Source organism: Exiguobacterium sp. s34, from assembly GCF_018617435.1.
Lineage (GTDB): Bacteria > Bacillota > Bacilli > Exiguobacteriales > Exiguobacteriaceae > Exiguobacterium > Exiguobacterium aestuarii.
The window spans coordinates 574,173-630,910 of record NZ_JACSKE010000002.1 but is presented as its reverse complement, the minus strand read 5'-3'; the positions used below and the strand labels follow the sequence as shown (position 1 = coordinate 630,910).

The 56,738-nt window shown below is 47.6% G+C and carries 55 protein-coding genes and 14 tRNA genes (1 of these 69 only partly in view); 54 read left to right on the top strand and 15 right to left on the bottom strand.

The genetic code is table 11. The features are described from left to right. Positions 1 to 14: 14 nt before the first annotated feature. The 20 genes from KNO87_RS06870 (at position 15) to KNO87_RS06775 (ending at position 6,296) form a co-directional block, all read left to right on the top strand. A tRNA-Asn gene (locus tag KNO87_RS06870) sits at positions 15 to 89 on the top strand. 11 nt (positions 90 to 100) lie between these two features. Further along, positions 101 to 191, top strand: a tRNA-Ser gene (locus KNO87_RS06865). A 20-nt stretch (positions 192 to 211) separates the two neighbouring features. Continuing rightward, positions 212 to 286: transfer RNA gene (locus tag KNO87_RS06860), tRNA-Glu, on the top strand. 16 nt (positions 287 to 302) lie between these two features. Further along, positions 303 to 376: transfer RNA gene (locus KNO87_RS06855), tRNA-Met, on the top strand. A gap of 9 nt (positions 377 to 385) precedes the next feature. After that, positions 386 to 461, top strand: a tRNA-Asp gene (locus tag KNO87_RS06850). A 31-nt stretch (positions 462 to 492) separates the two neighbouring features. After that, positions 493 to 568 (top strand) — tRNA-Phe (locus KNO87_RS06845). Between the two features lie 5 nt (positions 569 to 573). Beyond that, a tRNA-Tyr gene (locus KNO87_RS06840) sits at positions 574 to 657 on the top strand. 3 nt (positions 658 to 660) lie between these two features. Continuing rightward, positions 661 to 731: transfer RNA gene (locus KNO87_RS06835), tRNA-Trp, on the top strand. A gap of 17 nt (positions 732 to 748) precedes the next feature. Further along, positions 749 to 824 (top strand) — tRNA-His (locus KNO87_RS06830). A 7-nt stretch (positions 825 to 831) separates the two neighbouring features. Further along, positions 832 to 906, top strand: a tRNA-Gln gene (locus tag KNO87_RS06825). 4 nt (positions 907 to 910) lie between these two features. Continuing rightward, a tRNA-Gly gene (locus KNO87_RS06820) sits at positions 911 to 985 on the top strand. A gap of 10 nt (positions 986 to 995) precedes the next feature. Then, positions 996 to 1,069, top strand: a tRNA-Cys gene (locus KNO87_RS06815). A 9-nt stretch (positions 1,070 to 1,078) separates the two neighbouring features. Further along, positions 1,079 to 1,159, top strand: a tRNA-Leu gene (locus KNO87_RS06810). A 96-nt stretch (positions 1,160 to 1,255) separates the two neighbouring features. Beyond that, positions 1,256 to 2,317, top strand: a complete 1,062-nt coding sequence (locus tag KNO87_RS06805; protein ID WP_353047456.1) for a DUF2332 domain-containing protein — start codon at positions 1,256 to 1,258, stop codon at positions 2,315 to 2,317. 128 nt (positions 2,318 to 2,445) lie between these two features. Beyond that, positions 2,446 to 2,516 (top strand) — tRNA-Gly (locus KNO87_RS06800). 67 nt (positions 2,517 to 2,583) lie between these two features. Next, positions 2,584 to 3,732 (top strand): tRNA epoxyqueuosine(34) reductase QueG, encoded by a 1,149-nt coding sequence (gene queG / locus KNO87_RS06795; RefSeq protein WP_214794564.1) that lies wholly within the window; start codon positions 2,584 to 2,586, stop codon positions 3,730 to 3,732. Continuing rightward, complete coding sequence (locus KNO87_RS06790) at positions 3,713 to 4,153, top strand: methylated-DNA--[protein]-cysteine S-methyltransferase (RefSeq protein ID WP_214794562.1); 441 nt, start codon at positions 3,713 to 3,715, stop codon at positions 4,151 to 4,153. The genes queG and KNO87_RS06790 overlap by 20 nt, the downstream gene beginning before the upstream one ends. 11 nt (positions 4,154 to 4,164) lie before the next feature. Then, the gene (gene trmL / locus KNO87_RS06785) at positions 4,165 to 4,638 is read left to right on the top strand and encodes a tRNA (uridine(34)/cytosine(34)/5-carboxymethylaminomethyluridine(34)-2'-O)-methyltransferase TrmL (protein WP_214789745.1); all 474 of its coding nucleotides are present in this window, start codon (positions 4,165 to 4,167) and stop codon (positions 4,636 to 4,638) included. A gap of 228 nt (positions 4,639 to 4,866) precedes the next feature. Continuing rightward, positions 4,867 to 5,424, top strand: a complete 558-nt coding sequence (locus KNO87_RS06780; RefSeq protein WP_074032604.1) for a DUF5366 family protein — start codon at positions 4,867 to 4,869, stop codon at positions 5,422 to 5,424. Next, a complete protein-coding gene (locus KNO87_RS06775) occupies positions 5,421 to 6,296 on the top strand; it encodes a hypothetical protein (protein WP_214794560.1) in 876 nt (291 codons plus the stop codon). The genes KNO87_RS06780 and KNO87_RS06775 overlap by 4 nt, the downstream gene beginning before the upstream one ends. Before the next feature lie 47 nt (positions 6,297 to 6,343). Here the strand turns inward: KNO87_RS06775 and KNO87_RS06770 are convergent, their stop codons facing one another. Further along, positions 6,344 to 8,131 carry a transglycosylase domain-containing protein gene (locus tag KNO87_RS06770; protein WP_214794558.1) on the bottom strand — a complete coding sequence of 596 codons (1,788 nt, stop codon included), beginning with the start codon at positions 8,129 to 8,131 and terminating at the stop codon, positions 6,344 to 6,346. A gap of 154 nt (positions 8,132 to 8,285) precedes the next feature. Here KNO87_RS06770 and KNO87_RS06765 point away from each other — a divergent pair, with 154 nt between their 5' ends. Genes KNO87_RS06765 through KNO87_RS06750 form a run of 4 tightly spaced genes read left to right on the top strand, consistent with a single transcriptional unit; the run spans position 8,286 to position 14,474 of the window. Further along, positions 8,286 to 9,440, top strand: a complete 1,155-nt coding sequence (locus KNO87_RS06765; protein ID WP_214789737.1) for a glucose-1-phosphate adenylyltransferase — start codon at positions 8,286 to 8,288, stop codon at positions 9,438 to 9,440. Then, positions 9,382 to 10,575, top strand: a complete 1,194-nt coding sequence (glgD, locus tag KNO87_RS06760) for a glucose-1-phosphate adenylyltransferase subunit GlgD (RefSeq protein WP_251126761.1) — start codon at positions 9,382 to 9,384, stop codon at positions 10,573 to 10,575. Before KNO87_RS06765 ends, glgD begins: the two co-directional genes overlap by 59 nt. Before the next feature lie 10 nt (positions 10,576 to 10,585). Beyond that, the gene (gene glgA, locus KNO87_RS06755; RefSeq protein WP_214794556.1) at positions 10,586 to 12,019 is read left to right on the top strand and encodes a glycogen synthase GlgA; all 1,434 of its coding nucleotides are present in this window, start codon (positions 10,586 to 10,588) and stop codon (positions 12,017 to 12,019) included. A gap of 22 nt (positions 12,020 to 12,041) precedes the next feature. Continuing rightward, positions 12,042 to 14,474 carry a glycogen/starch/alpha-glucan phosphorylase gene (locus KNO87_RS06750; RefSeq protein WP_214789733.1) on the top strand — a complete coding sequence of 811 codons (2,433 nt, stop codon included), beginning with the start codon at positions 12,042 to 12,044 and terminating at the stop codon, positions 14,472 to 14,474. 52 nt (positions 14,475 to 14,526) lie between these two features. Here the strand turns inward: KNO87_RS06750 and KNO87_RS06745 are convergent, their stop codons facing one another. Next, the gene (locus KNO87_RS06745; RefSeq protein WP_214794553.1) at positions 14,527 to 15,342 is read right to left on the bottom strand and encodes a sulfurtransferase; all 816 of its coding nucleotides are present in this window, start codon (positions 15,340 to 15,342) and stop codon (positions 14,527 to 14,529) included. A gap of 100 nt (positions 15,343 to 15,442) precedes the next feature. On the opposite strand from KNO87_RS06745, the gene KNO87_RS06740 reads away from it, so the two are divergent. From KNO87_RS06740 to KNO87_RS06730, 3 genes are all read left to right on the top strand, one after another. Beyond that, a complete protein-coding gene (locus KNO87_RS06740; RefSeq protein ID WP_214794551.1) occupies positions 15,443 to 17,170 on the top strand; it encodes a phospho-sugar mutase in 1,728 nt (575 codons plus the stop codon). A gap of 126 nt (positions 17,171 to 17,296) precedes the next feature. Next, on the top strand, positions 17,297 to 18,055 hold the full coding sequence (locus tag KNO87_RS06735; protein ID WP_214794549.1) for a transporter substrate-binding domain-containing protein: 759 nt from the start codon (positions 17,297 to 17,299) through the stop codon (positions 18,053 to 18,055). Next, entirely contained in the window at positions 18,052 to 18,702 is a 651-nt protein-coding gene (locus tag KNO87_RS06730; protein WP_015880920.1) for an amino acid ABC transporter permease, read from the top strand. Before KNO87_RS06735 ends, KNO87_RS06730 begins: the two co-directional genes overlap by 4 nt. 42 nt (positions 18,703 to 18,744) lie before the next feature. Here the strand turns inward: KNO87_RS06730 and KNO87_RS06725 are convergent, their stop codons facing one another. Both KNO87_RS06725 and KNO87_RS06720 read right to left on the bottom strand, forming a co-directional pair. Continuing rightward, a complete protein-coding gene (locus tag KNO87_RS06725; protein ID WP_214789726.1) occupies positions 18,745 to 19,842 on the bottom strand; it encodes an ABC transporter ATP-binding protein in 1,098 nt (365 codons plus the stop codon). 104 nt (positions 19,843 to 19,946) lie between these two features. Further along, positions 19,947 to 20,798 carry a PucR family transcriptional regulator gene (locus KNO87_RS06720; protein WP_260569865.1) on the bottom strand — a complete coding sequence of 284 codons (852 nt, stop codon included), beginning with the start codon at positions 20,796 to 20,798 and terminating at the stop codon, positions 19,947 to 19,949. Positions 20,799 to 20,840: 42 nt separating this feature from the next. Between KNO87_RS06720 and KNO87_RS06715 the strand changes: the two genes are divergently transcribed. The 4 genes from KNO87_RS06715 (at position 20,841) to KNO87_RS06700 (ending at position 24,831) form a co-directional block, all read left to right on the top strand. Then, entirely contained in the window at positions 20,841 to 21,959 is a 1,119-nt protein-coding gene (locus KNO87_RS06715) for a DUF445 domain-containing protein (protein ID WP_251126760.1), read from the top strand. A gap of 35 nt (positions 21,960 to 21,994) precedes the next feature. Next, positions 21,995 to 22,366, top strand: coding sequence for a YlbF family regulator (locus KNO87_RS06710; protein ID WP_074032614.1), 372 nt, complete (start codon positions 21,995 to 21,997; stop codon positions 22,364 to 22,366). 133 nt (positions 22,367 to 22,499) lie between these two features. Continuing rightward, complete coding sequence (locus tag KNO87_RS06705; protein ID WP_214794547.1) at positions 22,500 to 24,278, top strand: SLC13 family permease; 1,779 nt, start codon at positions 22,500 to 22,502, stop codon at positions 24,276 to 24,278. A 61-nt stretch (positions 24,279 to 24,339) separates the two neighbouring features. Continuing rightward, entirely contained in the window at positions 24,340 to 24,831 is a 492-nt protein-coding gene (locus tag KNO87_RS06700; RefSeq protein WP_214794545.1) for a hypothetical protein, read from the top strand. A gap of 37 nt (positions 24,832 to 24,868) precedes the next feature. On the opposite strand, the gene KNO87_RS06695 is transcribed toward KNO87_RS06700, so the two are convergent. The 3 genes from KNO87_RS06695 to KNO87_RS06685 are packed head-to-tail and all read right to left on the bottom strand — an operon-like array spanning position 24,869 to position 27,178. Then, the gene (locus KNO87_RS06695; protein WP_214794543.1) at positions 24,869 to 25,087 is read right to left on the bottom strand and encodes a YhzD family protein; all 219 of its coding nucleotides are present in this window, start codon (positions 25,085 to 25,087) and stop codon (positions 24,869 to 24,871) included. A 40-nt stretch (positions 25,088 to 25,127) separates the two neighbouring features. Then, positions 25,128 to 26,219 (bottom strand): DNA polymerase IV, encoded by a 1,092-nt coding sequence (gene dinB / locus KNO87_RS06690; RefSeq protein WP_214794541.1) that lies wholly within the window; start codon positions 26,217 to 26,219, stop codon positions 25,128 to 25,130. A gap of 35 nt (positions 26,220 to 26,254) precedes the next feature. Beyond that, positions 26,255 to 27,178, bottom strand: coding sequence for a CorA family divalent cation transporter (locus KNO87_RS06685; RefSeq protein ID WP_214794539.1), 924 nt, complete (start codon positions 27,176 to 27,178; stop codon positions 26,255 to 26,257). A gap of 81 nt (positions 27,179 to 27,259) precedes the next feature. Here KNO87_RS06685 and KNO87_RS06680 point away from each other — a divergent pair, with 81 nt between their 5' ends. After that, the gene (locus tag KNO87_RS06680) at positions 27,260 to 28,219 is read left to right on the top strand and encodes an HD domain-containing protein (protein ID WP_214794537.1); all 960 of its coding nucleotides are present in this window, start codon (positions 27,260 to 27,262) and stop codon (positions 28,217 to 28,219) included. Between the two features lie 49 nt (positions 28,220 to 28,268). Here the strand turns inward: KNO87_RS06680 and KNO87_RS06675 are convergent, their stop codons facing one another. Continuing rightward, complete coding sequence (locus KNO87_RS06675; protein WP_214794535.1) at positions 28,269 to 29,255, bottom strand: peptidylprolyl isomerase; 987 nt, start codon at positions 29,253 to 29,255, stop codon at positions 28,269 to 28,271. 153 nt (positions 29,256 to 29,408) lie between these two features. Between KNO87_RS06675 and KNO87_RS06670 the strand changes: the two genes are divergently transcribed. After that, a complete protein-coding gene (locus KNO87_RS06670) occupies positions 29,409 to 29,747 on the top strand; it encodes a DUF1878 family protein (protein ID WP_353047455.1) in 339 nt (112 codons plus the stop codon). Here the strand turns inward: KNO87_RS06670 and KNO87_RS06665 are convergent. Both KNO87_RS06665 and KNO87_RS06660 read right to left on the bottom strand, forming a co-directional pair. Then, complete coding sequence (locus KNO87_RS06665; RefSeq protein ID WP_015880933.1) at positions 29,731 to 30,294, bottom strand: HTH-type transcriptional regulator Hpr; 564 nt, start codon at positions 30,292 to 30,294, stop codon at positions 29,731 to 29,733. The genes KNO87_RS06670 and KNO87_RS06665 overlap by 17 nt on opposite strands. 61 nt (positions 30,295 to 30,355) lie before the next feature. Next, positions 30,356 to 30,712 (bottom strand): hypothetical protein, encoded by a 357-nt coding sequence (locus tag KNO87_RS06660; RefSeq protein WP_214794532.1) that lies wholly within the window; start codon positions 30,710 to 30,712, stop codon positions 30,356 to 30,358. Positions 30,713 to 30,880: 168 nt separating this feature from the next. On the opposite strand from KNO87_RS06660, the gene KNO87_RS06655 reads away from it, so the two are divergent. Further along, positions 30,881 to 31,216: a hypothetical protein gene (locus tag KNO87_RS06655; protein WP_214794530.1), complete on the top strand. Its 336-nt coding sequence runs from the start codon at positions 30,881 to 30,883 to the stop codon at positions 31,214 to 31,216. A gap of 38 nt (positions 31,217 to 31,254) precedes the next feature. Here KNO87_RS06655 and KNO87_RS06650 read toward each other — a convergent pair whose 3' ends face one another. Continuing rightward, positions 31,255 to 31,683: an HIT family protein gene (locus KNO87_RS06650; RefSeq protein WP_214794528.1), complete on the bottom strand. Its 429-nt coding sequence runs from the start codon at positions 31,681 to 31,683 to the stop codon at positions 31,255 to 31,257. A 128-nt stretch (positions 31,684 to 31,811) separates the two neighbouring features. Between KNO87_RS06650 and KNO87_RS06645 the strand changes: the two genes are divergently transcribed. Beyond that, on the top strand, positions 31,812 to 32,861 hold the full coding sequence (locus KNO87_RS06645; RefSeq protein WP_214794527.1) for a hypothetical protein: 1,050 nt from the start codon (positions 31,812 to 31,814) through the stop codon (positions 32,859 to 32,861). Positions 32,862 to 32,909: 48 nt separating this feature from the next. Here KNO87_RS06645 and KNO87_RS06640 read toward each other — a convergent pair whose 3' ends face one another. Next, complete coding sequence (locus tag KNO87_RS06640; protein WP_214789707.1) at positions 32,910 to 33,161, bottom strand: GlsB/YeaQ/YmgE family stress response membrane protein; 252 nt, start codon at positions 33,159 to 33,161, stop codon at positions 32,910 to 32,912. Between the two features lie 170 nt (positions 33,162 to 33,331). Between KNO87_RS06640 and KNO87_RS06635 the strand changes: the two genes are divergently transcribed. Together KNO87_RS06635 and KNO87_RS06630 are read left to right on the top strand one after the other, a co-directional pair. Continuing rightward, positions 33,332 to 34,069: an ABC transporter ATP-binding protein gene (locus KNO87_RS06635; protein ID WP_251126490.1), complete on the top strand. Its 738-nt coding sequence runs from the start codon at positions 33,332 to 33,334 to the stop codon at positions 34,067 to 34,069. After that, positions 34,066 to 35,199 (top strand): ABC transporter permease, encoded by a 1,134-nt coding sequence (locus tag KNO87_RS06630; protein ID WP_214794524.1) that lies wholly within the window; start codon positions 34,066 to 34,068, stop codon positions 35,197 to 35,199. Before KNO87_RS06635 ends, KNO87_RS06630 begins: the two co-directional genes overlap by 4 nt. A gap of 352 nt (positions 35,200 to 35,551) precedes the next feature. Here the strand turns inward: KNO87_RS06630 and KNO87_RS06625 are convergent, their stop codons facing one another. Continuing rightward, the gene (locus KNO87_RS06625) at positions 35,552 to 36,856 is read right to left on the bottom strand and encodes an ammonium transporter (RefSeq protein ID WP_251126759.1); all 1,305 of its coding nucleotides are present in this window, start codon (positions 36,854 to 36,856) and stop codon (positions 35,552 to 35,554) included. A 121-nt stretch (positions 36,857 to 36,977) separates the two neighbouring features. Here KNO87_RS06625 and KNO87_RS06620 point away from each other — a divergent pair, with 121 nt between their 5' ends. The 16 genes from KNO87_RS06620 (at position 36,978) to KNO87_RS06545 (ending at position 54,411) form a co-directional block, all read left to right on the top strand. After that, positions 36,978 to 37,283, top strand: coding sequence for a MerR family transcriptional regulator (locus KNO87_RS06620; RefSeq protein WP_074032630.1), 306 nt, complete (start codon positions 36,978 to 36,980; stop codon positions 37,281 to 37,283). Between the two features lie 117 nt (positions 37,284 to 37,400). Then, positions 37,401 to 38,444 carry a uroporphyrinogen decarboxylase gene (gene hemE / locus KNO87_RS06615; RefSeq protein ID WP_214794520.1) on the top strand — a complete coding sequence of 348 codons (1,044 nt, stop codon included), beginning with the start codon at positions 37,401 to 37,403 and terminating at the stop codon, positions 38,442 to 38,444. 2 nt (positions 38,445 to 38,446) lie between these two features. Next, entirely contained in the window at positions 38,447 to 39,376 is a 930-nt protein-coding gene (gene hemH / locus KNO87_RS06610; protein WP_214794518.1) for a ferrochelatase, read from the top strand. Next, positions 39,369 to 40,754: a protoporphyrinogen oxidase gene (gene hemG, locus KNO87_RS06605; protein ID WP_214789697.1), complete on the top strand. Its 1,386-nt coding sequence runs from the start codon at positions 39,369 to 39,371 to the stop codon at positions 40,752 to 40,754. The genes hemH and hemG overlap by 8 nt, the downstream gene beginning before the upstream one ends. A gap of 87 nt (positions 40,755 to 40,841) precedes the next feature. Then, the gene (locus KNO87_RS06600) at positions 40,842 to 41,729 is read left to right on the top strand and encodes a Cof-type HAD-IIB family hydrolase (RefSeq protein WP_214794516.1); all 888 of its coding nucleotides are present in this window, start codon (positions 40,842 to 40,844) and stop codon (positions 41,727 to 41,729) included. Between the two features lie 71 nt (positions 41,730 to 41,800). Then, positions 41,801 to 42,790 carry a lipoate--protein ligase gene (gene lplA / locus KNO87_RS06595; RefSeq protein ID WP_214794514.1) on the top strand — a complete coding sequence of 330 codons (990 nt, stop codon included), beginning with the start codon at positions 41,801 to 41,803 and terminating at the stop codon, positions 42,788 to 42,790. Positions 42,791 to 42,937: 147 nt separating this feature from the next. Further along, positions 42,938 to 43,411 (top strand): PTS sugar transporter subunit IIA, encoded by a 474-nt coding sequence (locus KNO87_RS06590; protein ID WP_214789690.1) that lies wholly within the window; start codon positions 42,938 to 42,940, stop codon positions 43,409 to 43,411. A gap of 100 nt (positions 43,412 to 43,511) precedes the next feature. Continuing rightward, a complete protein-coding gene (locus tag KNO87_RS06585; RefSeq protein WP_214789689.1) occupies positions 43,512 to 45,059 on the top strand; it encodes a long-chain-fatty-acid--CoA ligase in 1,548 nt (515 codons plus the stop codon). Positions 45,060 to 45,150: 91 nt separating this feature from the next. Further along, positions 45,151 to 45,453 (top strand): metal-sensitive transcriptional regulator, encoded by a 303-nt coding sequence (locus KNO87_RS06580; protein WP_214789688.1) that lies wholly within the window; start codon positions 45,151 to 45,153, stop codon positions 45,451 to 45,453. An 11-nt stretch (positions 45,454 to 45,464) separates the two neighbouring features. Further along, the gene (locus KNO87_RS06575) at positions 45,465 to 47,576 is read left to right on the top strand and encodes a heavy metal translocating P-type ATPase (RefSeq protein WP_214794512.1); all 2,112 of its coding nucleotides are present in this window, start codon (positions 45,465 to 45,467) and stop codon (positions 47,574 to 47,576) included. Continuing rightward, positions 47,573 to 47,779, top strand: coding sequence for a copper chaperone CopZ (copZ, locus tag KNO87_RS06570; protein WP_214789686.1), 207 nt, complete (start codon positions 47,573 to 47,575; stop codon positions 47,777 to 47,779). Before KNO87_RS06575 ends, copZ begins: the two co-directional genes overlap by 4 nt. A 311-nt stretch (positions 47,780 to 48,090) precedes the next feature. After that, positions 48,091 to 48,753: a response regulator transcription factor gene (locus tag KNO87_RS06565; RefSeq protein WP_015880954.1), complete on the top strand. Its 663-nt coding sequence runs from the start codon at positions 48,091 to 48,093 to the stop codon at positions 48,751 to 48,753. A gap of 26 nt (positions 48,754 to 48,779) precedes the next feature. Then, positions 48,780 to 50,120, top strand: a complete 1,341-nt coding sequence (locus KNO87_RS06560; RefSeq protein ID WP_224860216.1) for a sensor histidine kinase — start codon at positions 48,780 to 48,782, stop codon at positions 50,118 to 50,120. Positions 50,121 to 50,247: 127 nt separating this feature from the next. Further along, positions 50,248 to 50,718, top strand: coding sequence for a competence protein ComK (locus tag KNO87_RS06555; protein WP_214794508.1), 471 nt, complete (start codon positions 50,248 to 50,250; stop codon positions 50,716 to 50,718). An 86-nt stretch (positions 50,719 to 50,804) separates the two neighbouring features. Further along, a complete protein-coding gene (locus tag KNO87_RS06550; RefSeq protein WP_214794506.1) occupies positions 50,805 to 53,873 on the top strand; it encodes an efflux RND transporter permease subunit in 3,069 nt (1,022 codons plus the stop codon). 127 nt (positions 53,874 to 54,000) lie between these two features. Beyond that, positions 54,001 to 54,411 carry a hypothetical protein gene (locus KNO87_RS06545; protein ID WP_015880958.1) on the top strand — a complete coding sequence of 137 codons (411 nt, stop codon included), beginning with the start codon at positions 54,001 to 54,003 and terminating at the stop codon, positions 54,409 to 54,411. A gap of 29 nt (positions 54,412 to 54,440) precedes the next feature. Here the strand turns inward: KNO87_RS06545 and KNO87_RS06540 are convergent, their stop codons facing one another. Then, positions 54,441 to 54,830: a hypothetical protein gene (locus tag KNO87_RS06540; protein ID WP_214794504.1), complete on the bottom strand. Its 390-nt coding sequence runs from the start codon at positions 54,828 to 54,830 to the stop codon at positions 54,441 to 54,443. Positions 54,831 to 54,885: 55 nt separating this feature from the next. Continuing rightward, positions 54,886 to 55,272: a truncated hemoglobin gene (locus KNO87_RS06535; protein WP_251126009.1), complete on the bottom strand. Its 387-nt coding sequence runs from the start codon at positions 55,270 to 55,272 to the stop codon at positions 54,886 to 54,888. A gap of 152 nt (positions 55,273 to 55,424) precedes the next feature. On the opposite strand from KNO87_RS06535, the gene addB reads away from it, so the two are divergent. Further along, positions 55,425 to 56,738: the beginning of a helicase-exonuclease AddAB subunit AddB gene (gene addB / locus KNO87_RS06530; protein WP_214794502.1), read on the top strand. Its footprint extends 2,124 nt past the window's final position; only the first 1,314 of its 3,438 coding nucleotides appear in the window; its start codon is at positions 55,425 to 55,427; its stop codon lies off the right edge, out of view.

Sequence of the window (56,738 nt, the reverse complement as noted above, 5' to 3'; positions counted from 1 at the left end):
CCAGGCAAGATCGTTCCGCAATAGCTCAGTGGTAGAGCAACCGGCTGTTAACCGGTAGGTCGTAGGTTCAAATCCTACTTGCGGAGCCACTTTCTCTTTTGGAGAGCTGTCCGAGTGGCCGAAGGAGCACGATTGGAATTCGTGTAGGCGGCAAAACCGTCTCAAGGGTTCGAATCCCTTGCTCTCCGCCAGTTTTTCAAAATTCAAACATGGCCCGTTGGTCAAGCGGTTAAGACACCGCCCTTTCACGGCGGTAACACGGGTTCGAATCCCGTACGGGTCACCATTTAATTTTATATCGTCGCGGGGTGGAGCAGTCTGGTAGCTCGTCGGGCTCATAACCCGAAGGTCGTCGGTTCAAATCCGGCCCCCGCAATTAATGTCCGGTCTCGTGGTGTAGGGGTTAACATGCCTGCCTGTCACGCAGGAGATCGCGGGTTCGAATCCCGTCGAGACCGCCATTTTTATTTTTAAAAAATCAAGACTACATATGGCTTTGTAGCTCAGTTGGTAGAGCAAAGGACTGAAAATCCTTGTGTCGGCGGTTCGATTCCGTCCAAAGCCACCATATGTGGGGGGGTAGCGAAGTGGCTAAACGCGGCGGACTGTAAATCCGCTCCCTCGGGTTCGGCGGTTCGAATCCGCCCCCCCCCACCACTTAGGGGCATAGTTTAGCGGTAGAACTACGGTCTCCAAAACCGTCAGCGCGGGTTCGATTCCTGCTGCCCCTGTTTTTAATTTAATCATGGCGATTGTGGCGAAGTGGTTAACGCACCGGATTGTGATTCCGGCATTCGAGGGTTCAATTCCCTTCAGTCGCCCCATTATTATTGGGCTGTAGCCAAGTGGTAAGGCATCGGATTTTGATTCCGACATGCGAAGGTTCGATCCCTTCCAGCCCAGCCATTTTGCGGAAGTAGTTCAGTGGTAGAATACGACCTTGCCAAGGTCGGGGTCGCGGGTTCGAATCCCGTCTTCCGCTCCAATGACTTTTTGGCGCCATAGCCAAGTGGTAAGGCAGAGGACTGCAACTCCTCTATCGTCGGTTCGATTCCGACTGGCGCCTCCAACATAATATGCCGGTGTGGCGGAATTGGTAGACGCGCACGACTCAAAATCGTGTTCCTCTGGAGTGTCGGTTCGACTCCGACCACCGGTATCCGTATGACTCTAACTGAGGTTAGGGTCTTTTTTGTGTTCAATTTGCAGGGTAAGTGATCATTTTAATCGAATGGTTTAGGGTGTAGAAACAGGGGTGAATAACATCAACCAAAAAGAAATCGTAGAACGCTTCATCCGATTTGCTGACAACGAATCTGTAGGATCAAGTCGCTTGTATGAGATATTAGCTAGAGAAGTCGCTGAAAATGAATGGCTATTGTCTCTGTGTGAGGAGATACCTGATGGACAACCGGTGCCGAACCTGTTGTTTGGAGCTGTTCATGAGTTAGTACTTCAACACCAATCCGATAAACTAGCTATGTATTATCTGAGCGTGACGAAGAATCCAAAACAACCTGATGATGTATTTCCTTTTTTTCTGACGTTTTGTCATACATATGAAGCTGAGATTCGCAAGCGACTCATGACGCGACTTGTCCAAACAAATGAGATTCAGCGTTGCTCGTATTTATATCCGATTTTTATGAGAATCCAACAACAGACGAAGTTGCCACTCGGCTTACTCGAAATCGGAACAAGCGCAGGCCTCCAACTTTTTGTTGATCAGTATGCCTATGAGTATAATGACGTTCCGCTTGATCCGACAAATGCCTCATCTGTAAATATTTCAGTAAGCGTTGAATCGAAAGAACCGTTCCATCTCGAGGCGACAATTCCGCTCGATATCGGTACACGTCTCGGTATAGACTTGAATGTAATTGATTTAAAGGACGAAGCAGAACGGTCGTGGATGAATGCATTAATTTGGCCGGAGCATGAAACGCGCCGTCAAATGCTCGATGCTGCCATACAAGAAGTCGATTTTGACAAGGTGACACTCGTTGAAGGAGATGGCGTGTCTATATTACAAGAACTCACGACACGTATTCCTAAAACAGAGACACTGTGCATCTTCCATACGCACGTTGCGAATCAGATGCCACGTCCTGTGAAAGAAAATCTATTAGAGCAAGTGAGGCGGATCGGACAAACGCGAGACGTCTTCCATATTTATAACAATATTCAAGACCGTTTTCTTCATGTCGACATGTATCAATCAGGACGCTTGACGGAGTTGACGTATGCTGAGACAGAAGGGCATGGACGAGCATTTCGTGTGATCAGACCACTTGAATCGTTATTTGTACAGGCATAGTATTAGTGATTAAGGTATATTGAAATATTTTTTTCAGTGATTTTAGAAAAACTTACGAATACTTGTTGACAGTTTAATGGTATAGGTGTATATTAACTGTAGTCGCTTGAACGACAACAATATTTCATGCGGGTGTAGTTTAATGGTAAAACCTCAGCCTTCCAAGCTGATGACGAGAGTTCGATTCTCTTCACCCGCTTCATATCTCTCTGCCGAGTGGCGGAGAGATTTTTTGTATGCGAAAATATATAAAGGAGGTGAACGGAATGGACCCATACACATTAAAACAACAAATCCTCGAGTATGCCGAAACCATCGGGATCGACGAGTTGAAAGTGACAACGGCTGATCCGTTCATCGTCATGAAACAGCGACTTATTCGGCAGCAAGAGAAAGGGTTTGCCTCTGGGTTTGAAGAGCCCGACCTAGAGAAGCGTACAAATCCGGAACTTTTACTTGAAGAAGCCCAGTCAATCATTGCAATTGCGATTGCCTATCCAAGTAAGTTGAAGGATGCACCACGAAGTGTCGCTGGAGAGAGACGTGGGCTATTTGCCCGAGCCTCGTGGGGACTGGATTACCATCGCGCCGTCGGCAATCGATTAGAGCAGCTTCAAACGTACATTGAAGAGTTGGTTCCTGGAGTGCGTACGCGCTCAATGGTCGATACGGGTGAGCTCGTAGACCGAGCTGTCGCTGAACGGGCAGGGATTGGTTTTAGCGGAAAAAACTGCTCCATCATCTCACCTGAAAAGGGATCGTATCTATATTTGGGGGAAATGATTTTAGATGTCTATTTGCCGCCAGACGAAGCGATTGAAGATGGGTGTGGCGACTGTAATAAATGTATGACGGCATGTCCGACAACGGCCCTTGTGGAGCCAGGTGTACTGGATGCGAAACGTTGTATCGCCTATTTGACACAAATGAAAACGTTGATGCCACGAGAGTTTCGTTCGAAGCTCGGAGGTCGCTTATACGGATGTGATACGTGCCAGCAAGTCTGCCCGTACAACCGTAAAAAGGATTGGCGTCACCATGAAGAACTGTTACCGGAAGCAGAAATCGTCAAACCGCTGTTAGAGCCGCTCTTGACATTGAGTAACCGAGAGTTCAAACAAAAATTCGGACACTTATCTGGTGCATGGCGTGGAAAGAAGCCGATTCAGCGAAATGCGATTTTGGCACTCGCACATTATCGTGAACCATCTGCGATTCCGATTTTACGTGAATTTATTCGGAATGATGAACGAGAGGACATGCGAGCGACGGCGGTATGGGCTATCGGTGCAATTCTTGGTTCCGATGCCGACTCGATTTTTAAAGAGATTGAACGAAATGAAGCCTCTGACATGGTACATGAAGAGATTCGAATCTATCGAGAGGAGTGGGCACATGAAGATCGTGTCGTCTAAATGGGGACCGTTAGCGTATGAATTAAACGCAACAGGTAAGTTGACCGCTCTTGAGTTCACCACGCACGAACCGACGGAGGAAGCGCCTGACTGGTTACGGGAACTCATGATGCGCGTCGAACAGGATGGATTGAATGCATCGGATCGTACTTTCATCGAAATGAACGGGACGCCGTTTCAGCAGGAAGTATGGGATGCGCTGTTGACGATTCCATACGGGGAGACGCGGACGTATAAACAAATCGCGGAACAAATCGGTCGACCGAAAGCTGTGCGTGCGGTCGGGCAAGCGCTCAATCGAAACCCGTTACCGATTTTGTTTCCATGTCATCGGGTAATTGGAAGCAGTGGAAAACTTGTCGGTTTTGCAGGAGGATTGTCTGAAAAGCAACGTCTTCTTGAATTAGAAATGAAAAAGTGAGGGAATGAACTATGGCGATTCATGTCGTAATGTTTCAACCAGAAATACCAGCAAATACAGGGAACGTCTCACGTACGTGTGCGGCGACAAACTCGGTCCTCCATTTGATTCGTCCGCTCGGTTTTTCGACAGATGATAAAATGTTGAAGCGTGCGGGATTAGATTACTGGCAATTTGTCGATGTACGCTATCACGACTCAATCGAGGAACTATGGGAAAAGCATCCGGACGGTGAATTCTTTTATATCACAAAATATGGAGAACAATATCCGAGTGATTTAGACGTTTCGGACGTAGAAGGTGACTATTTCTTTGTGTTCGGTCGTGAAACGAAAGGTTTGCCGATGGAAGTCATCGAGAACAACTTAGACCGGTGCATCCGTCTTCCACAATCGAATCTCGTCCGTTCATTGAACGTGTCGAATACAGCTGCCATCATTGTGTATGAGGCTCTACGCCAACAAGGATATGCAGGGTTGAAATAAAAAAAGAGCCGGATTCGTAAGAATCCCGGCTCTTATTCGTTACCCTCAGGTTTACGGTTATATCCAGCTGTCAAAATCGCTGCGAGGAAGACGACGCTGATTCCAACCATCAATAATAGGCCCATCCAAAAATCCCCCTTTTAATCTCCATAACTATAAATAGTATAATATACTTGGTAGTAGAATTGCACTGAATATAAGAAATTACTGTGAAATTGGAGAAGGAACATGAAAACGAATGTGTACTTACTGAGCTATGCCCCACTCATCGGAATTATTTTGTTTTCCATGTCACTTGCGATTGCGACGTCCGAGTATGTGATCCAGTGGCTGAATCAAATTGGCGTATATAGTGAAATCATTGAACTGTTATCCGTGCAAGAAACGAAAGTATTCGTACTCGTCGTGTTCTTCACTATCTTCTTTATGTTGTTTAGTGCACTCAAACTGGTCGCCGATACGTTCAATCAACTCGGCTTCGCTTTTTTTGCGCGAGAAACAAACGGGACGTCACTCCATCGACTTAAGCCTGGAGCGATTATCTTCCTCATCGGTTCTGGGATCAGTTTTCTGTTTCTGAATACATTACTTGCTGTCATGGCCGTCCTTGTCTGTACGTTATTGATGTATCTCTTTTACTACGTCTGGCAAGTGAGTCAATCGATGTCCGTTCCCCGTGCAATCGGCTTGTTGCTCATGCAAGGTGTCATGTGGGCGACATTGATCAGTGGGTTAGGATGGTCGATTCTGCGGCTGTTTAATTCTGTCGGAGATATCATCTTATGAGAGAGAAATTTGAGCCGACGTTTGATGAAATAGAGGCGTGGTGTCAGACGTTTGTTCCAAAAGAAACGTTGTACTGGATCGATTCTACTTTCTTTGAAGATTTGCCGAGTAGTGTCCTCATTTTACCGAGAGAAGAGTTTTCCCGTCACCCCGCTTATAAAAATCCGCATCTTTCGAATGCCTATCTGACATGGATGATGGGAGAAGGCGTCACACATGTTGTCCATGCCCCGTCAAACGCGGTTGATGGTTTACGTCAGGACATCAAGTCCCGTCTTCTTGAATATCAGGTGAAGACGAATCGTGGGCTTGTTTTACCTCTTGCCGATGAGCAGCGGAATGAGGTATCAGATGACGCAATCGTGGAGAAGGATGGGCAATCTTTCATCGTCTTACACGAGTCGAACTGGAATGAACTTTCATTGAACATGCGTCATTCTCTTGCATTTAGTTATGCGAAAGAATGGGATGCATGGGAAGGGGAACGATGTGATGAACGGACACCAGCACATCTCGTTACATATGCGAATACATTTCCGATACTTGAAGGGAGTAATTGTCTGGCGGCGACGTTATATGCAGCCACACAAAGCGAATGGATGATTCACCAGTGGATTCATCCAGAGACATTTCTTCAGACGATTCAGCAGAGCGGTTTTGAAACGGTAACGGATGCTGTTCCGGAAGCAGGTGACGTCCTTACTTTTTGGAACGAACAAGAGCAACTTGTTCACGCCAGCTACTGTGTTCGAGAAAACCTATATTTCAACAAGCACGGTCAAGTTCGTTTTAACCCATGGAAACTCATAAATCACGATGAATTATTGAAACACTGGGGAAATTATCATATGCGAATCGAACGCAGAGTGTGAGTCATCAAAAAAGAGTCAGCTGATAAAATTCGGCTGACTCTTTTTAATCAATGTGCCTCTGTCCAGACGATTGCCGGGTAAGCACGGTTGGCAAGTTCGGGGAACGGTCGAGGCGTGTCGGCCCCAAGCCAAATCGCCGTGATGGTTTGATCTGTTAATCCGACGTACCACATATCTTTATTGTCATTCGTCGTGCCTGTCTTTCCTCCAAGGTATTCGTAATCACGTTTCACTTTACTCGCGTAACGTCCCGTTCCGTACGTCGTGACGGTCGTTAAAGCCTTCTTCATCACGTTCATGGTATCGGGAGACCAGACTGCCTCTTCTTTCAAAATAGGCGTCAGTGCGGGCTCACCAGATTTGAATGTGATTTGTTTAATCGTATGACCGGATGTATAGACGCCTTTGTTTAAGAACGGTGTGTAGGCTGCCGCGAGTTCTTTCGGAGAGACCCCTTGCGTGAGGCCACCGAGAGCGCTCGCCAAGTTTTCATCCTGTTCATCCCATTGACTGAACATCATGTCAGCCGTCTCGTAGGCGCGTCGCTGATCGAGTGCCGAAAAAGCCGCCAAGGCTGGTGTGTTGTAGGAGTAGGCTACCGCATCTTTCAATAACACATCGCCTAACACACGGTCGTGACTGTTCCCAGGACAGTAGGAACCGTAACATGTCGGTCGACCATCGAGAACTGTATCAAGCGTTGCCTTAGTCTCTTCGATGAACGGGGCGAACACGAGAATCGGTTTGATCGCGGAACCCGGTTGACGATAGGCTTGAGTCGCTCGGTTAAATTCACCGACTTGTGTCATTTCTGAATCGACCATCGCCACAATTCGTCCTTGAGGTGTCAGTTCTGTATATCCTCCGTTCAACCCGGATGGAAGTTGACTCATCACGGCTTTTGCTTTCGTCTGTTTGGCTGTCGATAAGTATGTCTCGATCGTCGCTTCATGCGTCGATAAATAGTCTCTGGCTTCGGCGTCATCCAAGTCATACCGTGAACGGACTAACTGAATCGCCTCGCGGACGACCGTATCCATATAATCCGGATATTGAATCGTTTGACTTCGGTAAGAAGCCTCTAGGTTCACACCATGATATTGGTCATAGGCACTCTTTGAGATGACACCTGCTTCAAATAGTTGTGTCAAAATCCGATCTTTTCGTTCGAAGTATGCATCTGAAGGATTAAGCGGGTCATAGAGTGACGGGTTATTCGGTACCGTCAATAAGTAGGCGAGTTGATTCCAGTTAAGATCGGCGAGCGGTCTCGAAAAGTATGTATCGGCCGCAGATTGAATTCCATATACATTATGTCCAAAGAAAATAACATTGCTATAAGCGGTTAAAATTTCTTTCTTGCTATAGTTTTTTTCAAGCGCTCGTGCAATCAATAATTCCTTTACTTTACGCTCATATGTCCGTTCATGAGTAAGGTAAACATTTCGTGCGAGCTGTTGGGTGATGGTGCTTCCACCTTGAACAGATGTCTCATTTGCGTTATTTATAAATGCCCTGGCAATCCCGCTCAAATCGTAGCCGGGGTGGGCGTTGAATTTTCGGTCTTCGATGACCATGATGGCTTCTTGAATGTGTTCGGGCAATGCCTTGGGTGAGACATCATTTCTGCGTCCTGCCAAGTAAATTTGCTGTTCGCCGCCATTGTAAGCGAGCGTGATGGCATGTTTCGACGAGAGTGGTTGGGCTGACACCAGCTCTTGTCCCCAAGATAAGATTTCATCAGTCTTTTTGATTTCTTCTTTCAATGCATTTGCGAGTGTCAAGGAAGTCGCTAATAGTCCCGCAAAAAATAAGATTCCAATCCAAGCTCTCATCGTTTCACCTCTTTCTATTCATTATATCGTCAAATTTACAAAAAAATAAAAATGTAAACGTTATCATATAATAATTCGAGAAGGAATACTTTAGGAAAGAGCGAAAAAGGGTAAAAGAGGTTGTATATTACGATTTTGAGGAGGCTTATTATTTATGAAGCAAGAAATGGTTGCAATGCTCCTTGCGGGAGGAGAAGGAAAACGATTGGGGCCTCTCACGCGAAAAACGGCGAAGCCTGCCGTTCATTTTGGCGGAAAGTACCGCATTATCGATTTCCCATTGTCAAACTGCACGAACTCTGGAATTACAACAGTCGGGGTGTTGACGCAATACGAGCCACTTGAATTGAATCGTTACTTAGGAATCGGGACGGCATGGGATTTAGATCGTCGCAATGGGGGATTAGCGATTCTTCCACCTTACCAAGCACAGTCGGGGAAAAATTGGTACGAAGGGACAGCGAATGCGATCTATCGTAACTTGAGCTATATCGACGCTTATGAGCCAGATTATGTCTTGATCCTGTCAGGAGACCACATCTACAAGATGGACTACGAGAAGATGCTCGAAGCCCATAAAGAAAGACAAGCTGATGTGACAATCTCCGTAATGGAAGTACCGTGGGACGAAGCGTCACGTTTCGGGATTTTGAACACGGCGGATGACCTACGCATCAATGAGTTCGAAGAGAAACCTGAAGAGCCGAAGAGCAACTTGGCATCGATGGGGATTTATATCTTCAACTGGAGTGTCTTGCGTGAGCATTTGATTAAAGATGCGGAGGATGAGACGTCAAGCTTTGACTTCGGGAAGAACATCATTCCAAACACACTTCTCCAAGGACTTGATGTTTTCGCTTATAAATTCAAAGGATATTGGAAAGACGTCGGAACCATTCAATCGCTTTGGGAAGCAAATATGGATCTGTTAGAAGAAGAACCACCATTTGATTTGTATGATCCGAACTGGAAAATTTATTCGGTCAATCCGAATCAGACACCACAATATATCGGTAAAGATGCCTGCGTCGAGCAGTCTGTGATCAATGAAGGGTGTCATATCGAAGGGGAAGTTCAACATTCGGTCTTGTTCTATGACGTTCGTGTCGGAGAAGGATCGCTCGTGAAAGACTCGGTCATCATGCCGGGAGCTAGAATCGGGAAAGATGTAACAATTCACAGAGCCATTGTCGCAAGCTGTGCAGTCATTGAAGACGGCGCGACAGTCGGTGAGCCGGGTGGTGAAATCGTTGTTATTGAACCACACGAAAACATTGAAAGCGGAACCGTCTTCAAACAAAGAGTTTGAAACGAGTAAAGATCGACGCAAGGAGGCGTTACTGTTGACGAACGATTTATTAGGGGTCATTAACTTAGGAACGGAGCAAGGTCTGTTTCCAGAATTCACAGGTCATCGTAATTTAGCAGCGGTTCCATTCTCGGGGCGCTATCGTCTGATTGATTTCACGTTGACGAATATGATCACACAAAACATCAGTCAAGTCGGGATTTTCACGTTAGACAAGTACCGCTCATTGATGGACCATCTCGGCTCGGGGAAAGAATGGGATTTGGACCGTTCACAAGGGGGACTTCACATTTTCCCACCTGCCTTAAAGCCGGACGGGGAAGCGTATCTTGGTGACTTAGCCAACTTCTCGATGCACCGAGAACATTTCATTCGCAGCAAGCAGCCGTATGTTGTCATTACGGGCTCGAACGTGTTGACGACGATTGACTATAACGACATGCTTGAGCATCACAAGTCGATGGGCGCGGACATTACGCTTGCCTATACGACGCATGAGCAGAAATGCGGCTACTGTCGTCCAATCCGCCTCGGCGAGAATGATCGCGTCGTTGGCGTGTCAGAACGCGGCTTTTCACCAGATGATGAATACGCTTATACAGAAACGATCGTCATGTCGAAAAATCTCTTTATGCGTCTCGTCGACGAAGCGACGTCTAAAGGAGAATACGATTTATTAGACGGTGTCATTCGCCCGCAGCTCCACCGTTTGCATGTACACGGCTACCATTATGTCGGAAAAATGCAGGTCATCCACTCGGTGCTTTCGTACTATAACGAAAGTATGCGATTGCTTCGTGGGGAAGGAATCATTTATGACTTCCCGCACATCTATACGAAAATCAAGCATGAGCCACCGACTCGTTATTTGAAAGGGTCAAAAGTGAACGAAGCGCTCGTCGCGAACGGGTGTAAGATTCATGGCGAAGTTCAAAACAGTATTCTCTTCCGTGGTGTTCAAGTGAGTAAGCACGCCCGCGTGAAAAACTCAATCATCTCGTCGAAGTCAATCATTGAAGAAGGTGCTGTCGTCGAAAACGCAATCCTGGATAAGGAAGTCGTCGTAAAACGAGGACAGGTCATCCGAGGTACAATCGACGAGCCGATTGTCATCGCAAAACGAACAGTGGTGTGAGGAGGATTTTATGAAAATTTGGTATGTTGCTTCAGAAGCGGCACCGTTCATGAAAACGGGGGGGCTCGCCGACGTTGTCGGTTCGCTCCCTCAAGCGGTGGCGGATTTAGGAGAAGAAGTGAGCGTCGTCATGCCGAAATATGGCTCGATTGCTGACGAATATGTGGACGAGATGGAATATTTGTTCGACCTGATCGTTCCGGTCGGTTGGCGGAAGCAATTCGGTGCGGTCTTGAAATTAGAGCGAGATGGCATCACGTATTATTTCATCGATAACGAGTATTACTTTAAACGTGACGGTGTCTTATATGGACACTTTGATGATGCGGAACGCTTTGCCTTCTTTTCACGGGCGGTTCTCGAAATGATTGGGAAGATGGAAGATGTACCTGATGTCCTTCATTGCCATGACTGGCAGACAGGGATTTTACCGGCCTTCTTACGAATTCATTATCAACATATTGAAGCGTATCAACGCATTCGCACAGTCTATACCATCCATAACCTGCAATACCAAGGGATTTTCCCAGAAGAGATTCTCGGCGAACTGTTACAGTTCGGTCCTGAACATTTTACGGCCGAAGGCATTCAACATAATGGTCTCGTCAATTACATGAAAGCCGGAATCGTGCATTCTGATCAAATTACGACCGTCAGCCCGTCATATCGAGACGAAATCATGGAACCGTATTACGGCGAAGGATTGGACGGGGCCTTACGTCATCGCGCGGTCGACGTCCGAGGGATTTTAAACGGAATCGATTTGGCAACGAACGATCCGTTTACAGATCCGCGTATCGAACAGACGTATAACCTCGATACGTATAAAGAAGGTAAACTCGCCAACAAGCGAGCGTTACAAGAACGACTCGGTCTTGAGGTTCGAGATGATGTCATGCTCATCGGGTTCGTTAGCCGTCTCGTCGACCAAAAAGGGCTCGATTTGATTAACGGAGTATTTGAAGAACTCGGTCAGTTGCCATGCCAATTCGCATTTCTCGGTTCCGGACAGCCAGAATATGAAGGAATCGTTCACGAGATGACAGCAGCACATCCAGGGAAAGTGGGCTCATGTATCGGTTTTGACATCGAACTCGCACACTTGATTTACGCTGGATCGGATGCTTTTTTAATGCCGTCACGTTTTGAACCTTGTGGACTCAGCCAATTGATTTCGATGCGCTATGGGACGTTACCGATTGTCCGTGAAACGGGTGGACTTCGTGACACGGTGAAGCCGTATAACGAGTTCACACAAGAAGGGACCGGATTCGGGTTCATGAACTATAATGCTCACGAAATGTTGGCAACAATCGAAAAAGCGATTCGTGTCTTCTATGAGAAAGAAAATTGGCATGCACTCGTCCATCAGGCGATGACCGCGGACTTTAGCTGGAAACAATCCGCCAAGCAATATCGTGAGTTATATCATTTATTCGCATGAGTGGAAGGAGCTAACTTGATTTATGTTCACAGATAAACAGAGCTTTGTCGACGCGTTTAAAGAACGATTCATCGCATTGAATGGGAAGTCGATCGAAGATGGGACAGAGCAGGAAGTGTATCAAACCTTGGCAACGATGGTGCGCGAACAGGCCATGCCAAAATGGATTCATACGCGCGACCGTCAAGAAGAAAAACATAGCAAGCAAGTCATCTACTTCTCGCTTGAGTTTTTATTAGGTCGTTTCCTGTACAACAACTTGTTGAGTCTAGACGTGTTAGAGCTCGTCAAAGAAGGACTCGAGGACCTCGGATATGACTTTACGGAGATCACAGAGCTAGAACCAGAACCGGGACTTGGAAATGGAGGTCTTGGTCGCCTAGCAGCCTGCTTCCTCGATTCATTGGCCGCGCTCAGTTTGCCTGGTCACGGGAACGGGATTCGTTACCGGTATGGGCTTTTCAAACAAAAGATTGTCGATGGGTATCAAGTCGAGTTGCCGGACAACTGGCTACGTGACGGGAACATGTGGGAGACGAGACGTCAGGATAAAGCGGTCGACATCAACTTCGGCGGATGGATTGAGATGAAGCAAATCGGTGATCGGTTGCGCGTCGTCCATCATCCAGACGAAGTCGTGAGAGCAGTGCCGTACGACATGCCCATCATCGGTTATCAAAATGACGTCGTGAATACGTTACGTCTTTGGAATGCCGAATCACCACTTGACGATGAGGCGTATTTGGAGAAAACGAAAGGGACGTATAAAGACTTGTTGCGACATAAACAGTCGATTGCGACCATTTCGGAATTTTTATATCCAGACGATACGACGTATGAAGGAAAAGTATTGCGTTTAAAACAACAGTACTTCTTTGTGTCGGCAGGGATTCAATCGTTGCTCGCTTCTTATATGAAACGGAATAAATCCCTCAAACAATTAGGGGACCATTATGCCATCCATATCAACGATACGCACCCGGTTGTCGCAATCCCTGAACTGATGCGAATCTTGATGGATGAGCATGGATATGGTTGGGATGAGGCGTGGCGCATCACGAAGAGCGTCATGTCGTTCACGAACCATACGCTCCTCGCTGAAGCGTTAGAGAAATGGCCGGTCGAGATGTATCAACGACTATTACCACGTGTGTATCAGATTATCGAAGAGATTAATCGACGCTTCTGTCGGGACGTATTAGTCAACTATCCTCATCTTGAATCACATATGGGTGAAATCGCAATCGTGTCGAATGAACACATCAATATGGCGAACCTAGCCGTCGTTGGCTCGCATTCCACGAACGGGGTTGCCCAGATTCATACCGATATCTTGAAACAGCGTGAGATGCGTTATTTATATGAGATGTTCCCGCTTCGCTTCAACAACAAGACGAACGGAATCACACATCGACGTTGGCTCTTGAAGTCGAATCCACGATTGTCTGATGCGATTACGGAGGCGATTGGTCCGTCATGGATTGAGCATCCGAACGATTTGGAGAAGTTGATGGGTGTCTCGAAAGATAAGAGTTTCCAAGAGATTGTGATGGATGTGAAACAACAGAACAAATTTGATTTGGCTGCTTACATTCAGGAAGAGACGGGAGAAACCGTTGACCCACACTCAATTTTTGACGTTCAAGTCAAACGTCTCCACGCCTATAAGCGTCAGCTTTTAAACGCTCTTCATATCCATGCACTTTACTTGAAGATTCAAGCGGATCCGACGTTTACGATGGTCCCGCGTACGTTTATTTTTGGTGCGAAGGCTGCACCGGGGTACCATTATGCGAAAGAAATCATTCGCTATATCAATGCGCTTGCTACTTTAATCAATAAAGATAAGCGGGCGAGCCAATTCATCAAAGTCATCTTCCTCGAGAACTACCGTGTCTCGATGGCTGAACGTATTTTCCCAGGGTCTGACTTGAGCGAACAAATTTCGACGGCGAGCTACGAGGCATCGGGTACCGGCAACATGAAATTCATGATGAACGGTGCGTTGACAATCGGTACGCTAGATGGGGCCAATATCGAGATTCGTGACGCGGTCGGAGACGATCATATCTTTATTTTTGGGTTATCCCCACAAGAAGTCATGAACTATAAAAAATTCGGGGGATATCATGCGGCGGAGATTTATCACGCTCATCAAGAAATCAAAGATGTGGTTGACGGTCTCGTCAATGGGACGTTCGATAAGGTGGGCGAATATCAGTTCCAGTCGATTTTCGATTCACTTCTCGTCTATAACGATGACTTCCTCGTATTGAAAGACTTCGTCTCCTATATGCGAGCACAGCGACGTGTCGATGAAGTATTCAGCGATCGTTCGCGTTGGGCAGAGAGCTCAATCGTCAACACGGCAAAATCGGGGATCTTTTCAAGTGACCGGACCATCACGGAATATGCGAATGCGGTCTGGAATATCAAACCGACGAGCGTTAAATAAAGATTTTTTGGAATAACATTTAAATCGGTGTAAAATAAAAACGATCCACCCGTCACGGGTGGACCTCGTTTTCTGGATAGCTGATCCAGTCAGAATAGGATCCTGGATAGAGTCGAACATCGTCTTTACCGAGGGCGTGTAGCGCCAGAATATTGACACAGGCGGTCACACCACTACCGCAATAAAAGATTGGATTTTCGACAGAAAGAACGTCTTTATAGAGTTCTTTTAAATCGTGAAAGTCCTCTAATGTACCGAGCTCCGTGATGGCCTCGGCATAAGAACAGAGCAACGCGTTCGGGATATGACCTGCCTTTTTGTCAATCGGTTCATGTGACCCGTTGAAGCGGTCTTCTGTTCGTGAATCATAGAGGGAGCCGCTCGTGGCAACTTTCACCTCTTCGAGTGTCGCGATCATGTCGTCTCGGAAGTCTGGTGTATAGTCACTTGCTGGATAGTCTGGGACGTCCGTCGTAGTCTCACCACAATAGGTGATGCCAGATTGGATGCCGCCTTCTAAGACAACGACCCGTTCGTGACCGGCCCATTTGAAGAGCCACCATGCACGAGCTGCGAATGGGAAGCCGTCATCATAAATGATGACCAAGTCTTCTTTATTAAGGCCGATGCGGCGGAGCGTTGCCGTCCATGCTTCTTTTGAAGGAAGCGGGTGACGTCCACCATGTTCGCCGAGCGGACCGGACAAGTCTTCCATCAAGTCGAGAAAGACAGCGTTCGGAAGGTGTCCCTTTCGGTAGACATATTTACCATAGGACGCGTCGTTTAGTGAATATCGGCAATCGATGAAACGAATCGAGTTCGTATGCACGATTTGTTTTAATTCTTGGGCACGCATTGTTGGAAACATTAATATCACCTCGAGGTTTCGTTACTCTCATCGTATACAAGATGGAAGCAATTGGCGAGTACTTCGATTGAATTTTTTGAGGGTGAAAGGGGAATGAATCATGACATGGCAACAAACATATGACCGTTGGAATCAATTTGAAGGGCTAGCACCGCATTTACGTGCGGAACTTGATGAGCTCGCAAAGGATGAGACGACGTTAGAAGATGCATTTTATAAGACGCTTGAATTCGGGACAGGCGGGATGCGCGGAGAAATCGGACCAGGTGCGAACCGAATGAACGTGTATACGATTCGAAAAGCATCACAAGGCTTTGCGGACTTTATCGCTGCTTCAGGAGAAGAGGCGAAACGTCATGGTGTCGTGATCGCCCATGACTCTCGTCATTTTTCACCTGAGTTTGCTTTGGAGGCGGCGCGGACGCTTGCGTCAAACGGAATCAAGACGTACTTGTTCCCAAGTTTGCGCGCTACACCCGAACTCTCGTTTGCCGTACGTCATTTGAATGCGTTCGGTGGCATTGTCATCACAGCGAGTCACAACCCGCCAGAATATAACGGGTTCAAAGTGTATGGAGCAGACGGTGGGCAACTTCCACCAGCGGAAGCGGATGAACTCGTCAGTTACGTCAATGCGATTGAAGATGAGTTGAAGATCGAGATTGAAGATGAGGCGGCGCTTCGCCAAACGGGGCTCCTCGTCACAGTCGATCCATCCGTCGATGAAGCTTATATGGAAGCACTCCAGTCGATTCGGATTCATCGTGACATACAGGATAGCCCCCTTCAGATCGTCTATTCGCCGCTCCACGGAACGGGACGCCGTCCGGTCATGGAAGGATTGAAAGCATATGGGTTTAACCATGTGACGATTGTAGAAGAGCAGGCAGAACCAGACGGTGCCTTCCCGACCGTCAGCTATCCGAACCCGGAGGAAAAGGCTGCATTTAAACTAGCGATGGAATACGGAGATCGTGTCGGGGCCGATTTACTCATGGCGACCGATCCGGATGCGGACCGTGTCGGCTTGACGGTACGCGGGCGTGACGGGGAATGGTTCGTCTTGACTGGGAACCAGACGGGTGCGCTCTTAATGGAATATATCCTCTCACAAAAGAGCGAGACGGGAACACTCCCATCGAACGGCTTCGTCGCTAAGACAATCGTCACGTCAGAACTCGGTGCCGCGATCGCGAAAGCTTATGGCGTACACCTTGAGAACACGTTGACGGGATTCAAATTCATCGGCGAGAAAATCAAACAATATGAGGAGTCAGGTGAATATGAATTCCTCTTTGGCTATGAAGAAAGCTACGGCTATTTGATTGGCGACTTCTGTCGCGACAAAGATGCTGTCCAAGCTTGTTTACTCGCAGCGGAGATGGCGGCCTACCATAAGCAAAACGGCCGGACGCTCTACGATGCGTTGCAATCGATTTATGAGAAGTACGGCTTCTATGAAGAGTCATTACAGTCGATGACGCTAAAAGGGAAAGCAGGTCTCGAACAAATCGGGCGAATGATGGAAGCGTTCCGTGCCAATCCACCAAAAGAAGTCGGTGGGTATGAAGTCGTTCGTTTCGAAGACTATAAGAAGCAAGTGGCAACTGACTTACGGACAAATACGTCTGAAGCCATCGAGTTGCCTTCATCGAACGTCTTAAAATTCGTCTTTGCGGACGGGTCTTGGTTCTGCCTTCGCCCATCTGGTACAGAGCCGAAAATCAAGTTTTACTTTAGTGTACACGCGGATCGCGCCGAGAAGACGACGGCGAAACGTGAAGCGATTGAAGCAGACGTCATGAAACAGGCAAAAGCCATCGACTGATGGGAGACATCACTCTAGCGATAGGGTGATGTTTTTTGTTTGACATGAAGACATCGCGCCAGTATGATGAGGTTATTGTTTAAAACCGTGTAATCATATAAGGATTATAGGAAAGGCGGAATCATCATGAAAAAAACATTAACAAGCGTACTCGCAATCGGAGCTTCAGTCGGGCTTCTCGCAGCTTGCGGTAACGAAACAGACAGTGGAGCGGACGAAGCAGTCATCACTGTCGGGACAGAGGCGACATACCCACCGTTCACATATAAAGATAAAGGTGAATTGATGGGATATGACATCGACGTCTTGAACGAAGCGGCAGAACGTGCCGGTTATAAAGTAGAGTACGAGGCAATGGACTTCAAAGGACTCGTTCCAGCACTTGATGCAGAACGCATCGACATGATTGCTAACCAAATGAGCATCACGCCTGAACGTGAAGAAAAGTACGCATTCTCTGACCCGTATGCAGTATCGGGAGCTCAAGTTATCGTTGGATCGGATAACAACGACATTCAAGGAGTAGACGACCTCGACGGCAAATTAGTCGGATCGACGCAAGGTTCGGTCTATGCGCAAATGGCGGAAGAAGCTGGTGCCGAAGTGAAATACTACAAAGGGGCGAACCAAGTGCTTCAAGACCTCGAAGTCGGTCGTCTTGATGCGGCATTGAACGACCGTCTCTTCATCTTGACAGAGCTTGAAAAAACAGGCTATGACGTCAAAGCAGTCGGTGACATCTTCAACACGAGCGAAGCTGGGTTCATGACACGTCAAGATAGCGACGTTCTTGAGAAATTGAACGAAGCACTTGCAGAAATGAAAGAAGACGGTACGATGCAGGAAATCGGTGAGAAGTACTTCGGTGAGGATATCAGTCAATGAATGAACTGATCACGACCGTCATAGATAACCGTTCGGTCTATCTTGAAGCCGTCCAGCTCACGTTGATCGCCAGTGTCCTGTCGATTCTTCTCGCCTTGGCGCTCGGTCTGATCATCGCTCTACTTCATAGTAGTCCGATTAAAATCGTACGGTTGTTCACGCGGACGTACATTTCGTTCTTCCGCGGAACACCGCTCTTACTTCAATTATTGATTTTGTATGTCGGTCTCACTGGGTTCGTGCAACTGAGTGGGATGCAGGCGCTCATCTTCGGACTCGGGTTCCACTTTGCGGCCTATATCTCGGAAGCGTTCCGGGCAGCCATCAACTCTGTCGATAAAGGGCAGGTAGAGGCAAGTGTCGCATTAGGGATTCCGAAAATGAAGCGTTTCAAAGACATCATTTTCCCACAGGCGCTTTCACGCGCCATCCCGCCTGTCTCGAACTCGGTCATCGACATCATCAAGTCGACGTCACTCGGTTCGGTCATCGCGGTTCAGGAGTTAACGTACGTGTCTGACCAAATTGCAGCAACGACGTATTTGGTCATGCCGTTACTCTTGTTCTCGGCTTCGATTTATTGGATCTTATCGACCTTGATTCAAGCCGGTCAACACAAACTCGAACAACGTTACGCGATTCGATAAGAAAAAGCCTCGATTCAGACGAATCGAGGCTTTTTGTATGGCTTAACGGATCACGAGTTCAGTTTCTCCGTCGAAGAAGTGTGCTTTTGTCATATCGAGTGCGAGTTCAACATCGTCACCCATGTGGATGTTCGAACGACCGTCGACACGTGCTGTGAACTGATGTCCACCAAGCTCTGCGTAGAGGTAAGACTCTGATCCCATGAGCTCAGCGACGTCGATGTGCGCTTTGAACGTGTGCGTCGTTGGTGAGTCGAGGTAGATTGGCTCATCATGGATTGATTCTGGACGAATTCCGAGGACGAGTTCTTTTCCGACATAGCCACGGTCACGAAGCGTCTTCATTTTTCCTTCTGGAACGTTGACTTCTTCACCGTTCGTGATGAATTTGCCTTCTGCGAGTGTTCCGCGGAAGAAGTTCATTGAAGGTGAACCGATGAAGCCAGCGACGAAGATGTTGTCTGGATGATCGTATACTTCTTTCGGTGATCCAACTTGTTGGATGAGACCATCTTTCAAGATGACGATACGTGTAGCGAGTGTCATCGCTTCCGTTTGGTCGTGGGTAACGTAAATTGTCGTTGTGTCCAAACGGTTGTGGAGTTGGATAATCTCTTTACGCATCTGTACACGAAGTTTCGCATCCAAGTTTGAGAGCGGCTCATCCATCAAGAAGACTTTTGCGTCACGAACGATTGCACGACCGATGGCAACACGTTGACGTTGACCACCTGAGAGCGCTTTTGGTTTACGCTCGAGGTACTCTTCCAAACCGAGAATACGAGCAGCGTCTTTTACGCGACGGTCAATCTCGTCTTTCGGGAATTTACGGAGCTTCAAGCCGAATGCCATGTTGTCATAAACACTCATGTGCGGATAGAGCGCGTAGTTTTGGAAGACCATAGCAATGTCACGATCTTTAGGAGCGACGTCGTTCATTCGTTTCCCGTCAATGATAAAGTCACCGTTTGAAATCTCTTCAAGACCTGCGATCATACGAAGTGTTGTCGATTTACCGCAACCAGACGGTCCGACGAAGACGATGAATTCACGGTCTTTAATGTGTAAGTTGAAATCGCTGACGGCTTTGACGCCACCATCGTAAATTTTATCAATATGTTCTAAACGAATTTCTGCCATGTCGTTAGCCTCCTAAAGAATCTGTGTGTGTATAATAGCGCTTACAAGAACGATTATATGATGAAACCGCTTGCATTGAATATAGACAAGTTGCACAAAAACCGTTAATCGGATTTGTGCAACGTGACCATGAGTTGAAGGAGACTCGCATCATAAAACTTTCGAGCATCATAACCGGTCGTCTCAAAGAGGCGATCGAGTCGATAATTCAGCGTATTTCGGTGCATGAAAAGTGCTTTCGCCGTATGGGAGACGTTCAACGAGTTACTGAATAACGCCTCGAGCAATTCGATTGTCGATAGATCGAGCATCTTCATGAGTGGAGCGGTAATGTGACTCCGCTCTTTTAAGTCCTGTTCTTGTAGTAAATAATGGTATAATAATTGACTAGCAGGGTAAGTTTTAGTAGACAGACGAGCGTATGGCATGAGCAGTTGATGTTGACGATACACAAGAGCGAGAGAACCTTGTGAACGTTCGCTGTAGACCGCGTGTGCTTCGATGAAACAATCACTCGCAATGGCACGCAACACGTCCTCGAACTCTTGGAGATCGACAAATGAATCTCGTTCGATGAGTTCGATGTGTTTTGTTGTCATCCATACGATTTCAGCATGTGGCATGAAGTCGTGGACGATACTGATGAATGATTCGAACGCTTCCTCTTCCGCTTCTTGAAGCGAGAGAGAAATGAGCCGAAACGATTGGTCAAGACGATACGTCTCATCTTGAAGGCGTTCTTGCCATTTTCGCTGATGTGGGTCGGTCTGAAGGATCGGGGTCGCCCACATGCGGAGCAGTTGCTGTTCACGTTCGGTCAATTCGAATGTCGGGAGCCCAAATATGGTACCATCTTGCGTCTCGAACCAGTCAAGGTCACCAGATGCATCTTCCGACCGATGGACAGCAGTCGGAAAAATCGATTTAATACGATCAAACGTATTCAATACTATCACCTCATCAACAATGTATCATATTTCAGATCGGAGGCTTGCAGTTTGGACGGGTTATTAAAGATTTTACTCATGATTGTGATTGGTGCGACGATTGGGGGCGTGACGAACTTTCTCGCCATCAAGATGTTGTTCCGACCGCATGAACCGAAATATATCGGTTCGTTCCGGATACCTTTTACACCGGGTCTCATACCGAAACGTCGGGATGAATTAGCATCTAGCTTAGGGAAAACAGTCGTCAAACACTTATTGACACCAGAAGGCATGCGAAAGCGATTATTGGATGACCAAGTGACGACGCATATTACGCACTTTGCGCAACAAGAAGTTCAAGCGATGTTACGCTCGGATAAAACGGTTCGAGAACTCGTAGAACCCCTTTACCCGAATGCAGAGGCACGCATCCTCACGTTGGCGGATGACAAGTTACGTGACGAGTTAGCGAGCGTCATGGCTGAAGTGAAAGAGCGGAAGTTGTTTGAATTGCTTGGAGAAGAAGGGATGGACCGAGTTCGGGCAGTCATTCCTGAAATTGTGGAGGCGCTTCTCGTCAAATCGGAAGAGTATTTTTATTCCCCTGAAGGCGAGGCACAACTTCGTCATATGGTCGATTCGTTCGTCCAGCGTCGACTCGGGTTTATCGCAGGCTTTATTCAAAATATGAACTTTGTCGAGATGGTCCGACCAGAAATCGTCAACATCTTACGAGGGCAGTCGACGCGTGACGGTATGACGACGATGATCACGCGTGAATTTGAGCGATTCAGTGAGAAGACGGTTGATACGTTGATCGATGAACGTTTAGAGGCACGACTCATTGATGGCATCACAGAACAAGTCGTCACACGTTTGCCAATCGGGCAATTGTTAGATCGACCGGTCTCGTCTTACACGCAGTCCATTGAAACACGTGTCGTCGACGAACTCGTCCCACAAGGTGTCACCCTTGTCATTGAGCGCTTCACGAATCAAATGGAGACGATTATGGACCGATTGAAAATCGATAAAATCGTTCAGGAACAGGTTCAGTCACTCGACACATCATACCTCGAAGAGATTGTTTTATCGATCTCGAAACGAGAGTTCCGGGCAATAACATGGCTTGGAGCGCTGTTAGGTGGTATGATTGGGTTGATTCAAGGGTTGATTGCCATCTTGTGATGGCCACGCCCTAATAGCATTTAGGAGGACGTTACATGTCACAAACAAACTTGTACGACCAAGCTTACCAATTGGAGAAAGCACTTCGCGATTCTGAAGAGTTCACAACACTCTCTTCTTTATACGATCGTGTCAATGCGGATGCGGAAGCGAACCAGTTGTTCGCTGACTTCCGTAACATCCAAATGACGCTTCAACAAAAGCAAATGCAAGGAGAGGAAATCTCTGAGCAGGAAATGATGGATGCGCAAACGAAAATGATGAGCGTTCAACAGAACGAATTGATCATGGAGCTCATGCAAGAAGAGCAACGCATGCACCAGCTCGTTACAGAAGTAACGAAAATTATCATGAAACCACTTGAGGAGCTTTACGCGCCGATGGTGAATGAAAACGAAGTTCAATAAGATGTGAGGAGCGGATGGCAATCGAGCCATCCGCTTTTTTTGTTGATGAGATTGTCACAAACAACGAAGTAAGCGCTTTCAAATAAGATTTATAATAAATATAGATGGAATAGTGGAGAAAGGGTGAACTGGCATGTGGACCGTGCTCATTTTAGTCGTGATGATTCTCTTTTTCATAACAGGTTGGCTAAGAGCGGACTTGGTCGCATTGATCGGACTTCTCGGTCTCGTCCTGACCGAGCAGCTGACGCCGAGTGAGGCGATGGCAGGATTCTCGAACTCAGTCGTCTTGATGATTGCCGGGCTATTTATTGTCGGAGCTGGATTGTTTCACTCTGGATTAGCTGAACGGTTGGCTTCCATGCTCATCCCATATGCGAATGGAAGCGAGACGCGACTTTTTTATTTGTTCATGTTAACTGTCACCGTTCTTTCAAGCGTGATGTCCAACACAGGGACCGTTGCATTGCTCATCCCTGTCGTCATGGCGATGACTCGACAAATCAAGCGATCTGCGAAAGGGTACCTCATGCCGCTTGCTTTTTTCTCAAGCATCGGTGGAACGATGACATTGATTGGAACACCACCAAACCTTGTCGCGGCTGAATCGCTACGAGGTCTAATCGATGTGCCAATTGGTTTCTTTTCGTTGTTTCCGATAGGTGCAGTCGTGATGTTTGTCGGATTGCTGTACTTTCGTCTGATCGGGAATCGTTTGCTCGATCAAGGTCGTTCAAGAGAATGGGATGAAGGGGGAGCAATCGAATCGATTAACCCGAACGTATATGTCATGTCGATCGACGCGTCGCATCCACTGATTGGCAAACGATTAAATGATTTGAAATGGTCGCATGACGGTGTCATCGTGTTGAAGGAACGGATTAGAGGGATAGGGAAACATTACGAGACCGCGCGTGCCGACACCGTATTACGTGCCGGGTCGTTACTCGTCAGTGGAGATGAGCAGCGAGTCCGTTCTCTCTCCGAACAACAACACATCCCTTTTAAGAAGGTCGAGGCAACAAACGTCTATGACAAGACCGGTGGCATCGTCATGTTTACGGTTCCAGGGTCGAGTCAACTTGTAGGGAGATGTCTCCATGAGAGTCAACTACGTAATGCATTTCATGTGAACGTCTTGCGTGTCATCCGTCCACAAGAAGAAATTGCACAAGTGAGGCTGAAAGATACGCCGCTAAAACAAGGGGACTTGTTGATGGTGCAGGGGAAATGGGAAGATTTAGAGCGAGTTGAACAAGAGACACGATTACTACTCTCGAACGAGCGAGTGACGGACGTGGCGAATCGAACGGTGTCGAGTCATCATCAACTCGCGGCTGGTGTGATCATGGTCATGATGATGACGATGTTCGTGTTTGAATGGGTCGACCCGACCGTCGCGGTTTGGCTAGCAGCACTTGCGATGGTGATGAGTGGAGCCGTACGCCATCTAGACGTTGCGTATCAATCGATTCAATGGTCTTCACTCGTCTTGATTGCGGCCATGATCCCAGTAGGAACGGCGCTGGAGAAGGCGGGTGTCATGGCGTGGCTTGTCGACTGGATCGGACAGTCGTTCGCGGGTTTTGGTCCTGCCTGGGTCCTCGTCGTTTTATTTCTTGCGACAATGGTCCTCAGTCAAATCATCTCGAACACCGCGACAGCTATTTTGTTTATCCCGCTCGCCATCGCCCTGTCGGAATCGATGGCGGTCAGTCCTGTCCCGTTCGTCATCGCCGTCGCCATTTCAGCATCTCTCGCCTTCATGACTCCGTTCGGGTCTCCGACGAATGCGATGGTATTTAGTGTGGGAGACTATCGTTTCATGGATTTCGTCAAAGTCGGTGTCCCGTTGCAACTGCTCACTGGCATCGTCGGAATCCTCATGATTCTTCTTCTCTTTCCATTTTAAGCAGGATTTAGGGGGTGGATAACGAAAGTAAAGTGATCAGGAAATGAAAGGATGGAAGACGATGAAAAAATGGATATTGGTTTTCCTCTGCTTGTTTCTCGTAGCCTGTGGGAAAGAAGAGACGGCCGAACCAAAACCTGAGATGACGGAGAACGGACGGGTGGCCGAACAGTATCTCGAGAAACAACAGTACCCAATCGTCTCATATGAAGGCGAGTATACGAGTACGTTAACCTTAGAAGAGTTGGCGGAAGATCGTGCACGGACCACTTGGGGAGTACAATCCGTGTCACCGGATGAATACGTTGGAAAGACCATATACTATGAAAACTTTACGGTTAAAGATCATCCGATTGGTGAACAATCTCCCGCCGGTCAGACTGCTGTCTCGGTAATGGTCGTGGATGGAGAGGTAATCGGGGGAACGTCATTCCCTGTGACAGACGGATCAGGTTTAGGGAGCGGATATAGTTTGAGCGGAGAATCGTTCGAGGACATTCACGCTGATATTCAGGAATGGCAGGAAGCATGGGACGAGAAATATGGAAATTAAAAAGTAGACCGAGAACAATAATCTCGGTCTACTTTCATTATGATGCCGTTCCTTTCAATTTCCCCGGTAATTTGCAACGTTCAAAATAGATGAGTTGCCCTCGGCGAACAATGCGCGCGCCTTTGTGCTCATGACCTGCGACACGAAGCAAATCGAGCCCTTTTTGTTTGGCTGATTGATCATCGCTCGCTTCGAACATTTCATTCAACACGAGCGTGCCGTCGTTCTCAAATCCCGTCACCGTGTATGTCTCCATTCACATGACCCCCTTTCTCTCTATTTTAATGAATGACCATTCATTCTTCAAGAGAAGGTTTCGTCAGTTCGTCGAATGTCAGTTGACGTGTTGATTCGGTTCGCGGAATCAAGTCGGATACGGTCAGTCCAATCAAGCGGACGGGTTCGGTGACGTTCATCTCATCGAAAAGACGCCTTGCGAGCCTCCGGATTTCGTCGTGGTCATGAGTGGGATGATTTAATTTGATTTGATGACTCCGAGCCTGAAACTCACTCGTCTTTAATTTAATCGTGACGGTTTGACAGCTCAGCTCGCGTCGGTCGAGCTGACGCAAGACATCCTCCATCTCGGGAATGACTCGTTCGAACACTTCTTCTGGGTCGTCGATGTCAAACGCAAACGTCGTCTCCGACCCGATTGATTTGCGTTCCCGTGTGGCGACGACGGGACGCGTATCTCTTCCATGTGCCAATTCATATAATTGTTGTCCGCGATCGTGTCCAAAGATGGCTTTCAGTTGTTCGGGACGAGCTTGTTGGAGGTCCCCGATTGTATGATATCCACTCTTATAAAGTGTTTGAGCTGTCACTTTTCCGACTCCGTGCATCGCTTCGATTGAGAGAGGAGCGAGAAAATCGGCGACATCATCAGACGGTACGACGGTAAGACCGTTCGGTTTGTCAAAACCGGACGCAATCTTCGCGACGAACTTTGAAGGTGCGACACCAGCGGATGCCGTGAGACCGGTACGCCGTTTAATCTCGCCTAAAATATATCGGGCAATATAGGGGCCTGACGTGCTCAACAGCGTATTTTCGGTCACGTCGAGATAGGCTTCATCAAGTGATAACGGTTCGACGAGAGGGGTGACCGACTTAAAAATGTCCATGACCTGCGTGCTAACTTGGCGATAAGCTTGAAAGCGTGGTTTCACAAACGTGGCATGTGGACACAACGCAAAAGCGCGACGTGATGACATCGCGCTGTGTACGCCGTACTTCCTCGCTTCATATGAACAAGTGGCGACGACTCCGCGGCTGTGGGGTGGTCCTCCGACGATGACAGGTTTTCCTCGTAAGTTGGGTCGGTCCCGTTGCTCGACGGAGGCGTAAAAAGCATCCATGTCCACATGAATGATGAGTCGTTCCATAACATCACCTTTCCTGTGCAATTCTCTTTTCTTTATTATAACGAACTTTTGTTCGTTTTTTTAGATTTTTGTTTGACTCGATCACTTGGTGACGTCGTTTGATTCGGGAATTGTAACAGTGAGCCAATCCAATTCTTCCGTTTCAACCATACTTGAATGATGAGCGTGAAGAAAATAATCACAAACCAGGCGAATGCATAGCCGAGGGGCCAGTCCAGTTCAGGGATTTCTTTAAAGTTCATCCCCCACACGGCTCCGAACGCAACGACAGGAGTCGTGAGTGCCGTGAAGACGGTAAGTGCCTTCATGATTTCATTCCCGCGAAAGTTAGAGAGTGTCGAGGCGAGGTCTGTCATCGCGATGACATCACCTTGATAATGATTGATGAGCGTCAATAGTCGGCTCACTCGGTAATCAGCGAGTTGATAAGGTTTTAACGTTTGTAAATCAATATCGAGAAAGGCCTCACGTCCTGCCATGACGAGTTCTTTATAAGGAGTGACAGTGTCAGACCAACGCTCAATCTCGCTTCGGAGCCCGAAAATCTCGTTCATGAACGTGGCGGGTACTTGTCCGGCCATTTCTCGTTGCGCCACGAGAAGTCGTTCTTCAAATTCATCAATCCCATGGAAGTAATTGTTCATCCGTTCGGCGAGCAGTTCATAAAACGCTTCGATTGGTGAGTTGCATGCTTTCGCGAGAACCGACTCGTGATGTAAATCATCAAATCCAATTGTCCATAAAAAATCAGGAGCAATAAAATAATGTCCGATCTTCTGAGGTTCTCGTTCTAACTGTTCGTAGTCGAGGGTGAGTGACCCGTACATATAATCATCCTCAACCACGATTTTTGTGACGCTTGCGGTCGTCAATTGTTCAAGCCAATACGTATAGGCCAGCGCATATCGAGAATCCACTTCCACATAATCCTCAGGGCGTGTGTACCAATCCCATTCCATCATCTATTCCTCCAATTCGCTATAGTAGTAGTATTCCCAAATTGACGGGAATGTTGGCATCTATGGCAAAGTTTCGATAAGATGAAGGTATTGAATAAGAGAGAGGTGCTTTCATTGACGACAAAAATCGGTCAGCTCAAAGTGGGCGACACGCTAGACCAGTATGTCATGATCAAACAATCGTATAAGGGACTTGCCGGAAACGGAAAGCCTTATTTAACATTAATCCTTTGCGACGAGAGTGGCGAAATTGAAACGAAATTATGGGATAGTGCGGATACTGAAAAGTATGCGACGAAAAAAATCGTCCATGCGGCGGGTGAAGTAATGGACTATCGTGGGCGGACGCAATTGAAGTTGAAGCAAATTTCAATTATCGAGCAAGAAGTAGACATCGCCCCGTATGTTCGATCGGCACCGATTCCGAAGTCGGAGCTTGAAACGACGATTCGTGGGTTCATCACATCACTTCAACACGATGAAATCCGACGTCTCGTCGAAGAGGTCGTCAATCGTCACGAAGAGGCATACTTCACGTATCCTGCAGCTGTGCGACATCATCACGCGGTCTATTCAGGACTAGCCTTCCATGTCATGTCGATGTTGAAGCTTGCGGATACGATGTGTGACCTGTATCCGTCATTGAACCGAGACCTGTTGATTGCCGGCGTGATCTTACATGACTTGGCGAAAGTCATCGAGTTGTCGGATGCCATCACACCAGAATACACGCTTGAAGGGAAGTTGCTCGGTCATCTATCGCTCATGTCATCTGAACTCGAGGTCGTGTCACGTGAGCTCGGGACGGACCGGGAAGTGACGACGTTGTTGCAACATCTCGTCTTGAGTCATCATGGGAAGCCGGAATGGGGATCGGCGAACACGCCACAACTCCCTGAAGCGGAGATGCTGTTCTTCATCGACAACATCGATGCGCGCATGAACATGTTCGAAAAAGCGTACGAGGGTGTCGAACCTGGTGCGTTCACCGAACGTGTCATGGCCCTCGATAATCGTGCATTCTATCGCCCGAAGTTATAATTGAAGTTCAAAAAAAGGGGTACTCCATTGCTGGAGTGCCCCTTTATGATTATTGTTCAGTCGATTCTTCTGAAGATTCGTCTGCGTTTTTAATCGCCTCTTTGACAGCATCAAATTGTTGCTCTGCTTTTGCGTCTTTTACGTCAACGTTGTATTTTTCAATCAACTCTGCGTAAATTTTGTTTGCATCGACAGAAGCAGATTTTTCTGTTGCCAACTCTTCACGAATGCGGTCTTTCTCGTCCTCGAGCTTCAAGTCCTTCTCTTTACGATCTGTCACTTTGATGACATGGAAACCGAATTGTGATTGGATTGGCTCAGAGACTTTTCCGACTACATCTTCTTTGAAAGCATATTCTTCGAATTCAGGTACCATCGTGCCTGTAGAGAAGTAACCGAGCTCTCCACCTTTTTCACCAGAACCTGTATCTGTTGATTTTTCTTTCGCGAGTTCTGCGAAGTCCGCACCATCATTCAACTGTTTGATGATGTCTTGTGCTTCTTCTTCTGACTCGACGAGGATGTGGCTAGCTTCCACTTCCACGTTTTCTTTGGCGAACTGTGCTTCGACCTCTTCGTCCGTCACGTCGACAAGTTCAGATTTTGCTGCGTCGACAAGCATTTGTCCACGAAGTGCTTCTTTGAACTCTTCCGTGCCGCTCATGCCGGCTTGTTGGATCGCTTGTTCAAATTCTTCTTTTGAGTTGAATTGTTCTTCTGTCTTGCTGAACTCTTCATCTACTTTTTCTTGTTCGACTTGGTCACCATATTCTTTTTCAAGAAGTGCATTCATTGTCTCTTGGAATGCAAGTTGTGGGACCATGCGGTCGTAGCTCATGTCCGCGATTTCACCGCGTGTGATTTCGCCGCCTTTATATGTGACGACTGCTGAATCGTCTGATTCGCCACCAGCGTTTGTTGCGGCATACGTACCGCCAGCACCGATGATGAGGGCGAGTGCTGATGCACCGACGAGAGCGCCGGTTGAGAATTTTTTATCTTGCTTTTTTGGTTCGTTTGACATTCCGTTTGACATGTATTCCACCCCTAATAATTCTTTAAAGTTTCTAAGTCCGACTATATCACATTTTCCTAATCATGACAGCTGTTCTCTTGTCTGTACAGTATCATAGCACACAATCCTGTCGTATAATGATGTAATAGAATGTGAAATGATGGGGTGAGGGTAGTGTCACTAGAAGAGAAGGTCGAGCATTTATCATATCAGATGAAGATCTTACTCGAGATTGTCGATTGGACGGACCGTCCGTTTGAATATGAAGTGATTCGAGCGAACTTGACGAAGCAAGACGTAGAGGCGTTTTATCAGTTGCTTGAGGATATTCGGGTACGACAAAACGAGCAAATGCGCTATGGATTTACGTCCATAGAGCCGTTGCTCGTCCATTTTGTAGGCATGTTAGATTCGAGGCTCGACGTTAAAACGATTCTTGGGGCATGCGTCCGTCAAGGAATCGAGTTAGACGTCACAGAGCCACTCTATCGGCAGGTTAGGCTTCTTGACTGAGTTCATCCTCATCAGGACGTCTGCCTGCCTCTTCTGTGATCATTTTTGATGTTTCAGCAAAGATGTCCATGAAGTTGTCCCCATATAAACGACGAACGATCGCTGTCATGTCTGTTAAGTCAGGGAACTTCCCGTAAAGCTCTTGAAGTGGGAGCGAGGCGCGGAATACGCCGTTTCCTTCCGGGTCAAATGCGTGAATCGTTTCAAGCAACAACGATTCTCCTTCAGGTGTCAATTGGACGTACGTATTTCGCTTGTCCGTCTCCTTTTTAGAAAACGTAAGTAATCCACGATCTTCTAACTTCTTCGAGAAGTTGAAAGCGGTCGAGACGTGCATGACGCCATATTTTGCAATTTCAGAGATCGATGCGCCGCCTAACGCGTGGGCAATCCATAAGATATGATGCTCATTGATATTTAAATCGAATGGTTTAATCCAGTTTTGCCAGTCTTTTTCGACGGTTTTCCACAAAGCCTTACTCAATTGAATAATTTTGTGGCTATAGAGCATGGCCTCAGGGCCAGTGAATTCTTTTTCGTGTTCCATCTCGATCCATCCTTTCCGGATAAAAAGTCAAAAGTAAACGACGGACGATGACCTCAAACACTTACGGTGTTTGATTGACGGTGTTGTCAGTCATAGTAGACTGTACGTTCGAGAGTTCCTGAAGGTTCCCTTGGATTCGCTCGACTGAAGGCTGAATGTCTTGTTGATAGCGTTCGACTTCGGCTTTCACTTGATCAGTCAATTCTTTTCCTTGCAGTTTACCTGCGGCGGCAACTTGCGATGCATGTTTCGCCACATTCCCAAATTGTTCTTTTAGCGTAGTGATTGTGGATGCTCGATGTTGTTGAGCAGCAGCATCATTTGCGGTACCTCTCGCCAATTTTTTAAATGTGGCGACTCCTAAAAATGCTAAAACAAAGCCGAAAGCAATCCAATCTCGACGTTGGCGACTCGACAATTCATTCCCCTCCTCAAGCTCGGATAATCAGAATTACATTCTTTTCATATTATTTTACCAAAAAAGAGTGATTGAAAACCTATATCGCAAATAAAATTTTTCAGAACATTCATTTTTGACCGAAAAATCATTTTATTTTAAAATACAGGTAAAGGAAGGTGATCCTCAGTGGAGAAAGCGAAGCGTTGGGTAGATGATATGCTTGACCTGTATCTCGCTGCAAAACAACTGGGAGATGACACTTGGGCCGACTCCATAATGAACACACTCGAGGCGGGGTATGAAGCGTCGAAACAAACAGAACAGGCACGCGAAGAATCGATGCGAGAAAAACGTGTGCTTGAAATAGATACCCGTCTAACTGAATTACGAAAAGAATTCGAACAAGCGACATCTGTCAAAACGCGTCAACAGTTATATGAAGTGGCGATCAAACTTCAGGTCGAGCGAGCGCAATTAGAAGAAGAGCGGAAGCGTCATCGGGATTCCATTAATCAATCATAAAGAGAGACCCGTCATCGATTGACGGGTCTCTGTCTGTTTCATACGTGTGAATGAATGTTCGATGCGAGCGTTGTGAGTTCTTCAGACGTGAAGGCATCGTTTTGTGTGATCCATTTTGCGCCGAATCCGTCTTCGTGTCCGAAGCGCGGGATTAAATGAATATGGAAGTGATAGACCGTTTGTCCGGCAACTTCTTCGGCGTTCGACAAAACGTTCATTCCGATTGCGCCCGTTTCGCGTTGAATCGCCTTGGCGATGGTCGGGACGCGTTTGAAGACGTCCGCTGCGACCTCTTCCGGCAGTTCGTAAACATTTTTCGCATGGTGTTTCGGGATGACGAGCGTGTGACCTTTTGTCACTTGAGAGAGGTCGAGGAAAGCGACGACCGCCTCATCTTCATACACCCGATACGACGGGATTTCTTGTTGAGCGATTTTGCAAAAGATACAGGTTGAATCGGTATGCATCTTCATTCCTCCATTCTGAAAGTCATTTCTGTTTCATCATACCACGGAAATTCAGGCGCAAGAACGATTGGAAGGGAGATTGATTCCTTTTATAATTGAGGTAAGTACTATAGAAAGGAGGCGAAAAGATGTCGTACACAAGAAGTCGAAAAAAAGAACGTCATTCAAAAGCGTTACTCGCATTATCTGTGATCACCATTTTAGTCGGAGCTATTGTCTTCTATATATATGGATACAAGCCAGCGGCGGAGCAAGATAAAATTCATGTCGCATTTAAAGAGGCCTTATTAGAGGAAGACCGTACTTTCTTTGAGGAGAAAGTGGAATATCAAGGAGAAGCGTTGACGCGTGCGGAGGCACTACGGTTTATGGGCTGGCTGAACGATGAAAAATCCATCCGTAGCGATGCCATCGCCGAAGTCGCACAAGATCGTGCGAATCGGACGAAAGGGATGGAGGCAGAAGGACTGTTTCGATTGATTGATACAGGTGAAGGGCGTTTTGGCTTTTCAGATTATCGGATTGAATTATTGCCACAACAAATTGACGTCACTTCGGACGTACCGATGACGAACGTTTGGGTCGATGGCCAACGTGTCGGAAGAATTGATGAGGCGAACGGACGATTCACGTTTGAGAGGATGCCGGGAAGCTATGATGTGAAGGCGGTCGCCGTCGCAAAAGGTGAGACGGTGTCTGAAACGGAAACGATTCAATTGATCACGTCCGAATCGATTGATTATGCACTCATGCCGGAATCGAGCGAAGCGATTGCGGGGCAATTTGATTTGAAGCGGGCAGAGCTCATTGAAATTGAGGTCGAGGCGCAAACCGGTCATCCATTAGAAAGGATTGATTCATTGATCGGGCAATCAAAACGGAAGGTTCAAGAAACGTTAGGCGAACCAGATGGGAAACGTGATGGGAAATGGGATTATGAACGTTTGACCATCGTGTATGAAGAGGGGGACGTGCAATCGGTTATGGTTGATCTTGATAAACGACCAGACGACTTGATTGCGTTACTCGGAGAACCGAAAGAAAAGACGGAGCACCAACTCGGCACGGAGTGGGATTACGGACAATCGTTCTTCGAATCGTTCTTCACGTTCTTTGGTCTTGAGACAGAGAAGCAATTTATTGAAAAGAATGACGCGATGTATTTATTGATTCAATGAAAAAAAGAGGGACATTCCATTATGGAAGCCCCTCCTGTACATAAATAATTATTTTTTACGCATTGATTTCATGACGAACGATACGATCAAGATAAGAAGAATCGCACCGATAAGCGCTGGGATAATCGCGATATCCGCTACGATTGGTCCGAAATCACCGAAGATGAGTCCACCCAACCAAGCACCGATAATCCCCGCGATGATGTTACCGATAATTCCACCTGGTACGTCCTTACCTAAAATTAATCCTGCTAACCAACCGATGATACCTCCGATAATCAAATAAAGAATAAACCCCATAATTCATTTCTCCTTCCTCTGTTTGCCCATTGTTCTTTTCAACGATTTTGTGGAACAATGGGAGTATTGATGTTTTATTTTAAAATGCCTTACAGTTCAGATTATTCCCATGTGACAACATTTAAAACATATACCACGAAAAAAAGTTGAAAATGAAAGGTGTGGTTTTCATGCTGCACGTCGATCGATTGAACGGCGGATATATCGGTAAGCAAGTTTTGCATGACGTTTCGTTTGAAGTGGAAAAAGGAGAGCTCGTTGGGTTGATAGGGCTAAACGGAGCTGGTAAATCGACGACAATCAAACACATTTTGGGTCTCTTGTCACCACTATCCGGAAAAATCGAAATTGATGGAGAGACATTAGAATCTTCAGAAAAAAGGTATCGTAAGAAAGTGAGTTACATACCGGAGACACCCATTTTATATGACACATTGACCTTACAAGAACACATCGAATTGATGGGAAAAGCATATGATGTGAGTCCTGATGAGTTGACTGAACGGACGAAGCGCTTAGCGAAAGAGATGCGGATGGAAAAACAACTTACCTGGTTCCCGTCTGTCTTCTCGAAAGGGATGCGTCAAAAAGCGATGATTCTATGTGCTCTTGTGACGAAAACGCCGCTCCTCATCGTCGATGAACCGTTCGTTGGTCTCGATCCATTGGCGATTCGACAGTTACTCCAACTATTTGATGAATATAAACAAGACTGTGCGATTTTGATGTCGACCCATATCTTGGAGACGGCGGAGCGACATTGCGATCGGTTCGTCTTCCTTCATCAAGGTGTCGTCATCGCAAACGGAACAGCTGCACAGTTGCGAGAGAAGTATCAATTATCACCTGATGCAACGCTCGATGATATTTATGTAGAAGCGATTGCTTCGGAGGAACGATCGTCATGAATCGATTTACTTCAAGACTAGGCAACTGGATGGAAGAGGTCGTCAAATATAGTCGCTACGTCGCGAACGGAGGGCTATTATTTACACTTTATTTCACCTTGATTTACGGGGCATTCGTCTACAACAACTTTTTAGAGCGAATTGATACGACGTTTCCGGGGGCATGGATTGCCGCAGCGGTGCTCATCCTGATTCCGCTCGGTCATCGTCCGAGAACATTCATCCAAGAGGCGGACCAAGTATTCCTACTCCCTGAATTAGGTACCATTCGTTCATATATGGTGGGTGTTCGTTTATTTAATGTCGTTTTTGCTACATTACGAGCCCTTCTCATCTTACTCGTGTTATTGCCACTTCTCGTGCGTACAGAGAGTTATACGAGCTTAGAAGTGTTGTCTTTCGTCATCACGATGACGTTACTGTCAGTTGCGGGTCGATTGGCGAAAGTGGAAGGTGTAAGCGGGTGGATGATTGTACCGTTCGCGATGGTAAGTGGTGCTTTTCTTCTAATGGATTGGACACAATGGGCATGGGTACCGGCTTTTATGCCATTCATTCTTTTACATGTGAAGCGAAATGAGCGAATTCCGCTCCTACAATGGTTGGCGCTAGAGGAAAAGAGTCGGGCACAGTTTGAACGGGTGATTAGCTGGTTCGTCGATTTACCAACTTTAAAAGAAGAAGTTCGGGAGCGACGACTGCTGACAAAACTTCTCGAAAAACGAGTACTCCAACGCGTTGATGCTTCTCGTTACGTATATGGTCTTCGTGTTTTGCGTTCGAACGATTCACTTGACCTGATCCTGCGATTGACGGCGGTGGCACTCATCGTCATGTGGATGTCAGGCGGGTGGTATGTCGGATTCGTCACGCCACTATTCGTCGGACTGACGGCGTTGCAGCTCGTTCCACTGTTTAAGCGGTTAGAGGCAATTTCGATTGTCTCCTGGCTACCGATTACCCGGGACGAGCGGATTGAAGGCTATTCGTGGTGGGCGATGAGGTTGCTCATCGTCCAGTCCATCGTGCTCGTGCTTGCTTCGATTGGATTTGGTGCGACGTGGGATGCGGCGGTAGGGCTTGTCTTATCAATCGTTCTCATTCGTTATTATTTAAGACGATTGGTGTAAAATATATATTGAGTAGATTTTCTAAAACAACGGACGGACGAGGTCGCTCAAACGAGACCTCGTTCGTCTTTCATTTGTGATGAAGGATAGAAAGAATGTTTCTTGAAAGGATAACAGTCACTCATCTTCTTTTTGGACGACTTATAAACTTGACGAAAAAGTAAATCATAAATGAAATAAAAGCGAGTAGAAATAGTGCGAAATCAAGTGCGTTCAACATGCAATCCCTCCAATTAAATATACGAGCTGGCTTCTCCATCTGATTGTATCTTTTTCCAAAAAAGAATAGAACAAAAAAAGAGGCTAGTCACCGTAGTACGTTGACCAAGCCCCACATCAATTGAAAATCGTATTATTTCTTAGGTGACATGACCGACACACTCGAACCGAGAATTTTCGGAAGGCGTCCTGGTTTTTCTGTTGCTTCTTCGATTTCACCGTAAGCCGATACACCGTGTTCTGCGATATCGAGACCGACATCTTCTTGTTCTTCTGTGACACGAAGACCGATTGTGACGTCAAGGAGTTTCAAGAAAGCGTAGCTTCCGCCACCAGCGATGACCATGGCGATCAATACGCCGAGTGTCTGTACGCCGAGTTGTGTCAATCCGCCGCCGTAGAAGAGTCCAGCAGAACCGATTCCCGTGATTTCGACAAGACGAGGAGAAGCGAAGAAGCCAAGTGCGAGTGTTCCGATGATCCCAGCCACACCGTGTACAGAGAAGGCACAGAGTGGATCATCCACATATTTCGCCATCAAGATGCTCGTTCCATATGTTGCAATCGATGCGAGTGCACCAATGACGACTGCTGCCCACGGCTCTACGAACGCACAAGCCGCTGTGATGGCAACGAGTGCTCCAAGCACACCGTTGACGATTGTTGGGATATCGGCCGTTTTACGATGGAGCATCACGATGGCAAGGGCACCGAGCGCACCTGCTGCTGTTGCGAGCATTGTTGTCAGCGCTACGTAACCGAAGAATCCATCTGCGACTGACATCGTTGAACCGGCGTTGAATCCGAACCAGCAAAGCCAAAGCACGAGACCACCAACAACAGTTAATACGTGGTTATGACCAGCAAGTGATTCCGTCTTGCGACGTGGTTTTAAGATGATCGTAGCCATGAGAGCTGCCATCCCACCTTGAAGGTGAACGACTGCTGATCCTGCGAAGTCTTGCATTCCCATCGATCCAAGCATTCCGCCAGCCCATACTGAGCGTGCAACGATTGGGTAAAGGATGGCAACGAAGAAGATACCGAAGAGAACGTAGGCAGAAAGCTTAGCCCGTTCCGCGAATCCGCCCCAAGCGATTGCGAGGGAAACTGCAACGAATGATAACTGGAATAAGAATTTGATATCGATTGAGACGTTTGCCCAATCGAGGCTTGTGAACGATCCACTTAAGAAGAATCCTTCTGTCCCAAACCAAGTCGTCCCGTCACCGAACGAGAGGCCGAACCCGACCGCCCAAAAAGCGAGTGCCGCCACAGAGAGGCTGATAATTTGTTTGACCGCGACGTGCCCGGCGTTCTTCGCCCGGAGCGTCCCTGTCTCGAGTAATCCGAAACCTAATTGCATCGTCAATACGAGCAATGCAGCGATGAGTACATACAGCGTGTCCATATAATAGAGAATGTCTTCCATGTTCATGCCCTCCTTTTTCTTAGGTGCTTTCCAAAAGTTGACTTCAGTGTAAAACGAAAAAAGGATGTTGGATTGCATTTTGTCAGATTATCTGACATAGTTTTTTTATTAAGGAGGGCGAGGGTGAATGGACTATAAATCGAAGAAAGTGATCGGGATGGGCGTCGTGACAGAATTGACGGGACTTTCTGAGCGTCAGGTCCGCTATTATGAAGAAAAAGGTCTCGTCTTTCCGGAACGAACAAAAGGTGGTTCACGTAAATATTCCTTCCATGACGTGGAGCGTTTAGTTGAAGTGGCAACCAAGCTGGAGGATGGGTGGCGGATTCAAGATATTAAAGAGCGCGAACGTCGATTATCGGCGAAACAGCGTGATGATTTGATTCGGGGTCAGTTGAATTCGGCCTTCCGAACATTTCCGACAAAAAAATGACACAAAGAAAACACAATGAAAATGCTTCACATTAGCATAATTCTAATTAATTTCTGTATAATGTTTTTGAGTTCACAAACACGAGAATAAAAGAGTGTAGGAGAAATTTAGAGGGGAATGACGCGACGTATGAACGATACTATTTTAAAAGCGTTTAAAGGAGAGGCGACAGATTATGTACCTGTATGGTATATGCGCCAAGCCGGACGCTACCAACCGGAATATCGAGAGATTAAAAAGACGAGGTCACTATTCGAGATCACGCATGATCCTGAACTTTGTGCATATGTCACGGAACTTCCGGTGAAACAACTCGGAGTCGACGCGGCCATTCTATATAAAGACATCATGACGCCACTTCCATCAATGGGTGTGGATGTCGAGATTAAGAGCGGGATTGGTCCGGTCATCGATAATCCTTATCGAACAATGGAGGATGTAGAACGCTTAAAACCGTTAAACCCGGAAGATATCTCATACGTCTTCGACACGATCCGTCTATTACGAGAACGACTTGAAGTGCCACTCATCGGGTTTTCAGGGGCGCCGTTCACATTGGCGAGCTACATGATTGAAGGAGGTCCATCACGGAACTACCATCGTACGAAAGCACTCATGTATTCAGAGCCAGACGTATGGAATGCGTTGATGGCAAAACTCGGTGACATGGTCATCACTTATGCGAAGGCGCAAGCGGATGCTGGCATTCAGGCGTTCCAATTGTTTGATTCGTGGGTCGGGACGCTCAGCCGTAAAGACTACGCGCGTTACATCAAACCGACGACGGAACGTATTTTCAAGGAATTGCGTTCCCTCGATATCCCGCTCATCATGCATGGGGTTGGAGCGAGTCATCAAATCGAAGAATGGCACGACCTTCCACTTGATGTGGTTGGACTCGATTGGCGTCTGTCTGTTCAAGAAGCGCGCGATCGTGGCATTACGAAGGCTGTCCAAGGGAACTTAGACCCGTCGTTCTTACTGGCTCCGTGGCCGGTCATCGAAGAGAAGGTAAAAGAAATTTTAGATGAAGGAATGAAACAGCCAGGATACGTCTTCAACTTGGGACATGGGGTGTTCCCGGAAGTCGATCCGGCCGTACTCGTCAAACTGACGGCATTCATTCACGACTACTCACGCGAAAAAATGGGAGGCAACTAATCATGAAAACAGTCGGACTACTTGTCATGGCGTACGGCACACCGTACAAGCCGGAAGATATCGAACGCTACTATACGCACATTCGTTACGGACGCAAACCGTCACCGGAAGCACTCCAAGATTTGACGGAACGCTATGAAGCGATTGGTGGTGTCTCTCCACTCGCAAAAATCACGATTGATCAAGCGGAGACGCTTCGTGACATCTTGAATGAGCGTCATGCAGGTGAAATCGAGTTCAAACTGTATATCGGATTGAAGCATATCGAACCATTCGTAGAGGATGCGGTCGCGCAAATGGCGAACGACGGCATTAAAGAAGCGGTATCGGTCGTATTGGCACCGCATTACTCATCATATAGCGTCAAATCATATAACGGTCGTGCACATGAAGAAGCAGCGAAATATGGCATCGACATCCGCTCAGTTGATTCTTGGTATGACGAACCGAAATTCATCAACTGGTGGGCAGATGCAATCAAAGAAACGTTTGCAAACTTGCCTGTACCGGCTGAAAAAGCATGTCTCATCGTATCGGCTCATAGCCTTCCTGAAAAGATTTTGGCTGGGGGCGACCCATATCCAGATCAATTGAAAGAGACGGCAGACAAAATCGCTCAGGCGACAGGTGTTCCGAACGTTGAAGTCGGTTGGCAGTCAGAAGGGAACACACCAGATCCATGGATTGGACCAGACGTCCAAGACTTAACGGCTGAACTTTATGAAAAGCATGGCTACGAAGCGTTTGTGTATACACCGGTCGGCTTTGTCGCAGATCACCTTGAAGTACTATTCGACAACGATGTTGAATGTAAAGTCGTCTGTGACCGCCTAGGAGTTCACTATGCTCGTCCAGCTATGCCAAATGCAGAGCGAAGCTTCATCGAAGCCATCGCGGATCGAATGGAAAGCGTGATTGTACATCATGCGTAAATTTACGATTGTCGGTGGTGGGATCACAGGTCTCACCGCCGCTTTTTATGCGGAGCGTTATTTGCCGGAAGATGTGTCGATCACATTGCTCGAGGCGACGGATCGCCTCGGCGGAAAGATTGATACGTATGAGACGGGCGAGTTTGCGGTTGAACGCGGACCGGACTCGTACGTTTTTCGAAAGACAGCGATGACAGAATTGATTGAAGACGTCGGTTTAGGTGATGAACTCGTTCGGAACGGTGTAGGGCAGGCTTATGTCCTCCATCATGACGGGCTTCATCCAATCCCGAAACAGACAGTGATGGGGATTCCGCTTGATGTCAACGCGTTTCGTGAAACGACACTGCTCTCTGAAGAAGAGCATGAGGACTTGAAGAAGATGTTATTGACGCCACCCGATGTGGAAGCGCCAGACTCTGATGTCTCGCTCGGTCTCTATCTTCGTGAGCGTGTCGGAGATCCGATTGTCGACCGTTTGATTGAACCGTTACTCTCTGGCATTTATGCCGGGGACATCGATCAAATGAGCGCGATGTCGACATTCCCGCAGTTCATCGAGGGAGAAAAGAAATACGGGAACTTATATGAAGGAATGCGTCATTTGCGTCCTGAACAGCGGGTCGCTGAAGTTGGTGCGAAGAAAGTCGGTCAGTTCGCCTCGCTGAAACGGGGACTCAAATCGCTCACGGACCGCCTGGCTGAGCGATTGGAACGAACTGAGGTCGTGTTGAACTGTTCCGTCGAACAAGTATCCGAACGTGAGGACGGGTATCGCCTCTTTACGAATCGTGGAGACATCGATACGGACCATCTCGTGTTGACGGTCCCACCTCGCCTCATTCGTCAGTTCCTCCCGAAAGTCGATAGTGACTTCTTGGCAGAGATGAAGCCGCATGCGACAGCGACTTGCTCACTTGTCTTTAAAGAAGAAGATATCGAGCTTCCATTCGTCGGGACAGGATTTGTGACGAGTCAGGAAGCAGACGTGACGATTACGGCGTGTACGTTCATCGACCAGAAATGGCCACATGCCGTACCGGAAGGATATCACGTCCTCCGAGTCTTTTTAGGTCGACCGGGGGCAGATGACATCGTCGAAGCGTCCGATGATGAGATTGTCGAGACGGCGTTACATGATCTTCGTGGTCTCATGCGGATTCACCGTGATCCGATTCAAACGGTCGTCAGTCGACTTCGTGACGGATTGCCGCCTTATGCGGTCTTTCATGCGGACCGCGTCAAAGCGCTCCGAGCTGAGATGAGCCGGGTATACCCTGGAGTTATTTTGGCCGGGATTGCCTATGACGGGATTGGGATGCCGGACTGTGTGAAGAGCGTGCGGGAACAAGTGAAGGCATTGCGTGAAAAAAATTGAGATTTGATGAAGGGAGGGTTCGGATTGTTCCGAATCCCTCTCTTTTTGTTATAGTTAGAAGCGAAAGAGAAAAAGGAGTGATGGAAGATGGCAACGTATAAACTTTTTGTATCAGACATGGACGGTACGATTTTGCACAACCACACCAAGATTGCGAACGAGACAGCAGAAATCGTTCGTGAAGCAGAAGCAGCAGGGATTCGATTTGCTATTGCGACGGGGCGCAACTATGTGAATGCGAAACAAATCTTAGACGAGGTCGGACTCTCTTGCCCAATCGTTTCGTCGAATGGGGGACGCGTGCTCGACACGTCGGGAGAAGTCCTTCACGAAATCGATTTGACGATCGAAGAGGCGCTCCAAGTCATCGATGTCCTTCATCAAGATGACAAATATGCGGACGTCTTTTACGAGATGTACACGGAAGCTGGGCTTGTGGCGAGCCGTGGCGACTTGATTGAAGCGTCGATGAAAAACTTGAAAGCGAATGGTGACGATCGCTCGCTTGAGATGTACGAATTCTTCAAGAATCGCTATTACGTCAATGAAGATGTGAAGATTGTCGACGACATCGAGGGCTTCATTCGTGAAGAAGCAGGGCGTGTCTACAAGTTCATCGCGTTCTCAAGCCATCTTGAGAAAATGACGGCTCTTTGGAAAGAAATCGAAGCACAAGTCGATGGGGTGTACGTCACGTCTTCAGGTAATGACAACATCGAAGTGATGGCACATGGCGCAGATAAAGGTAACGGTGTGACAAAACTCGCTGAACATTATGGCATCGATTTATCGGAAGTCGTCGTTATCGGGGATAACTTGAATGACGTCCCGATGTTCAAAGTGGCCGGTAAAGGGATTGCGATGGGCAACAGCCACAAAGACTTGATTGCCATCAGCGACCATGTCACAGAGCGTCACGACGAGTACGGTGTGGCGAACGCCTTGAAACGTGTAATGACAGGTGAGTGGGAGTAAAAGATTTGTCGAGGCATCGTCTCGTTTCGTATAATACGAGTAACGAACATCCGACTAGGAGGAAATAGACTGTGAAATTTATTTTTAATCCGGATATCCGCGACCCGAAGCTTAACTTGGCGGTCGAAGAGTATATCTTAAAACACTTGAACGTAGATCATGAAGATTACTTCTTGTTCTATATTAACGGCCCATCAATCATCATTGGGAAGAACCAAAACACATCAGAAGAGGTCAACTTGAAGTACATCGAAGAGAACGGCATCGATGTCGTTCGACGCCTTTCTGGTGGAGGTGCCGTTTATCACGATGAAGGAAACTTGAACTTTAGTTTCATCACAAAAGACGATGGCAACTCGTTCAACAACTATAAGAAGTTTACGCAACCAATCGTTGATGCGTTACGCAACCTCGGTGTCGAGGCTGAACTAACGGGTCGTAACGACATTCAGGTCGGAGAGCGTAAAATCAGCGGGAACGCCCAATTCACGACTCGTGGACGTATGTTCAGCCACGGAACACTCATGTTCAACTCGAATATTGAAGAGGTCGTCAACTCGCTCAACGTCTCGGAAGAGAAGATGCGCTCTAAAGGGATCAAATCGGTCCGTAGCCGTGTGGCGAACATCACTGAATTTTTAGAGCGTGAGATGGAGATGGAACATTTCGTCGAGGCGTTGCTCCATTCGATTTACGATGGCGAACAGCCAGAGCGTTACGTACTTCGTGACGAGGATTGGGAAATTGTCCACGATATCTCGAAAGAACGTTATGCGAACTGGGACTGGAACTTTGGGAAGTCGCCGAAGTTTGATGTCGAGTCGAAACGTCGCTTCCCAATCGGTACAATCGATGTCCGCTTGAACGTCAACAAAGGGACGATCACAGAAGCGAAGATTTACGGTGATTTCTTCGGTGTCGGTGACATCCAAGATGTCGAACGAGCGCTTGTCGGAACTCGTTTCGAACGCTCGGCAATCCGTGAGCAATTGATGCAACTCGATTTGAAACATTACTTCGGAAATGTTGAGCTCGAGGAATTGGTTGATTTGATTAGTTAAGACAGTCAAGACGATCTCTACGGAGGTCGTCTTTTTTTTGGCAGTTTCGTGAACGTTGATGCTACGGATTGCACCGGGACAGGAGAAGGCGTATCATAATTTGTGCAAGCGCTTTCGTGGAGGCTGGTCAAAATAGGAGGAGTAACGATGTATCGGAGGCTCAGTGAATGGATGGATGCAAGTCGTATGTGGGTGACGGAACAAGCGACGTTTGAACGGGCTGTCATGGCGGTAGGACTAGAGTTGGAACGTAAAGAGATCGTCGATTCTTCATTTATACGAGTGATTCTGGATCAAGAGACGATTATTCCGTCTGGAGTGAGTGACGTGGCCGTTCCGGTGGCTGTCATCGATGTTCCGGTCTCCATCTCAAAACGAGACGGCATATCACTCCTTCACTTGTTACATCCGTGTGAGGTGAAGACGATCACGGGTGAAATGATTCACGCGAAGGCAATCTTATTGATTACAGCTACGACGGAACCAAAAAAACAGGCGTACCATAAATTGATTGATGATTTACTTATGGACGACGAGTCGCTTCAAGCGCTCGTGCATGTTCAAAGTCGAACGGGATTGTATCACTTACAGACGAACTTTTTGGAAGCGTTTTCTTATTGAAGCATTTCATGTACAATAGAAGTAATTGAAAAGGGCGCGGACAACGTGCTCTTTTTTATGGCTCAAAAGTGAATCATCATTCATTTAAAGGGGGATTACCATGGCAAACTTAGTCAAGTCACTGCAGGAAGTAGTGGCTGCTCACCCGCAAAAAGCAGCGTACGTGTTTGGGGAAGACACGGTGAGTTACGGACAGTTTTATGGGCAAGTCAAGGCGATGGCATCGACGCTTGAACAAAAGGGGATTGGACAAGGCGACCATGTCGCTCTCGTTCTTGGCAATAGCCCTGCGTTCTTGATTGCGTACTTCGCTGTGTTGTCACGTGGAGGGGTCGTCATTCCGATCAACCCTACATACACGCCTGATGAAATGGCGTACATTCTGCTTGATGGAGACGTAAAAGGGATAGTTGGATTGTCACCGCTTGTCGCACAGGCGGAGGCGGCACTTTCAAAGTTGCCACAACTAAAACTCGTCATCTCGGTCCCATATGCCGATGTACCGGCATTGAAACGGGAAGGCGAAATTGAGTTTATTCCGTTCGCGGAAGCGTTCGCAGAAGCAGAGGGGACGTTCGTCGAAGTAGACGAGGAAGAGGTTGCTGTTATCCTCTATACGAGTGGGACGACCGGAAAACCGAAAGGCGCTTTATTGACCCACCGAAACTTGTTCTCGAATGCGCACTCCATCGGGGAATATTTGGATATCACGCCAGAAGATAAGGCGCTGGCGGCATTACCGATGTTCCACGTGTTCTGTTTGACGGTCATCGTCAATGCGCCGCTCCTTCGTGGTGCAACGATTGTCATCTTGCCGAAATTCTCACCACAAGATGTGTTCGACTTAGTGCCGAAGCATCGTGTGACATTATTTGCGGGAGTGCCGACGATGTACAACTTCTTGCTGCAGACGGCGATGAAAGTACCGGCTTATACGTCAGCGTTGAAACATGTACGCGTGTTCGTCTCAGGAGGGGCGAGTTTACCGGTCCAATTGCTCGAGTCGTTTGAGAAGATGTTCGAATGTAAGATTCTCGAAGGATATGGACTTTCTGAGGCGTCACCGGTCACTTGTTTCAATCCGCTCCACGGTGAGCGAAAAGCTGGGTCAATCGGTCCTTCAATCGTTCACGTCGAAAACAAAGTCGTCGACGAGCTTGGGGAAGAAGTCGGCGTCGGGGAAGTCGGAGAATTGATTGTACGCGGACCGAACGTCATGAAAGGATATTACAAGTTGCCGGAAGAGACGATGATGACGCTCCGTGACGGATGGCTCTATACGGGAGATTTGGCGAGACGTGACGAGGACGGTTATTTCTATATCGTCGACCGGAAAAAGGATATGGTCATCGTCGGAGGTTATAACGTATACCCTCGTGAGGTAGAAGAAGTTCTTTACCAACACCCTGACATCGTGGAAGCGGCAGTAATCGGTGTGCCGGATGCCGAACAAGGGGAAGCGGTGAAAGCATTCGTCGTCACGAAACATGAAAATGTGACGAAAGAGGACATTCGTGCATACACACAAACGAAGTTGGCGAAATATAAGCAACCAACTTATATTGAGATCATCGAAGAGCTTCCGCGAAATACGACAGGTAAGATTTTACGTACGGTCTTAAAAAGCGAAGCGTTTCAAAATAGTTGAGTAAAGGGGGGCGACTACGAGTCGTCCCTTTTTTATCATTTCATTTGACACTATTACGGGGTAGGGGTATATTGGTGGTGAGGTGATCAACATGGATGAATTTTTGCATGAACAACCACTCGTTCCGCGTGATGATGCTGAGCGGGAAGCACTCGGAAAGCGTCTTAAACGAATCGAAGGACAAGTCCGGGGAATTCAAAAGATGGTCGAGAACGACCGATACTGTGTCGATATTTTGACGCAGACGTCGGCTATTCAAGCTGCGCTGAAGCAAGTCGAGATGCAACTGTTAGAACGTCATATGCGCAAGTGTTTGGTTCACGCGAGTGAGACGGAGGACATGGAACCTTACATTGATGAATTGATGACGATTGTCAGCCGCATCAAAAAATAAGGAGGGATGTCATGAAAACCGTTGAGTTATCCATACAAGGAATGACCTGTGCGGCTTGTTCGGCACGAATCGAAAAAGTGTTGAACAAGATGGACGGAGTCGAAGCGACCGTCAACCTTCCGCTCGAGACGGCAACAATCCGTGTCGATGAAGGGATCACAGAAGAAGAGCTAATCGCCCGAATCGAGAAGATTGGATACGGAGCTGAACCGAAAGTGGAGATGGCACCACCGCATGATTTGCGTCCATTACAACGGAAAGTCATCATCTCTGCCTTGTTGTCGGCGCCGTTACTCCTCGTCATGCTGACACACATCCCAGGACTCGGATTTCATGCACCATGGCTGATGAATCCGTGGTGGCAATTCGCTCTGGCGACGCCCGTCCAGTTCTGGATTGGGGCGCAGTTCTATCAAGGGGCATATAAAAGCTTGAAGAGTGGCTCGGCGAATATGGATGTACTCGTCGCGACGGGAACGTCAGCCGCATACTTTTACTCCATCTTTGAAATGATTGTGCACCCGATGAATCCACATCTCTACTTTGAAACGAGCGCCGTTCTCATCACGCTCGTATTGCTTGGTAAATGGCTAGAGGGCCGAGCGAAAGAGAAGACGACCGATGCATTGAAGTCGCTGTTATCGCTTCAAGCGAAGGAAGCGATTCTCTTTGTCGACGGAGAAGAACGGTCTGTCGCCGTCGAACTTGTCAAAGCGGGAGACGTTCTCGTTGTTCGTCCGGGTGAGAAGATTCCGGTAGACGGACGGATTATCGAAGGGGAGACGGTCATCGATGAATCGATGTTGACCGGTGAATCGATTCCTTTAGAGAAGGCGATAGATGCCGAGGTCGTTGGGGGAACGATCAACCAATCCCACCGAATCCTCATGCGGGCAGAACGTGTCGGGAAAGAGACGATGCTCGCTCAAATCGTACGTGTCGTCGAACAAGCACAAACGGATAAGGCGCCGATTCAACGGCAGGCCGACCGCATCTCTGGCGTGTTCGTACCGATCGTCGTAGCCATCAGTGCCGTTACCTTCGTTGTCTGGGCGTTCCTCTTGAATGATATCGATACGGCCATTCGTGCATCGATTGCGGTACTCGTCATCGCTTGTCCATGTGCGCTTGGTTTGGCGACACCGACATCAATCATGGTCGGAACCGGACGAGCGGCAGAGCAAGGTGTCTTGTTCAAAGGTGGCGGTCAACTCGAATCGCTCAATGAAGCGAATATCGTTGTCTTCGATAAAACAGGAACGTTGACGAACGGTACGCCTGAAGTGGTGGAAACGTTTGGAGATGAAGCGTCGCTCCGACGTGCTGTTATGGCAGAACGTCAATCGACACACCCATTGGCTGCAGCGATCGGTCGTGAACCCGGCGACGGTGTCGTAACCAAAGTAGAAGAGCTAGCGGGACGTGGTGTCAAAGCGATCGTCGATGGAGAAGAGCTCATCATCGGTTCTGTTCGAATGATGGAGGAGCTCGGATTCGACTTACCAGATTGGTCGATGCGAGCGATGACCCCGGTCTACGTCGCAGATGAGAGTAGGATTGTCGCGGCGTTCGGACTACAAGATCAATTGAAGCCGAAAAGTCGAGATGTTGTGCAGACACTCAGTCAAACACGCGAGGTGTACGTCTTGACCGGTGACCGGAAAGAGGTTGCCTATGCGATTGCCGATGAACTTGGGATTCCGCATCGCCAAGTCATTGCCGAGGTACTCCCTGTCGAGAAGGCGGACCAAATCGAACGCTTGAAGAAATCAGGTCGTGTCGCGATGGTAGGGGATGGCATGAACGATGCACCCGCCCTTGCGGTAGCAGACGTCGGGATCGCATTCGGAAGTGGTACCGATGTCGCGCTCGAGGCGGCGGATGTTACAATTGTAGGGCAAGACATTGAAGGTGTGAGTCGGGCGATGAATATGAGCCGCTTGACGATGAAAAACATTCGTCAAAACTTGTTTTGGGCCCTCGCTTACAATAGTCTTGGCATACCGGTCGCAGCAGCGGGGTTACTTGCCCCATGGATCGCGGGTGCGGCGATGGCGTTCAGTTCGGTGTCTGTCGTCTTGAACGCATTACGATTAAAAACACAAGGAGGATCATCATCATGAAAGAAACAACGTTAACAGTAGAAGGTATGACATGCAATCACTGTAAAGCTGCAGTGGAGGGAGCATTAAATGAATTGAACGGTGTCGAATCAGCGACCGTATCTCTCCAAGAGCATCGGGTCGACGTGATTCACCAAGACTCTGTCACGCGCGAAGCGATGGTAGAAGCAGTCGAAGAACAAGGATACGACGTAAAAGCATAATGATGAGAAGTCCCGAGTCAAATCGGGACTTTTTTTGTTGTATTCAATGAACTGGATGTATGCTATATTTAAGTTGATAATGAGAATCGGTATCAACGGGAGGCGAACATCATGGAAATCATCATGATCAGTGGAGTGTTGGCGTTGATTAGTGGGGGCGCGGCGTTTTTGACGCAACAGTTACGAACAAATTCAGTACGTTAAAGAAGGTGCGAATTTCGTTGCCTTCTTTTTCTTTGACTCTAAACCTTTCCCATCATTTCACGACAATTGTTTGATATGATGAGAAAAAACGTGTTGAGGTGACTTGAATGTATACAATCTACTTAGTCGACGATGAAGCAAACTTGAATAAAATGCTCGTCACGTATCTAGAACAGGAAGGATACAACGTTCGTTCATTTGCGGACGGGACATCCGCACAAGAAGCCATTCCGGACCAGCCAGACTTATGGGTGCTTGATATCATGCTGCCGGACTTAGACGGATTTCAATTGTTAAAACAAATTAAGGCCGTCAATGCGAATACGCCAACGATTTTCATCTCAGCTCGGGATGAGGATATCGATAAAATCATTGGTCTTGAGATGGGATCGGATGACTACATCGCTAAACCGTTTCTCCCGAGAGAACTCGTCATTCGCGTCAAAAAGCTGATTGACCGTGTCTACGGATCGAAATCAAACGAACATATCGAGTACGGAGAGTATACGATTTATCCGGACAAACGTCTCATCAAACATGGGGATGAAGAGATTGATTTGACATCGAAAGAGTTCGATTTACTTCTTCTGTTCTTAGAACACCCTGGTTCCGCCTTGTCGCGTGAACAGATTCTCGAAGGGGTATGGGGGAATGATTATTTCGGTTCGGACCGTGTCGTCGATGATTTGGTGCGCCGCGTGCGTAAGAAATTGCATCGGCTTGAGCTCGAAACGCTTTACGGTATCGGTTACCGTCTCGTCAGACCATGATGAACGCACTTAAACCGAAGCGTCTCATGTGGAAGATTTGGGTGCTCATCCTGCTCATCATCGTGACGCTCGCGCTTATGATTTTGATCACGATCCGCTCTTCGATCACCCAGTTCATCGATGAACAAGTGTACGAGACGCTACGAGATGTAGACTACTATTTGGGCAATACGAACGAGTTAGAGAATTATCCGCAAAATCCGATTGAATATGACCGGCGCCAGCAAGAGTCACGTTCGGTCAACCAATTGATTTTTCTTCCGAATGGACGAATCATCTACGGATCGGCTCCACTTGAATTGACGAACCGGATGTATCAGGAAGCGTTGAACCAAAGTGGCCAAGTCGAGCGATATCAGACAACGATTGATGGGGAAGACGTCTATTACATCATTCGTCAAAATGAATATGACGGCACAATCGTATATCAAGCTTCCTATGCGTGGGATGCGTACCGACGTGAGTTGGTATCAACATTGTATTGGCGCATCTCGATCCTCATTGGGGTGATCAGCCTGTTGTCACTCATCCCAGCACTGCTCATGTCTCGCCAATTGACGAAGCCGATCGTCGAGATGGAACGGGCGGTCGAGAAGATTTCAAATCGTCAATGGGAGACGGCACTTCCATTGGATCGTCAGGATGAGCTCGGACAACTGGCCCACTCGATCGATGCCATGCGCAAAGAATTGAAAGAACAGGATTTGGCACAGCAGGCATTGCTTCAAAACATTTCGCATGATTTGAAAACACCGATCATGGTCATCCGTGGATATGCCCAATCGATTGGGGATGGCATTTATCCGACAGGGGACTTGAAAGGTTCTTCTGAGGTCATTGACGAAGAAGCATCTCGACTCGAAAAGAAAGTCGTCGATTTGCTATATGTGACGAAGCTCGAATATTTCAAAGGGCAAGAGATGAAACTTGAACCGATTAATCTCGATAAATTGATGGAGCTTCTTGTGGCGCGTTTCAAACTGAGAGGACAGCTTGATTGGGAAATTAACGGTGAAGGCGGAGAGATGCTCGGGGACGGGGAACAGATTCGGGTCGCATTCGAGAACGTTCTCGACAACGCGCTACGCTATGCGGAGACTTGTATTCGGATTGACTTGAATCGGGACGAGTCTGGCGTGGAAATCATCATCTTTAATGATGGACCGCCGGTTGATGAGAGCCTCGACTTATTCCATCAGTTCTCTCGAGGCAAGCAAGGAAAGTTCGGACTCGGCTTATTTATCGTCCAACGAATTGTGACACTTCACACAGGGGAAGTCTCCCTTCGAAATACAGGGGACGGAACTGCGGTACGATTTTATTTTCCGCGACTTAAACCGAACCATGCTTTAAAATCTAATGCTTGATTTTCAAAACCAGCCAGAAAACGGCTGGTTTTTTTATGGGAAATGTTAAATAGTCGATTTGCGGGACGTACGGAATCCTGGTATGAATGACATGTAAGTCATTACATACGTTATGGGGGATGAAAAGATGAGTAGATTGACCAATGAAACGAGAGCTTTAATTCCTGTATTTAACGAGTTTGGCGAAGCGGAGACACTCGTGTATCAGCCGGAAGGCGTGACCCGTATGAAAGGATCACCCATCAATCTGTTGGAACATGCGTGTTTGTACTATGGATCGAGCATTCAAGGCAGAATTGAAGCCGCTCGTCATGTCCTCGGTCCACATCGGAAGACACCTGTCGTGATGGATTGGCATGCTGACGCGGTCTTCTTTCCGACGATTGCAAAGGAGAGTCCAGACTGTGCGTGGATCAACTTTCAACATGTGACAGCAATCAAGAAAGACGGAAAACAGACGCTTATTCAATTTTTGACAGGTGAGTCGGTCAAGGTTCATGTATCCGATCATACAGTGGCAAGGCAAAAACAACGGTCAATCGAATTATCATACGCTTTTCAAAAACGTTTCCATGACAGCACATTGCAACACGCTTAAGGATTGAATTCACTGGGAAACCCCTCTATGATGAAGAAGAGATATCATATGTGTATTTGCACATCTTCCGAAAGCGAGGGGTTTTTATGTTTTTTGAGAAAATGATTGAACGAGGGAAACTGGTCATCGTGTTTCTTCTCGTAGCAATCGTCGTAGGTGTGCTGACGTTCTTCCAGCTCCCTAAGCGTGAGATTCCGGAGACAGGAATCAACATCGTGCTCGTTCAAACACCGTATCCTGGTGCAACTGCAGAAACGGTTGAACGAAGTGTTACCGGCGTGTTAGAAGAAGAACTACGCAGTCTAGAAGGCGTAGAGAATGTGACGTCGATTTCGGCTTCAGAGTTCTCGAATATTACGGTCGAGTATGCAGATGGAACCGATCAGGCAGAATTTCAGGCGAACGTACGCCAAGCTTTGTCTGATGCGACACCAAAGCTTCCGGAAAACGCACTCGCACCGACAGTCAATGATTCACTCGGTCAATTACCTGTCGCATCGTACTTATTGACAGCAGATGACCGTGAATCATTCGAGGACGTTCGTGCAGATATTGAGCAATTAGAATCAAACCTTCTGCGAACGGATGGTGTGACTGGAGTCACCGTCAAAGGGCTACCGGAGCAGGAATATGTCGTCTCGCTCGACTCCGAACAACTAGGTGCAAGGCAGCTCGCCTTCCCTGATGTGTTGACGGCCATCAACGAAGAGTACAAAACGACACCGCTCGGTCGCCAATCGACCGATGAAGGCATCTATCAACTAGCAATCGACAACTTGACGAATGTAAACGATATGGAGCAAGTCATCGTCGGTTCATTTAACGGAGAGCCCGTCTTGTTAGAAGATGTCGGAACGGTCGAAGAGACGGCGAAAAGTGAGACGGATCTCGTTTCATTAGACGGAAAACCAGCAGTTTCCATCACTGTACCGATTGAATCAGGCTTGGATATCCCGACGATGCAAGACCGTGTCAATGAGGTAGTGGAAGACGGTCTTGGAGATTTAGACGGGTTTAAGCTCGTCCCGTATTATGAACAGGCGAAAGCAGTCGATGCAATCTTCTCATCACTGACGCGTGAATTCATTATCGCGATCATCGCCGTCATTGCTGTGACAACGATTGGTCTCACGTTCTCTGGTTCAATCATCGTCAGTTTGGCAATCCCATTGTCATTCTTGATTGCCTTGATCCCGTTACAGTTCACCGGGGTCGACTTGAACCAAATCTCGATTATCGGAGCGATCATCGCCCTGGGGATTTTGGTCGATGACGCGATTGTCGTCAACGACAATATTTTACGACGGTACCGTAGCGGTGATTCTGCGATGCTCGGAGCAGTTCGTGGAACGAAGGAAGTATGGGGCTCGATTGTCACGTCGACACTCGCGGTCGTCTTCGCCTTCCTTCCGCTCACTTTGCTCTCTGGAGCGAACGGAAACTTCATCCGTGCCTTACCGACGGTGCTCGCGCTCTCAGTTTTGGCATCGATGGTCATCAGTTTGACGCTCGTGCCGATCGCACAGTATCGCTTGAACCGAAAAGAAGTGAAAGTATCGAAGCGTGAACCAGGTTGGCTCGGTGGACCGCTCAATCGTCTCAGCAACTTCTATGCCGACCGTCTCTTGCCAAGCGTCGCGAAACGTCCATGGACGTTCGGGATTGTCGGTTTCGTCATCACGACAGCGCTATATGGTTTGATTCTTCTCACGCCGTTTGAGTTCTTCCCGGCGGCGAACCGTCCGGAAGTCGTGACGAGTGTGACGTTACCTGTACAGACGGATTTAGAAGAGACGGAAGCACGACTTGAAGAAATCGAAGCAAGATTCCAAGAAGAAGAAGGGGTCGTTGAAACATCGATCTTTGCGGGTGGTGGACTTCCTGGATTATTCACGGGTGGACTCGATCAATCTGGTGAAAACACAGGGCAAGTCGTCGTTCGTGTCGACAATGAAGAAATCGATGCCATCGAGTTGATCGATAAATACACGAACGTGTTGCGTGAAGATTATCCAGACGCCGAAATCTTCTTAGATACGCAACAACAAGGACCGCCGGCATCGGCTCCTGTCGAGTTCACGATGCGTAGCGAAACGATTGATCAGCTCGTCGCTGCACGTGACCAAGTGAAAGCAGACTTGGAAGAAATCGATGGCGCAATCGTCCTCGATAACATCAAAGAACCGTTCCAAACCCTCACATACGAGTTGAATCGTGAGGAGATGGCACAAGCGGGCGTGACGGCGAAAGCCATTAGTGATCAAATTCGACTCGTCACAGACGGTATTCCAATCGGTACATTCGATGATGGGGTAGAACAGCGTGACGTGAAAATTGTCATCGATGCGGAAGCGAATCGCGAAGCACTTGCCCTTGATGACATTTTAGTTCCTGTCGAAACGGAAGCAGGCCCACCTGTTGCACCACTCAGCACGTTTGTGACGGAGACGACAACGGAACAAATCCAACAAATCCCTCGTGAAAACGGGGAGCGTTCGGTCACACTCCAAATTTATGCGAGTGAGGGCATGGACGAAGATGCGTTCAAGCAAGATGTTGAGCAAGTGTTGGAAGATGCGAAGTCTGGGTTAGAGGATGAAGGAATTACGTTTGACCAGACTGGCGCGAGCGACACACAAAACGAGTTCTTCTTAGAGCTTGCGACATTGTTCGTCGTCGTCTTGTTCTTGATTTACTTGATTATCGCATTCCAGTTCAACTCATTGTCGCTACCACTTCTCGTGTTATTCACGATTTACCTTGCGATTGCTGGAGCGGTCGTCGGATTGTTCGTGACACAGACGCCGTTCAGTTTCATGGCATCAATGGGGATGGTATCGCTTGCGGGAATCGTCGTTCGGAACGCAGTCGTTCTGTTCGAGTTTATCGAACAACGCATTCGTGAAGGATTACCGGTCACAACCGCTGTATATGAGGCCGGACGGGCTCGGATTCGTCCGATTCTCTTGACAGCGCTCACGGCAGTCGTTGCCCTTTTACCAGTCGCACTTGGAGAAGATCCGCTCTTCAAACCGCTTGCGATCGGAATCGTGTCGGGTATTCTATTCTCAACTGTGTTGACTCTCGTGCTTGTGCCGGCGTATTACCTGATTTTGGCGAAACGTCGTCATAAGGACAAACCATTTACAGAATGAATCTTGAGAAGGTGTGACGCCTAAATGGTGTCACACCTTTTTTTGGACCATTTGTCACATGTTTTGGGTGATGTTGTATGGGTATAATTAGAAGAGAGGTTTTGAACAGTATGGGAGGGAATTGAAGATGAACGATTCATATACTTGGCTCAATCGTAGGAAAGTACGACCTGCGTATAGTGTGACAGGAAGCCGCTCTTGGTCCAGTGAGCGTGTCGTTCGACCGGATCGTGCGCGTGGGAAGATGGTGCGCGACGTGAAACGTGTACGTCGTCCGTACGTAGACGAATACGGCAATCGTCGCTGGACGACGGGGCGTGTGGTCGTCACAGATGCGTCACGTAAGGCGCGGGCGCATGGACATGGTGATACAGCCGTACAATTAGAGTTCTCGACACCAACGCCTTATGAGCGTGTGAAAGAGATGATTCCAACGAAGCGTGTGCTCGTCCCAGTCGTCGCTGGACTTGCTGTCGTCGGTGGGATTGCCGGTGTGGCGTATGCACTTCGTAAAAAGAAACGAAATAAGAAGAACTAAAAAAAATCGCCGAATCATCGGCGATTTTTTTATTTGAAGCGTTCAGCTAGAATGCGCTCGAGTTCACGTTGCCCGAGTTCACGCATTTCTGCCTCATTTTCTTCATCGTATGCGTCGTCCGAGAAACGACCGACAAATTCGACTTTGCCGTTTCCAAGTTCACGGAACACTAAGTTTTTGCGATCGTTGTAAAAGACGACACGATACTCACGGCCATTTTCATGGTCGTAGTTGAAGACGCCTTTGATGTGATCCATGTTCTTCTCTTCCGGCTGATCCTCATCATCGTCCTCATCTTCTTCTGCTTCAGCTGCTTGGTTAGCTTCATCAAGCGCGTCGGCGAGGACTACCGTTTCTTCTTTTTCTTCCGTCCCCTCTTCCTCAGATGAGACGACTTCTTTTTTTTCTTCTTCTGTCATGTGAAACGACCTCCTTTACTTACTTTCCTATCATACCCACTTTTTATAGTTGTGACTACTCAAAATGATGCGAGCAAACGCGGACAACATTCGAGGACGACATGATTAGTCGCTGGAAGAGTTGGCGTTTGATTGATTCCGGCGCATCGACCGTCTTGAGCGCTTGCTCCATGCATCCGAGCCAATGCCCGGCATGTGTCTCAGAAATCGGATGCTCATGATGAATCATCGCTAAATTCCCGCCACCGCGACGTTCCGAATATAACTTTGGACCACCTAGCAACTGGGTTAGAAATTCAAATTGATGTTGTTTCACCCGATCTTTGTCTGCCGGAAATAGCGGTAGTAAAATCGGGTCGGCATAGACGAGGTCATAAAACGCGTCAACAAGTTGTTGAACGCCGCTTTCGCCTCCAAATTGTTCATAGGCACTCACATTCATTCCCCCTCATACGTTCAGTCTAATCGATTTTGAACAAAAATGGGAACGATGCAGGCTATAACTTTTTTTAGTGTGGTGAAGAGGAGGTTTCCCTCTACAAATGAAGAGAGATGGTTCATAATGAAGAAAAAAGGGAAGGAGTGTTCGCTAAAATGACAGTAACCTTTCACGTTGGTCGATCGGGAACGGGGAAAAGTGAACGGATGATTGAACAAGTCATTCAGGATTTAAAACAGAACCCGAGCGGACCAACGATTTATATGATCGTGCCGGACCAAATGTCGTTTGAAATGGAGAAGAAGATGGCGACAGTGGACGGTCTGCGCGGCTCGACAAGGATCCAAGTGCTGTCGATGCGCCGTCTCGCATTCTTAATGATGCGAGATGCGGGAGTGGCAACGGACCAATTCTTAGATCAGACGGGGACGCATCTGTTATTACGGAGAGTCGTCGAGATGAGCGAGGAGCGGCTGACCTTGTTCCGTCGAACGATGAACCAGTTCGGATTTTATGAAGAATTGAACCAATTGATTTCCATGTTGAAGCGAGGACTTGTTGAACCGGAGCATCTATTACGCTTAAGTGAACAAGCGCAACATCGTGCCTTAAAGTTACAGGATCTCTCCATCATCTATGAAGGGTTTTTGAAGATGACGGAAGGTAAGTCGCTACACGCGGAGGATTATTTCAACGTCCTGTTGCAACTGTTACCGGAGACGGATTTGACGGGAGTCCATGTATATGTGGATGGATTTAATGAGTTTTCAGAGCAGGAACTAGCCGTCCTCGTCGGTCTTGCAGAAAAGGTCGACGTCGATGTGTTGTTGACGCTTGATCCCTCATCCATGTATCGTCCGGATCCATTGTTTGGACCGACACAGCGTACGCTCATGCGCTTCAAGGAACTCTTGTCGGAACGACAACTTCTATCGGTCGACAAAACGTATGACAACGTATATCGCTACACACATCCAAGTCTTCGTTATTTAGAGGCGACCTTTGACCAGATGACGGCGGAGCCATACACCGGGACGGAGAATCGTGTCGACTTGCACGCTGCCGTCGACCGGACTGTCGAGGTGGAGGCGGCTGTTCGCGAGGTCATCCGACTCACGCGTGAAGAAGGATATCGTTACCGAGACATTGCGCTCATCTCGCGTTCACTCGATGAATATGGCGACCTGGCATCACAAGCGTTACAAAAGATGGGGTTGCCCTACTTCTTAGATGAACGGCAGCCGATGCTTGACCATCCGCTCGTTGAATTGTTGAAAGCCACCATCGACATCGCATTGCGTAGCTATCGGGAGGAAGCTGTTTTTCGGGCATTGAAGACGGAGCTCGTCGTCCTCGACCCAACGCACCGACGCACGTCTGTCGACCGCCTCGAAGCGTTCGTCATTGAACGTGGCATCAAACACTACCATTGGCACGATGCATGGCAGTTACGTCGTCGTACAGGAGAA

Bases quoted from the DNA above. Each gene is read 5' to 3' on its own strand.
- queG (WP_214794564.1), top strand. From the start codon at position 2,584: ATGGACCCATACACATTAAAACAACAAATCCTCGAGTATGCCGAAACC.
- KNO87_RS06790 (WP_214794562.1), top strand. From the start codon at position 3,713: ATGAAGATCGTGTCGTCTAAATGGGGACCGTTAGCGTATGAATTAAAC.
- trmL (WP_214789745.1), top strand. From the start codon at position 4,165: ATGGCGATTCATGTCGTAATGTTTCAACCAGAAATACCAGCAAATACA.
- KNO87_RS06780 (WP_074032604.1), top strand. From the start codon at position 4,867: ATGAAAACGAATGTGTACTTACTGAGCTATGCCCCACTCATCGGAATT.
- KNO87_RS06775 (WP_214794560.1), top strand. From the start codon at position 5,421: ATGAGAGAGAAATTTGAGCCGACGTTTGATGAAATAGAGGCGTGGTGT.
- KNO87_RS06770 (WP_214794558.1), bottom strand. From the start codon at position 8,131: ATGAGAGCTTGGATTGGAATCTTATTTTTTGCGGGACTATTAGCGACT.
- KNO87_RS06765 (WP_214789737.1), top strand. From the start codon at position 8,286: ATGAAGCAAGAAATGGTTGCAATGCTCCTTGCGGGAGGAGAAGGAAAA.
- glgA (WP_214794556.1), top strand. From the start codon at position 10,586: ATGAAAATTTGGTATGTTGCTTCAGAAGCGGCACCGTTCATGAAAACG.
- KNO87_RS06750 (WP_214789733.1), top strand. From the start codon at position 12,042: ATGTTCACAGATAAACAGAGCTTTGTCGACGCGTTTAAAGAACGATTC.
- KNO87_RS06745 (WP_214794553.1), bottom strand. From the start codon at position 15,342: ATGTTTCCAACAATGCGTGCCCAAGAATTAAAACAAATCGTGCATACG.
- KNO87_RS06740 (WP_214794551.1), top strand. From the start codon at position 15,443: ATGACATGGCAACAAACATATGACCGTTGGAATCAATTTGAAGGGCTA.
- KNO87_RS06735 (WP_214794549.1), top strand. From the start codon at position 17,297: ATGAAAAAAACATTAACAAGCGTACTCGCAATCGGAGCTTCAGTCGGG.
- KNO87_RS06730 (WP_015880920.1), top strand. From the start codon at position 18,052: ATGAATGAACTGATCACGACCGTCATAGATAACCGTTCGGTCTATCTT.
- KNO87_RS06725 (WP_214789726.1), bottom strand. From the start codon at position 19,842: ATGGCAGAAATTCGTTTAGAACATATTGATAAAATTTACGATGGTGGC.
- KNO87_RS06710 (WP_074032614.1), top strand. From the start codon at position 21,995: ATGTCACAAACAAACTTGTACGACCAAGCTTACCAATTGGAGAAAGCA.
- KNO87_RS06705 (WP_214794547.1), top strand. From the start codon at position 22,500: ATGTGGACCGTGCTCATTTTAGTCGTGATGATTCTCTTTTTCATAACA.
- KNO87_RS06700 (WP_214794545.1), top strand. From the start codon at position 24,340: ATGAAAAAATGGATATTGGTTTTCCTCTGCTTGTTTCTCGTAGCCTGT.
- KNO87_RS06695 (WP_214794543.1), bottom strand. From the start codon at position 25,087: ATGGAGACATACACGGTGACGGGATTTGAGAACGACGGCACGCTCGTG.
- dinB (WP_214794541.1), bottom strand. From the start codon at position 26,219: ATGGAACGACTCATCATTCATGTGGACATGGATGCTTTTTACGCCTCC.
- KNO87_RS06685 (WP_214794539.1), bottom strand. From the start codon at position 27,178: ATGGAATGGGATTGGTACACACGCCCTGAGGATTATGTGGAAGTGGAT.
- KNO87_RS06680 (WP_214794537.1), top strand. From the start codon at position 27,260: ATGAAGGTATTGAATAAGAGAGAGGTGCTTTCATTGACGACAAAAATC.
- KNO87_RS06675 (WP_214794535.1), bottom strand. From the start codon at position 29,255: ATGTCAAACGGAATGTCAAACGAACCAAAAAAGCAAGATAAAAAATTC.
- KNO87_RS06665 (WP_015880933.1), bottom strand. From the start codon at position 30,294: ATGGAACACGAAAAAGAATTCACTGGCCCTGAGGCCATGCTCTATAGC.
- KNO87_RS06650 (WP_214794528.1), bottom strand. From the start codon at position 31,683: ATGCATACCGATTCAACCTGTATCTTTTGCAAAATCGCTCAACAAGAA.
- KNO87_RS06645 (WP_214794527.1), top strand. From the start codon at position 31,812: ATGTCGTACACAAGAAGTCGAAAAAAAGAACGTCATTCAAAAGCGTTA.
- KNO87_RS06640 (WP_214789707.1), bottom strand. From the start codon at position 33,161: ATGGGGTTTATTCTTTATTTGATTATCGGAGGTATCATCGGTTGGTTA.
- KNO87_RS06635 (WP_251126490.1), top strand. From the start codon at position 33,332: ATGCTGCACGTCGATCGATTGAACGGCGGATATATCGGTAAGCAAGTT.
- KNO87_RS06630 (WP_214794524.1), top strand. From the start codon at position 34,066: ATGAATCGATTTACTTCAAGACTAGGCAACTGGATGGAAGAGGTCGTC.
- KNO87_RS06625 (WP_251126759.1), bottom strand. From the start codon at position 36,856: ATGAACATGGAAGACATTCTCTATTATATGGACACGCTGTATGTACTC.
- KNO87_RS06620 (WP_074032630.1), top strand. From the start codon at position 36,978: ATGGACTATAAATCGAAGAAAGTGATCGGGATGGGCGTCGTGACAGAA.
- hemE (WP_214794520.1), top strand. From the start codon at position 37,401: ATGACGCGACGTATGAACGATACTATTTTAAAAGCGTTTAAAGGAGAG.
- hemH (WP_214794518.1), top strand. From the start codon at position 38,447: ATGAAAACAGTCGGACTACTTGTCATGGCGTACGGCACACCGTACAAG.
- hemG (WP_214789697.1), top strand. From the start codon at position 39,369: ATGCGTAAATTTACGATTGTCGGTGGTGGGATCACAGGTCTCACCGCC.
- KNO87_RS06600 (WP_214794516.1), top strand. From the start codon at position 40,842: ATGGCAACGTATAAACTTTTTGTATCAGACATGGACGGTACGATTTTG.
- KNO87_RS06590 (WP_214789690.1), top strand. From the start codon at position 42,938: ATGTATCGGAGGCTCAGTGAATGGATGGATGCAAGTCGTATGTGGGTG.
- KNO87_RS06585 (WP_214789689.1), top strand. From the start codon at position 43,512: ATGGCAAACTTAGTCAAGTCACTGCAGGAAGTAGTGGCTGCTCACCCG.
- KNO87_RS06580 (WP_214789688.1), top strand. From the start codon at position 45,151: ATGGATGAATTTTTGCATGAACAACCACTCGTTCCGCGTGATGATGCT.
- KNO87_RS06575 (WP_214794512.1), top strand. From the start codon at position 45,465: ATGAAAACCGTTGAGTTATCCATACAAGGAATGACCTGTGCGGCTTGT.
- copZ (WP_214789686.1), top strand. From the start codon at position 47,573: ATGAAAGAAACAACGTTAACAGTAGAAGGTATGACATGCAATCACTGT.
- KNO87_RS06565 (WP_015880954.1), top strand. From the start codon at position 48,091: ATGTATACAATCTACTTAGTCGACGATGAAGCAAACTTGAATAAAATG.
- KNO87_RS06560 (WP_224860216.1), top strand. From the start codon at position 48,780: ATGTGGAAGATTTGGGTGCTCATCCTGCTCATCATCGTGACGCTCGCG.
- KNO87_RS06555 (WP_214794508.1), top strand. From the start codon at position 50,248: ATGAGTAGATTGACCAATGAAACGAGAGCTTTAATTCCTGTATTTAAC.
- KNO87_RS06550 (WP_214794506.1), top strand. From the start codon at position 50,805: ATGTTTTTTGAGAAAATGATTGAACGAGGGAAACTGGTCATCGTGTTT.
- KNO87_RS06545 (WP_015880958.1), top strand. From the start codon at position 54,001: ATGAACGATTCATATACTTGGCTCAATCGTAGGAAAGTACGACCTGCG.
- KNO87_RS06540 (WP_214794504.1), bottom strand. From the start codon at position 54,830: ATGACAGAAGAAGAAAAAAAAGAAGTCGTCTCATCTGAGGAAGAGGGG.
- KNO87_RS06535 (WP_251126009.1), bottom strand. From the start codon at position 55,272: ATGAATGTGAGTGCCTATGAACAATTTGGAGGCGAAAGCGGCGTTCAA.